At 63.3% G+C, this 46241-nt stretch carries 39 protein-coding genes and 2 pseudogenes; 23 read left to right on the forward strand and 18 right to left on the reverse strand.

Annotation, left to right across the window (positions count from 1 at the left end; translation table 11 throughout):
* Positions 1-224 precede the first annotated feature (224 nt).
* The 6 genes from NCR93_RS25110 to NCR93_RS25135 all read left to right on the forward strand — a co-directional run bounded on the left by NCR93_RS25110 (position 225) and on the right by NCR93_RS25135 (position 4733).
* Entirely contained in the window at positions 225-1172 is a 948-nt protein-coding gene (locus NCR93_RS25110; RefSeq protein WP_175980567.1) for a GNAT family N-acetyltransferase, read from the forward strand.
* Between the two features lie 91 nt (positions 1173-1263).
* Entirely contained in the window at positions 1264-2403 is a 1140-nt protein-coding gene (gbd, locus tag NCR93_RS25115; RefSeq protein ID WP_175980569.1) for a 4-hydroxybutyrate dehydrogenase, read from the forward strand.
* Between the two features lie 112 nt (positions 2404-2515).
* Entirely contained in the window at positions 2516-2722 is a 207-nt protein-coding gene (locus NCR93_RS25120; RefSeq protein ID WP_175980571.1) for a hypothetical protein, read from the forward strand.
* Between the two features lie 132 nt (positions 2723-2854).
* Positions 2855-3766, forward strand: coding sequence for an urea transporter (locus tag NCR93_RS25125; RefSeq protein WP_175980573.1), 912 nt, complete (start codon positions 2855-2857; stop codon positions 3764-3766).
* Entirely contained in the window at positions 3744-4520 is a 777-nt protein-coding gene (locus NCR93_RS25130) for a class II aldolase/adducin family protein (RefSeq protein ID WP_175980575.1), read from the forward strand. Before NCR93_RS25125 ends, NCR93_RS25130 begins: the two co-directional genes overlap by 23 nt.
* 27 nt (positions 4521-4547) lie before the next feature.
* Positions 4548-4733, forward strand: coding sequence for a 4-oxalocrotonate tautomerase (locus NCR93_RS25135; RefSeq protein ID WP_008347661.1), 186 nt, complete (start codon positions 4548-4550; stop codon positions 4731-4733).
* 42 nt (positions 4734-4775) lie between these two features.
* On the opposite strand, the gene NCR93_RS25140 is transcribed toward NCR93_RS25135, so the two are convergent.
* The 5 genes from NCR93_RS25140 to NCR93_RS25160 form a co-directional block, all read right to left on the reverse strand.
* A complete protein-coding gene (locus NCR93_RS25140) occupies positions 4776-6953 on the reverse strand; it encodes a malate synthase G (protein WP_175980577.1) in 2178 nt (725 codons plus the stop codon).
* Between the two features lie 250 nt (positions 6954-7203).
* A complete protein-coding gene (locus NCR93_RS25145) occupies positions 7204-9435 on the reverse strand; it encodes a xanthine dehydrogenase family protein molybdopterin-binding subunit (protein WP_008347664.1) in 2232 nt (743 codons plus the stop codon).
* A 10-nt stretch (positions 9436-9445) separates the two neighbouring features.
* Positions 9446-10453 carry an FAD binding domain-containing protein gene (locus NCR93_RS25150; RefSeq protein ID WP_008347665.1) on the reverse strand — a complete coding sequence of 336 codons (1008 nt, stop codon included), beginning with the start codon at positions 10451-10453 and terminating at the stop codon, positions 9446-9448.
* A 10-nt stretch (positions 10454-10463) separates the two neighbouring features.
* Positions 10464-10922 carry a (2Fe-2S)-binding protein gene (locus NCR93_RS25155; protein ID WP_008347667.1) on the reverse strand — a complete coding sequence of 153 codons (459 nt, stop codon included), beginning with the start codon at positions 10920-10922 and terminating at the stop codon, positions 10464-10466.
* A 659-nt stretch (positions 10923-11581) separates the two neighbouring features.
* Positions 11582-12898, reverse strand: coding sequence for an MFS transporter (locus tag NCR93_RS25160; RefSeq protein ID WP_008347670.1), 1317 nt, complete (start codon positions 12896-12898; stop codon positions 11582-11584).
* 180 nt (positions 12899-13078) lie between these two features.
* Between NCR93_RS25160 and NCR93_RS25165 the strand changes: the two genes are divergently transcribed.
* From NCR93_RS25165 to NCR93_RS25175, 3 genes are all read left to right on the forward strand, one after another.
* Positions 13079-13975, forward strand: a complete 897-nt coding sequence (locus NCR93_RS25165) for a LysR substrate-binding domain-containing protein (protein WP_175980581.1) — start codon at positions 13079-13081, stop codon at positions 13973-13975.
* A 95-nt stretch (positions 13976-14070) separates the two neighbouring features.
* Positions 14071-15264, forward strand: a complete 1194-nt coding sequence (locus NCR93_RS25170; RefSeq protein WP_008347674.1) for a M20 aminoacylase family protein — start codon at positions 14071-14073, stop codon at positions 15262-15264.
* 9 nt (positions 15265-15273) lie between these two features.
* Complete coding sequence (locus NCR93_RS25175; RefSeq protein WP_008347675.1) at positions 15274-16341, forward strand: M14 family metallopeptidase; 1068 nt, start codon at positions 15274-15276, stop codon at positions 16339-16341.
* Here NCR93_RS25175 and NCR93_RS25180 read toward each other — a convergent pair.
* A complete protein-coding gene (locus NCR93_RS25180; protein ID WP_175980583.1) occupies positions 16338-17210 on the reverse strand; it encodes an endonuclease/exonuclease/phosphatase family protein in 873 nt (290 codons plus the stop codon). The genes NCR93_RS25175 and NCR93_RS25180 overlap by 4 nt on opposite strands.
* A gap of 173 nt (positions 17211-17383) precedes the next feature.
* Here NCR93_RS25180 and NCR93_RS25185 point away from each other — a divergent pair, with 173 nt between their 5' ends.
* Positions 17384-17869 carry a DUF4019 domain-containing protein gene (locus tag NCR93_RS25185; RefSeq protein ID WP_175980585.1) on the forward strand — a complete coding sequence of 162 codons (486 nt, stop codon included), beginning with the start codon at positions 17384-17386 and terminating at the stop codon, positions 17867-17869.
* Between the two features lie 7 nt (positions 17870-17876).
* Here NCR93_RS25185 and NCR93_RS25190 read toward each other — a convergent pair whose 3' ends face one another.
* Positions 17877-18182 carry a high-potential iron-sulfur protein gene (locus tag NCR93_RS25190; RefSeq protein ID WP_034471001.1) on the reverse strand — a complete coding sequence of 102 codons (306 nt, stop codon included), beginning with the start codon at positions 18180-18182 and terminating at the stop codon, positions 17877-17879.
* Between the two features lie 384 nt (positions 18183-18566).
* Between NCR93_RS25190 and NCR93_RS25195 the strand changes: the two genes are divergently transcribed.
* Both NCR93_RS25195 and NCR93_RS25200 read left to right on the forward strand, forming a co-directional pair.
* On the forward strand, positions 18567-18710 hold the full coding sequence (locus tag NCR93_RS25195; protein WP_239294886.1) for a type II toxin-antitoxin system ParD family antitoxin: 144 nt from the start codon (positions 18567-18569) through the stop codon (positions 18708-18710).
* A gap of 62 nt (positions 18711-18772) precedes the next feature.
* Positions 18773-19006 (forward strand): annotated as a pseudogene (locus NCR93_RS25200) (type II toxin-antitoxin system RelE/ParE family toxin); the annotation flags it as partial.
* An 82-nt stretch (positions 19007-19088) separates the two neighbouring features.
* On the opposite strand, the gene NCR93_RS25205 reads toward NCR93_RS25200, so the two are convergent.
* A complete protein-coding gene (locus NCR93_RS25205) occupies positions 19089-19226 on the reverse strand; it encodes an MFS transporter small subunit (RefSeq protein WP_008347687.1) in 138 nt (45 codons plus the stop codon).
* A 21-nt stretch (positions 19227-19247) separates the two neighbouring features.
* Positions 19248-20645, reverse strand: a complete 1398-nt coding sequence (locus tag NCR93_RS25210) for an L-lactate MFS transporter (RefSeq protein WP_008347689.1) — start codon at positions 20643-20645, stop codon at positions 19248-19250.
* Positions 20646-21197: 552 nt separating this feature from the next.
* Here NCR93_RS25210 and adh point away from each other — a divergent pair.
* A complete protein-coding gene (gene adh / locus NCR93_RS25215; protein ID WP_175980587.1) occupies positions 21198-22718 on the forward strand; it encodes an aldehyde dehydrogenase in 1521 nt (506 codons plus the stop codon).
* 56 nt (positions 22719-22774) lie between these two features.
* Entirely contained in the window at positions 22775-23164 is a 390-nt protein-coding gene (locus NCR93_RS25220) for a DUF779 domain-containing protein (RefSeq protein ID WP_033536247.1), read from the forward strand.
* Between the two features lie 3 nt (positions 23165-23167).
* Here NCR93_RS25220 and NCR93_RS25225 read toward each other — a convergent pair whose 3' ends face one another.
* The 5 genes from NCR93_RS25225 to NCR93_RS25245 all read right to left on the reverse strand — a co-directional run bounded on the left by NCR93_RS25225 (position 23168) and on the right by NCR93_RS25245 (position 27840).
* Positions 23168-23947 carry an enoyl-CoA hydratase gene (locus tag NCR93_RS25225; RefSeq protein WP_175980589.1) on the reverse strand — a complete coding sequence of 260 codons (780 nt, stop codon included), beginning with the start codon at positions 23945-23947 and terminating at the stop codon, positions 23168-23170.
* A gap of 14 nt (positions 23948-23961) precedes the next feature.
* Entirely contained in the window at positions 23962-25605 is a 1644-nt protein-coding gene (locus NCR93_RS25230) for an acyl-CoA synthetase (protein WP_175980591.1), read from the reverse strand.
* 120 nt (positions 25606-25725) lie between these two features.
* Positions 25726-26361: a glutathione S-transferase family protein gene (locus tag NCR93_RS25235; RefSeq protein ID WP_175980593.1), complete on the reverse strand. Its 636-nt coding sequence runs from the start codon at positions 26359-26361 to the stop codon at positions 25726-25728.
* A gap of 15 nt (positions 26362-26376) precedes the next feature.
* On the reverse strand, positions 26377-27003 hold the full coding sequence (locus NCR93_RS25240; protein WP_175980595.1) for a glutathione S-transferase family protein: 627 nt from the start codon (positions 27001-27003) through the stop codon (positions 26377-26379).
* Positions 27004-27063: 60 nt separating this feature from the next.
* Positions 27064-27840, reverse strand: coding sequence for an NAD(P)H-dependent oxidoreductase (locus NCR93_RS25245; RefSeq protein ID WP_175980597.1), 777 nt, complete (start codon positions 27838-27840; stop codon positions 27064-27066).
* 92 nt (positions 27841-27932) lie between these two features.
* On the opposite strand from NCR93_RS25245, the gene NCR93_RS25250 reads away from it, so the two are divergent.
* From NCR93_RS25250 to NCR93_RS25275, 6 genes are all read left to right on the forward strand, one after another.
* Positions 27933-28829: a LysR family transcriptional regulator gene (locus NCR93_RS25250; RefSeq protein ID WP_008347704.1), complete on the forward strand. Its 897-nt coding sequence runs from the start codon at positions 27933-27935 to the stop codon at positions 28827-28829.
* A 196-nt stretch (positions 28830-29025) separates the two neighbouring features.
* The gene (locus tag NCR93_RS25255; protein WP_372492505.1) at positions 29026-30264 is read left to right on the forward strand and encodes an ABC transporter substrate-binding protein; all 1239 of its coding nucleotides are present in this window, start codon (positions 29026-29028) and stop codon (positions 30262-30264) included.
* A 113-nt stretch (positions 30265-30377) separates the two neighbouring features.
* Positions 30378-31253 carry a branched-chain amino acid ABC transporter permease gene (locus NCR93_RS25260; protein WP_175980600.1) on the forward strand — a complete coding sequence of 292 codons (876 nt, stop codon included), beginning with the start codon at positions 30378-30380 and terminating at the stop codon, positions 31251-31253.
* A 2-nt stretch (positions 31254-31255) separates the two neighbouring features.
* On the forward strand, positions 31256-32182 hold the full coding sequence (locus NCR93_RS25265) for a branched-chain amino acid ABC transporter permease (RefSeq protein ID WP_175980602.1): 927 nt from the start codon (positions 31256-31258) through the stop codon (positions 32180-32182).
* The gene (locus NCR93_RS25270; protein ID WP_175980604.1) at positions 32179-33693 is read left to right on the forward strand and encodes an ATP-binding cassette domain-containing protein; all 1515 of its coding nucleotides are present in this window, start codon (positions 32179-32181) and stop codon (positions 33691-33693) included. Before NCR93_RS25265 ends, NCR93_RS25270 begins: the two co-directional genes overlap by 4 nt.
* Positions 33694-33900: 207 nt before the next feature.
* The gene (locus NCR93_RS25275; protein ID WP_008347714.1) at positions 33901-35037 is read left to right on the forward strand and encodes a porin; all 1137 of its coding nucleotides are present in this window, start codon (positions 33901-33903) and stop codon (positions 35035-35037) included.
* Positions 35038-35044: 7 nt separating this feature from the next.
* Here the strand turns inward: NCR93_RS25275 and NCR93_RS25280 are convergent, their stop codons facing one another.
* On the reverse strand, positions 35045-36073 hold the full coding sequence (locus NCR93_RS25280) for an aldose epimerase family protein (protein ID WP_239294890.1): 1029 nt from the start codon (positions 36071-36073) through the stop codon (positions 35045-35047).
* Between the two features lie 13 nt (positions 36074-36086).
* Positions 36087-36761 (reverse strand): HAD family hydrolase, encoded by a 675-nt coding sequence (locus NCR93_RS25285; RefSeq protein ID WP_008347718.1) that lies wholly within the window; start codon positions 36759-36761, stop codon positions 36087-36089.
* A 176-nt stretch (positions 36762-36937) separates the two neighbouring features.
* Between NCR93_RS25285 and NCR93_RS25290 the strand changes: the two genes are divergently transcribed.
* On the forward strand, positions 36938-38056 hold the full coding sequence (locus NCR93_RS25290) for a 3-deoxy-7-phosphoheptulonate synthase (RefSeq protein ID WP_275445930.1): 1119 nt from the start codon (positions 36938-36940) through the stop codon (positions 38054-38056).
* A gap of 105 nt (positions 38057-38161) precedes the next feature.
* Here NCR93_RS25290 and NCR93_RS25295 read toward each other — a convergent pair whose 3' ends face one another.
* Complete coding sequence (locus NCR93_RS25295) at positions 38162-43033, reverse strand: response regulator (RefSeq protein ID WP_175980606.1); 4872 nt, start codon at positions 43031-43033, stop codon at positions 38162-38164.
* 294 nt (positions 43034-43327) lie between these two features.
* Between NCR93_RS25295 and NCR93_RS25300 the strand changes: the two genes are divergently transcribed.
* Positions 43328-43582 (forward strand): DUF6723 family protein, encoded by a 255-nt coding sequence (locus tag NCR93_RS25300; protein ID WP_008347724.1) that lies wholly within the window; start codon positions 43328-43330, stop codon positions 43580-43582.
* 278 nt (positions 43583-43860) lie between these two features.
* The gene (locus NCR93_RS25305) at positions 43861-45282 is read left to right on the forward strand and encodes an MFS transporter (protein ID WP_008347726.1); all 1422 of its coding nucleotides are present in this window, start codon (positions 43861-43863) and stop codon (positions 45280-45282) included.
* Positions 45283-45394: 112 nt separating this feature from the next.
* Here NCR93_RS25305 and NCR93_RS25310 read toward each other — a convergent pair.
* Positions 45395-46102 (reverse strand): annotated as a pseudogene (locus NCR93_RS25310) (ABC transporter permease); the annotation flags it as partial.
* Positions 46103-46241: the final 139 nt, after the last annotated feature.

Below are 46241 nucleotides of genomic sequence, written 5' to 3' on the forward strand. Positions count from 1 at the left end.
TTAGGCAGCCCACGAACGACGAGAGGACTACCCAAATTGCGTGTGACCGCGGGCGTATCAGTAGCTGCTTTCTTTGCTTACTTTCTTTGCAGCAGCAAAGAAAGTGAGTGCCGCCCCGCACAGGGGCAGTGCTAATAGACCGACACGATTACAGGATTCCACGAAAGCACAAGCGAAACCAGAAGCGAAAGCCGAATACTTGAAGCAAATCCGGAGACTCACCGATGAACATACGTTTCGATCCCGAAGTAGCGGCGACTGTCGAACAATCGCCTGACCGCACGCTGACAGCGTGTCACACCGACGCGTTACTGACGGCCCTATGCGAAATCTACTGCAACGACCCTGAGCGCCGCACGGCAACGATCGCACTTCCACACGTTTCCAACGAAGCCCACCGCACAAGAACCTTCATCGCGCAAGCGCGAAATGAGAACCTGATCGACATCGCACAGCAGCACGAAGATCACCTTCTCCTGACGACATCACGCAAAACGTTCTGGCAAATCGCGCGCCCATGGCTCAAGGCGCCCGCATCGAGCGACACGCTGCTGCGCTATACACAAACCAACGGCGTCTCACATCCGCAAAGACCAAAGAACGCCGAAGGCACGATCTACGAACGTCACTTCCCGCAGATCGACATGACCTTCAGCCTGCGCACAGCTGACCCCGACGCCGATTCCGAAGTCTTCAGCGAATGGATGAATCTCGATCGCGTCGCATACTTCTGGGATCAGCGCGGCACGCGCGCCGAACACGCCGCTTATCTCGCGGAACGCCGCGAAGATCCGCACATGCATCCGATGATCGGCTATTTCGACGACAAGCCCTTCGGCTACTTCGAGTTCTATTGGGCGAAAGAAGATCGCCTGGGCCCGTTCTATGATGCAGGCGACTTCGATCGCGGACTGCATCTGCTGATCGGCGATGCGCAGTTCCAGAGCGCAGGCAAGCTCAAGGCATGGTGGAGCGGCGTGCTGCACTACATGTTCATCGACGATCCGCGCACGGAACGCCTCGTTGGTGAACCGCGCGTCGATCATGTGCGACATATCGCTTACATGCATCGCATGGGCTTTTATACGCTGAAGGAATTCGACTTTCCGCACAAGCGCGCCGCGCTCACCGTGATGGAACGCGAAAAGTTCTTCGACGATTTTCGCTTTTGACCGGCGTCGAGGGAAAGTTGTACCGGTAACAGCGCGCTCTTATACTGACGTCACCGCGCTGCCTCCGACCATAACCTTCCCTCAGACACCCATGCCCCTCATCAACTACATCACGCAGATTCAATTCGATTTCGGCGCGGTGCGCCTGCTTGCGGGCGAGTGCGAACGCATCGGCATTCATCGTCCGCTGATCGTGACCGATGCCGGCATCCGCGCGGCCGGCCTGCTCGACAAGGTGCTCGACGCGCTCGGTTCATCGTCGGCCGTACCCGTGTTCGATTCGACGCCGCCCAATCCGAACGAAGCCGCCGTGCGCGAAGCCGTCGCGATGTACAAGGAGAATCAATGCGACGGCGTGATCGCGGCGGGCGGCGGTTCATCGATCGATCTCGCGAAGGGCGTGGCCGTGTGCGCGACGCACGACGGTCCGCTACAAGGCTTCGCGGTCATCGAAGGCGGCCTCGCGCGCATCACGGCGAAGACCGCGCCCGTCATCGCCATTCCGACGACCGCGGGCACCGGCAGCGAAGTGGGCCGCGGCGCGATCCTGATTCTCGACGATGGCCGCAAGGTCGGCGTGATCTCGCCGCACGTCGTGCCGAAGGTCGCGATCTGCGATCCGGAACTGACGCTCGGCCTGCCGCCGATGCTTACCGCCGCGACCGGCATGGATGCCATCGCGCATTGCCTCGAAACGTTCATGGCGCCCGCGTTCAACGCACCCGCCGATGGCATCGCGCTCGACGGATTGTGGCGCGCGTGGCGGCACATCGAGCGCGCGACGCGGGACGGCTCCGATCGCACCGCGCGCTGGAACATGATGAGCGCATCGATGCAGGGCGCGCTCGCGTTCCAGAAGGGCCTCGGTTGCGTGCATAGCCTGAGCCACTCGCTCGGCGGCATCAATCCGAAACTGCATCACGGCACGCTCAACGCAATCTTTTTGCCGGCGGTGATCGCGTTCAACAGCAGCGCGCCGACGATGCGCGAAGAAGGCAAGCTCGACCGCATCGCGCAGGCAATGGGCCTGAGGTCCGGCGATGAGGTCGGCGGTGCGCTGCGCTCGATGACCGCGACGCTCGGCCTGCCACGTGGCCTCGCTGAACTCGGCGTGACGCGCGAGATGTTTCCGCGCATCATCGCGGGCGCGCTCAAGGATCACAGTCATAAGACGAATCCGCGCGAGGCGTCGAGCGCGGATTACGAGGCGATGCTCGAAACGTCGATGTGAAAAGGGCCGGAGCGCAACGACAGTAACGGCGTGTGATTTGCGGCATTGCAACAGCGAGATAGGGGAAAACCCTTAAGTCTGTTACAATGTCGCAAAGTTTGAGGAACAAATCATGCGCCGCCGCTACGAAGTGCTCGAAAAAATCGCTTTCACCTTGCTTACGCTTTCCGCTGTCATGGACGCCAGCTACATCACCTGGGAAAAACATCCGAATTTCCGCGAAAACGTCACGGAGATCGTGAAGATCAGCGCCGATCTGTCTTTGGCGAACCCGGGTGTCGGCGATTCGACGCCGCTGGTCCCGATGGCGTTCAACTAAGTTTCGGTTTTACCCGGCGCGACACTCGTCGCGCCTTCTGCGTCAAGCCACATACAGGTTATTCGGCCCGCCGCCGCACGGCGCGCGCCGGCTGCTTTATGCTGGCGGCTTTCCATGCCGTCGCCGTCCAGCATGTCCACCGCTCTCCAATCGAACGCCGCCTTCGGCGATCAACTGCGCAGCTTCGCTCGCGCGATGGGACAGATCGTCCTTCAGCGCAACGCCGCGACCGGCGCGCTGCTGTTCCTCGCGGTGCTCAGCGCGAGTCCGCGCCTCGCGTGCGGGCTTCTGATCGGCACGCTGACGGGCAATGTCATCAGCGTGATCGTCGAAAACGACGACGCACCCGCGTTCCGCGACGATCTCTACGGTTTCAACGGCGCGCTCGCGGCGCTCGCCGCATTCACGTTTCTCGACGATGCATCGCGCGCCGCGGCCGTCGCGATCGTCGCGGCGATGTTCGCCACTTTCCTCGCCAACGTGCTTTCGCGCGTGCTCTCGCGCTACCGGTTGCCGATCTTCTCCAGCCCCGCCATCATCGTGACGTGGTGCTGGCTGCCGCTTTTGACCGAGCGCGGCGACACGGGCGCGATTCCCCAAGTCGCCGCCGGTTTCATTCCAATGCTTCAGGCCGCGTTCGCGGGTCTCGCGCCGATCACCTTCGCGACCGGCGCGCTCACCGGCGCGCTGATCGCGGCGGGATTGTTCGCGTCGCGGCCCGCGCAGGCGGGCTGGGCGCTCGCGGGCAGTGCGCTCAGCGCCATGTTGCACGCACTCGGCGGTGCAAGCGATGCCGTCGTGCTCTCGGGCGCGTGCGGCTTCAATGCGGCGCTTGCGGCGCTCGCGGCCGCGAAGCTCGGCACGCGTTATGCGCTCGTCGCGATCGTCGCGGCGGTGCTGATCGAGCGCGTGATCGATTGCATCGGCATCGCTGCGTTGACCGCGCCGTTCGTGCTTGCGTCCTGGGCGGTGATTCTGCTCGAGCGGCGTCTGTCCGGATCATCCAAACAAGGAGACTCGCATGTCGTTCACCCACACGCCTGAGCGCAGGATCGCGGAAAGCGGGCCGCGATCGGCAGCCGAACAGGCCACGCGCGTCGATCTCGCGGCCGCGTATCGGCTCGTCGCGCTCAACGGCTGGGACGATGTCGTCTACACGCACATTTCCGCGAGCGTGCCGGGCGAGCCGGGGCGCTTTCTCATCAATCCGTTCGGGCTTTCGTTCGATGAAGTCACGGCGAGCAATCTCGTGAAGATCGATATCGACGGCAACGTGATCGGCGAGCGCGCGCATCCGGTGAACGCGACGGGCTTCGCGCTGCACGGCGCCGTCCATGCCGCGCGGGAGGACGCCGTGTGCGTGATGCATCTTCACGTGCGCGAGGCGATCGCGGTATCGACGCAACCGCACGGCCTGCTGCCCGCATCGCAACACGCGATGCGCTTTCATGGGCATCTCGCGTATCACGATTACGAAGGGCTCGCGTTCTCGCCGGCGGAAGGCGAGCGGCTCGTAAAAAGTCTCGGCGCGCATCGTGCGATGTTGCTGCGCAATCATGGACCGGTCACGCTCGGGCGCACGATCGCCGAGGCTTATGTGCTGATGGATATGCTCGTCAAGGCATGCGATATTCAGCTTCGCGCGCTTGCGGGCGTGGGCAAGATGATCGTGCCGACGCCGGAAGTCGTCACGCGCACCGCGGCGCAACTGCATGACGATGACGCCGTCGAAGGCGCGCTCGAATGGCCGGCGCTATTGCGCAAGCTCGATCGCATCGACGCGTCGTATCGCGACTAATACCGCTTTCAAAAGGAGATCAACGCAATGCCGACATTCAACATTCAACTGTTCGAAGGCCGCACGGTGGAAGAGAAGCGCAAGTTCGTCGAAGCGATCACGCGCACGACGTGCGAAACGCTCGGCTGCGAGCCGGGCTCGGTGGACATCATTCTGACGGACGTGAAACGCGAGAACTGGGCGACCGCGGGCAAACTCTGGTCGGAGCAGTGAAAGACAGCGCGCGCACGCCGATTCGTGCGCGCGCTTTGACCGTTACATCGATTCCTTCGCGGCGAGACGGAACTTGTGCAGCAGCGGTTCCGTATAGCCGCTCGGTTGCGTGCGCCCTTCGAAGACGAGCGCGCACGCGGCCTTGAATGCGAACGAACTGTCGAACGCGGGCGACATCGGGCGATAGTACGGATCGGCTTCATTCTGCTTGTCGACGACGGCGGCCATGCGTTCGAGCGTCGCGCGAACCTGCTCTTCCGTGACGATGCCGTGACGCAGCCAGTTCGCGATATGCTGGCTCGAAATGCGCAGCGTCGCGCGGTCTTCCATCAGGCCGACATCGTGAATGTCCGGCACCTTCGAGCAACCGACGCCCTGATCGACCCAGCGCACCACATAACCCAGAATGCCCTGCGCGTTGTTTTCGATTTCGTTCCTGATGTCGTCTTCCGACCATGACGGCTCGTCGACGACGGGAATCGTCAGCAAGCCATCGAGCAACTCGTTCTTCTGACTTTCGTAGTCGACGCTTTCGAGTTCCTGCTGAACCTGTTGCACGTCGACCATGTGATAGTGCAGCGCGTGCAGCGTGGCCGCGGTGGGCGAGGGCACCCATGCGGTGTTGGCGCCTGCCTTCGGATGCGCGATCTTCTGTTCGAGCATCGCGTGCATCAGATCGGGCATCGCCCACATGCCCTTGCCGATCTGCGCGCGACCGCGCAAGCCGGTGTTCAGGCCGACGAGCACATTGCTGCGTTCGTACGCGGCAATCCACTTAGAGGACTTCATGTCGCCCTTGCGCATCATCGGGCCGGCTTCCATCGACGAATGCATTTCGTCGCCGGTGCGGTCGAGGAAGCCCGTATTGATGAATGCGACGCGCGCGCCCGCCGCCGCGATACACGCCTTGAGGTTCACGCTCGTGCGTCGCTCTTCGTCCATGATGCCCATCTTGATCGTGTGACGCGGCAGGCCGAGCAGGTCTTCGACGCGCGTGAAGAGCTCGTCCGCGAACGCCACTTCGGCGGGGCCGTGCATCTTCGGCTTCACGATATAGATCGACCCCGTGCGCGAGTTCATCTTGTTCTTGAGATCGTGCATCGAGCCGAGCACGGTCATCACCGCATCGAGGATGCCTTCGGGAATCTCGTTGCCATCTCGGTCGAGCACCGCGGGATTCGTCATCAGATGGCCGACGTTGCGCACGAACAGCAGCGAACGTCCGTGCAGCTTGACGGTTCCGCCGTTCGGCGCGGCGTACTCGCGGTCCGGGTTCATCGCGCGCGTGAAGGTCTTGCCGTTCTTCGTGACCTGCTCGGCGAGATTGCCTTGCATCAGGCCGAGCCAGTTGCGATAGAGCTGCGTCTTGTCGGCGGCATCGACGGCCGCGACCGAATCTTCGCAATCGATGATCGTGCTCACGGCCGCTTCCATCAGCACGTCCTTCACGTGCGCCGCATCGGTCTTGCCGATGAAGTTGTCCGCGTCGATCTGAATCTCGAAGTGCAGGTCGTTGTGCTTGAGCAGAATCGCGGACGGGTCTTTCGCGTCGCCCTGAAAGCCCGCGAACTGCTCGGCGTTCGCAAGGCCGGTCTTGCCGCCGTCCTTCAGCGTGACGACGAGCTTGCCTTGCTCGACGCTATATTTGGTCGCGTCGGCGTGCGAGCCGTGATCGAGCGGGGCGTTGTCGTCGAGGAACGCGCGCGCATAGGCGATCACTTTCGCGCCGCGCTTCGGATTGAACTGCGCCGCGCGCTCGGCGCCGTCGTTTTCGTCGATGGCATCGGTGCCGTAGAGCGCATCGTAGAGGCTGCCCCAACGCGCGTTGGCCGCGTTGAGCGCATAGCGCAGATTCGACAGCGGCACGACGAGTTGCGGGCCGGCCTGCTCGGCGATTTCGCGATCGACATTGGCGGTGCTGGCCTTCACATGCGCGGGCGCGGGCACGATATAGCCGATCTCTTCGAGAAACTTGCGATAGGCGCGTAGATCGCGCACGGGGCCGGGGTTGCTGCGATGCCAGTTGTCGAGCTCGGTCTGGAGGCGGTCGCGTTCGGCGAGCAGTGCGCGGTTCTTCGGCGCGAGATCGTGAACGATGGCATCGAATCCCTTCCAGAAGGACGCGCTATCGACGCCCGTGCCGGGGATGGCTTCTTCGTCGACGAACTTCGCGAGATTCGCGTCGACCTGCAGGCCGTGTTGTTTGATCATGTCGTTCATGGGCACTCCGGCTGAGATGGCTGCTACACAGGGGTTTGGGGAATGGGCTGGTGCCTATGGTAGCGCGTCTTGGGGGAGGGGCGAAGCGTGGGGGAGGTGCAATGCGCGTGCCTGGACGGGCCGCCCGTTTAGCGTCCCGTGAGGGCGGGGTAGCCGTCGACGGATAGCGTTCTCAGTGCATCGGCCCGGCCTCCGCGCAAACAAACCGCGCGAAAAACCGGGCCGCTCGAACAGCGCGACGAGACCGACGCTACGCCTTCAACAAATCCTCGATCATCACCGGCAGCTTTCGCACACGCACGCCCGTCGCGTGATACACGGCACCCGTAATCGCCGCCGCGATGCCCGCCAGCCCGATCTCCGCGATGCCGCGCGCGCCCAGTTCGTTGAAGACCGTATCGGGATAATCGAGAAACGTGACGTCCATCTTCGGCGTATCCGCATTGGTCGCGACGACGTAATCCGCGAGGCTGCTGTTCACCGGCGCGCCGCTTCGTTCGTCGTATACCGTGTGCTCGAAAAGCGCCATGCCGACGCCCATCACGACCGCGCCTTCGATCTGATTACGCCCCGCGCGCGGATTCAGGATCTTGCCCGCATCGATCACGGTCACGACGCGGCTCACGCGCAGGCGCGCGGTCGCCGGCTCCCACGTCACCTCGGCGAAATGCGCGCCATACGAATGGATCGACCAGTCCTTCTTGAGCGGATCGTCGAAGCCGCCTTTCGCGCTGCCGCTGCCCGATGCCGCATGCAGTTTCGCCGCGTCGAGAATGCGCGCGAACGGCACGCCGCTTTCCGGCGCTTCGTTCTTGCGATGCACATGTCCGTTGCTCATCGCAAGCTCGTCGGCCTTCGCGCCCGCGAATGGCGATCCCTCGATCTTCGCGGCGCGCGCCAGCAGCGTCTTGATCGCCTCGCGCACCGCATCCGATACCGCCGGAATCACCGATGCCGTCGCCGCCGATCCGCCCGAAACAGGACCGAGCGGCAGCGCCGTATCGCCGAGGCCGACTTCGATCTTGTCGAGCGGGATGCCCGTATGTTCCGCGACGATCTGCGCGAGGATCGTGTACGTGCCCGTGCCGATATCCTGCGTGCCGCACGCGACGCGCGCGGTGCCGTCCGCACGAAGATCGACCGTCGCGTCCGCCGAGAAGCGCAGCCCCGGCCAACTGCACGCGCCCACGCCCCAGCCGAGCGTGAGGCCGTCGCGCTTCATCGAGCCTACGTCCGGCGTGCGCTTCGACCAGCCGAATTTCTCCGCACCGGTCTTCAGGCATTCGACGAAATGCCGCGACGAAAACGGCAAGCCGCTGCTTTCATCCACTTCGGGCTCGTTGCGCAGGCGCAGTTCGACCGGATCCATCTTCAACGCAATGGCCAGCTCGTCCATCGCCGATTCGAGCGCGAAGAGGCCGGGCACCGCGCCGGGTCCGCGCATCGACGTCGGCGAGCCGACATTGCGTTTCACCGTGCCGCCCGTCACGCGCAGATTGGGCGTGCTGTACATCGAAGGCGTCGCTTCGCCGCAATCTTCCGTGTAATCGTCGGCGATGGCCGCGTGATTCACGAAGTCATGCCGTAGCGACACGAGCTTGCCGTCCTGCGTCGCCGCGAGCCGCACGCGCTGCTGCGTGGTCGGCCTGTGCCCGACGTTCTGGAACATCATCTTGCGCGAGAGCACGAGCTTGACCGGGCGCTCCAGTTGGCGCGTCGCGGCCGCGGCGAGCAGCGAATGCGGCCACATCCACAGCTTGCCGCCGAAGCCCGAGCCGAGATAGCGCGAAATCACGCGCACTTTCTCTTTCGGCAGGCCCATCATCTGCATCAGCGTGCCCTGATGATTCGCGACCGCCTGGCTCGTTTCGTAGAACGTGTAGCTCTCGCCGTTCCAGTGCGCGATGGTCGCGTGCAGCTCGATCGGATTATGCGTTTCGACGGGCGTCACGTACGTTTCATCGATCTTCACGGGCGCATCGTCGAACGCCTTGTCGGGATCGCCGCGTTCGCTGTGCGTGTCGAGCTTGTCGCCGGCATCGAGCTTTGCGCTCACATCGTGCGGCGTCTTGTCGTAACTGACCTTGACCGCGGCAGCCGCGGCGCTCGCCGCTTCGAACGTCTCCGCAACGACGAGCGCGACATACTGCCCGTAATAGCGAATGATGTCGTCTTCGAAAGGCGGACGGTTTTCATCGACGTAGCCGGTATCGATCGAGTTGCCGGCGATGCGATAGAAGCGGCCGATATTGCCGCGATGAAGAATCAGCTTCACGCCGGGCATCGCTTGCGCGGCGGCGAATTCGAGCGACGTGATCCTGCCGCTCGCGATGGTGCTGCCGACCGGCACGGCATGGAGCATGCCGGGCAGATCGACGTCGGTCGTATAGGTCGCGCGGCCGCAAACCTTCAGCGGTCCGTCGATGCGCGACTGAGGCCGTCCGATGAATGCGGACGGTTTGATATCGGGCGCCGTGGACATGTCGCGATCCTCAGGAAGTTTGCGTGGTAACGAGCTTGAGCGTATGAACGATGCAGCGCTTCGACAACTCGACCTTGAAGCCGTTCTCGCTTTGCGGCTTCGCATCGGCGAGCGCAGCATCGGCAGCGCGTTTGAACGTGGCTTCATCGGGCGTCGCGTTCATCAGCTCCTTCTCCGCTTCACGCGAGCGCCACGGCTTCGTGCCGACGCCGCCGAGCGCGACGCGCGCATGCTCGATGCGCCCGTCCTTCACGCCGATCACGACACCCGCCGACGCCAGCGCGAACTCGTACGATGCGCGATCGCGCAGCTTCAGATAAGCCGAGCGCGCGCCGTCGACCGGCGGCGGCAATGTGACATGCGTGACGAGATCGCCGGCATCGAGCACGTTCTCGCGATCGGGCGTCGTGCCCGGCAACAGGAAGAACTCGTCGATGGGGATCGCGCGCTTGCCGCCCGTGCCTTCGACGTGGATCGTCGCTTCGAGCGCCTGCAACGCGACGCACATGTCCGACGGATTGCTCGCGATGCACGATTCGCTCGTGCCCATGATCGCCATCATGCGATTGAAGCCCTGAATCGCGGAGCAGCCGCTGCCGGGCTCGCGCTTGTTGCACGGCGAGGTCGTATCGCGGAAGTACACGCAACGCGTGCGCTGCAGGATGTTGCCGCCCGTCGTCGCCATGTTGCGCAACTGCACCGACGCGCCCGCGAGCACCGCTTGCGACAGCACCGCATAACGATCGCGGATCAGCGGATGATGCGCGAGATCGGAGTTGCGCGAAGTCGCGCCGATACGCACGCCGCCGTCCTTCGTTTCCTCGATCTTGTCGAGCGGCAAACGGCTGATATCGACGACGCGCATCGGCCGCTCGACGTTGAGCTTCATCAGATCGAGCAGCGTCGTGCCGCCCGCGAGAAAGCGCACTTCGGCGCCTTGCTGCGCGGTATGCGCGAGCGCGCCCGCATTGATCGCGTCGCGCATGTCGCGCGCGCGAGAGAGCTGGAACATATCCATGTCGCTCTCCTTATTTTGACGACGGCTTGTTCGCGCGCACCGACTGGATCGCGCTGACGATGTTCTGATACGCGCCGCAGCGGCACAGGTTGCCGCTCATCGCTTCGCGCACGTCGTCGTCGCTCGGGCCGATCGGTTCATCGAGCAGCGCGACCGCCGACATCAACTGGCCGGCCGTGCAGTAGCCGCACTGATAGCCGTCGCATTCGACGAACGCGGCCTGCAACGGATGCAGTGCCTCGATTTCGCCGATGCCTTCGATGGTCGTGACGGTGTCGCCCTCGCACGCGGCGGCGAAGCACAGACACGAGTTCACGCGGCGTCCGTTCACATGAACGGTGCATGCGCCGCATTGGCCGTGATCGCAGCCTTTCTTCGTGCCGGTCAAATGAAGATGCTCGCGCAATGCATCTAAAAGCGTGGTGCGGGGGTCGAGGGAAAGCGTTTCGCTGCGGCCGTTGACGGTCATGGTGAAGCTGACGGTCGAGTCGCCTGCGGTTGCGGCTTGAAGCGTCTTGTTCGGTGTATCGGCGTGCGTGGTTTTCGATTGGGGGATGGGACGTTGTGGCATCGGGCAATCTCCTGGAATTGCGCAGCAAGCTGCTGCACGAATGCGGCGATGAAGCGGCGGAACATGAGAGAGGCGAAGATGCGGCGAAGCGTGTCGCGCGCCGGTGGCGCGGAGGAACGGCGGCGAAAAGGGTCTGCGCGGCGGCGCAGGACTTTCGTGCGCCGGCAATGCGGCGAAAGACGACACTCAGCCAGTATAGGCATCCGCCGCGAAACTTTCTCGATCGAAAGCCCGCGCGGGCCGCGAGATTCTGAAGGGGCACGAAGCATGCCCGCAGCCGATGAAAGCCTTCAGTGCGAAATCAGGCCGCGCGCGAAAACGGAAAGGATGGACACGCCGACCGTCGTGAAGAGAACGAGCACGACGAGGATCACGATCATGCGGAGAATCATCTGCATCGCGTCGCTCCAAAAAAAAAATGGCCGCTTGCGCGGCCGGAAGGAGGGTGGGTCGGTCAGACTTCAGATTAAGCGCGCTTCCTTAAATCAGACTTAAGCGTGCGGGACTTCCATGCGGGCCGTCCATTCTCCTTCCTTTGGGAACGGGATGCAGCGAACTTACCGCAGCGCCTCGCTGTATCGGTCGCGCAGCGGGAAGATCGTCACGAGCGCGACCGCGCTGCCGAAGATCACGTAGTAGCAGATCGACAGCGGATCGCCCGTGGTCATCGTGAGCCATTGCACGATCGCGGGCGCGAAGCCGCCGAAGATCATCACCGCGACGTTGTAGCTCACCGAGATGCCGGTCGAACGCACGCTCGAAGGAAGCAGCTCGGAGATGAACGCCGGATAGCAGCCCTGAAAGATGCCGAGATAAGTCATCAAAAGCGCCTGACACACGATCAGCATCGGCAGGCTCGGATGCGCGGTGAGCACGGCGAAGATCGGATATGCGGTGACGAGCGACAGCGTGAGCGCGGTCGCCATCAGCTTCTTGCGGCCGATACGGTCCGAGAGCCGGCCGAATATCGGACAGCAGACGAGATAGACGAGCGCGCCGATCGTCGAGCTGATGAGGCCGTCGGTGAGCGCCATGTGCAGCACGCGCGTAGCGTGCGTCGGCAGATACAGCAGGAAGATGTACGTGCCGATGGTGCCGAACACCGTCAGGCCGAAGCCAGCGAGCACGGACATCCAGTGTTTCGTGGCGGTATCGCGGATCGGGCGCGTGCTCAGTTCGTTCTTTTGCGCCTTCTCGACGAAGACCGGCGATTCATCGAGCTTCGAGCGCAGATACAGGCCGACGGGCACGATCAGAAGACCGATCACGAACGGAATGCGCCAGCCCCAGCTATTCAGATGTTCGGGACTCAGCGTGCGCGTGAGCACGGCGCCGAAAAACGAGCCGGCGAGACTCGCGGCGGCCTGCGCGACCATCTGGAAGCTGCCGAAATAACCGCGCTTGTTGGCGGGCGCGTATTCGACGAGAAACGCCGTCGCGCAGCCGACTTCGCCGCCTGCGGAGAAGCCCTGAATCAGGCGGCCGAGCAGCATCAGCAAGGGCGCGGCGATGCCGATTGCCGCATATGTCGGCGCGAACGCGATGATCGCGATGCCGACCGCCATCAGCGAAATCGTGAGCGTGAGCGCTGATTTGCGTCCGACGCGATCCGCGACCGCGCCCAAGACGATGCCGCCGAGCGGACGCGTCAGAAAGCCGACGCCGAAAGTCGCCCAAGTCGCGAGCAGTGAAATAGTGGGATTCGTTGCGGGAAAGTACAGCTTGGCGATGATGACGGCGAAGAAGCCGTAAACCATGAAGTCGAACCATTCGAGCGCGTTGCCGATGGTCGATACGACGATCGCTCGTCGGCCGGAAAGATTCGATGCGGCGTTTTGTTCGGCCGCGTGCGCTGCAGGTAGTACGGTGCTCATCGAATGTACTCCATGAGGTTTTCTCGTTGACGACATCCGCTTCTCGGATGACTCGCTTCGAACGGAGCGAGCCGCTGCAACACGCAAACATTACGCCGAGTTGAAATAAGAAAATATAGAATTTCTGAACTGACACACAAGCAAACCTGATCGAACGATCCGGGATAACCCTCACGCACGATGAGCAATATCCGCTTTTTGCGCACGTTTATCGCTGTCGCGCGTTACGGTTCTTTCGCCGCCGCCGCGGAAAAAGTCGCGCTCACGCAGGCCGCCGTCAGCATGCAGATGCAGTCGCTCGAAGACGATCTGAAGCGGCCGCTGTTCGATCGCGTCGGGCGCACGAACCGGCTGACGAGCATCGGCAAGCAGGTGTTGCCGCAAGCGGAGCGCATCGTCGCGCTGTACGACAGCATGCGTCTCACCGGTCTCGATGATGAAATCGCCGGATCGGTTTCCATCGGCGCGGTCGATTCGGCGATGGGCGCGCTCGCATCCGTCGTCACCGAATTGAAAGGTCAGTATCCACGGCTCGATGTGCGGCTCTTCACCGGCAAGGCGCTCGCGCTCGCGCCGCAAGTCGAGGCGGGCGAGATCGATGCGGCGGTGATCGTCGAGATGGCGGGCAAGACGCCGGCGAGCCTCAACTGGACGCCGCTCTATTCGGAACCGCTCGTCGCGATCGGTTCGCCGGGCGCCGTGGCCGCGAATGCCGCCGAGATGCTGGCGAGCCGTCCGTTTCTGCGCTTCGAGCGCGCGCAGCGCACCGGCGCGCTGATCGATCGCGCGTTGAAGCACAACCGCCTCGCGGTGAACGAGTTCCTCGAACTCAATTCCCTCGAAGTGATCGTCGAGCTCGTGCGGCAGGATGCGGGCGTCTCGGTCGTGCCGTTGCTCGAATACGGCTCGTGGGCGAGCGATCCCGCATTGCGCGTGATATCGCTTGCGAAGAACACGCCGCGCCGTGTCGTCGGCATGCTGGAGCGCAAGATCCACGATCGTCACGCGGTGATGAGCATCGTGCAGGAACGCATACGGATGCGTTCGCACGGCGCGATCGAGCCGAGTGAAAGCTAAAGCTTTCCTTAAGTCACGGACAAGGAATATCAGCTTTCCCTGTGAATTGCGGCCATCGACAATGCTTCGGTCACTCAACAACGCAAGAGGAAAGCATGTCGATCATTCCCGAGATCGCGCAGTCGCGCGACGAGATTCAGGCCATTCGCCGCGATATCCACGCGCATCCCGAACTCTGCTATGAAGAAGCGCGCACGGCGGAGCTCGTCGCTCGGAAGCTCGAAAGCTGGGATATCGAAGTGACGTGCGGACTCGGCAAGACGGGCGTCGTCGGCGTGTTGAGGAAAGGCGCGAGCAAACGTGCGATCGGCCTGCGCGCCGACATGGACGCGTTGCCCATTCCCGAGCTGAACACGTTCGCGCACGCATCGCGCCACGAGAACAAGATGCATGCGTGCGGTCACGACGGACACACCGCGATGCTGCTCGGCGCGGCGCAATATCTCGCGAAGCATCGCGACTTCGACGGCACCGTCGTCTTCATCTTTCAGCCTGCCGAAGAAGGCGGCGGCGGCGCGAAAGCGATGATCGAAGATGGCCTGTTCGAGCGCTTTCCGGTCGATGCCGTGTTCGCGCTGCACAACTGGCCGGGCATGCCGGCGGGCGGATTCGGTGCGCGCGTCGGCGCGACGCAGGCATCGAGCAACGAGTTCGAGATTCGTATCGAAGGCGTGGGCGCGCATGCGGCGATTCCGCACGATGGCGTCGATCCCGTGTTCACCGCGCTGCAGATCGGCACGGGCCTGCAGAGCATCGTGACGCGCAACAAGCGGCCGATCGACGCCGCCGTGCTCTCGATCACGCGCATGCAGGCAGGCCACGCGGTCAACGCGATCCCGACGACCGCGACGCTCGCGGGGACCGTTCGCACGTTTTCCGTCGACGTGCTCGATCTCATCGAGACGCGCATGAAGGAGATCGTCGCGGCGACGGCGGCCGCGTATCGCTGCAAGGCCGAAGTCAGTTTCGTACGCAACTATCCGCCGACGGTGAACACGCAAGCGGAAACGGACTTCGCACTCGGCGTGATGCGCGATGTCGCCGGCGCGGACAAAGTGAACACGAACGTCGATCCGACGATGGGCGCGGAGGACTTCTCGTACATGCTGATGGAGCGTCCCGGTTGCTATGCGTATATCGGCAATGGACTGGGCGCGCATCGCGATCACGGTCACGGAATCGGACCCTGCATGCTGCATAACAGCAGCTACGATTTCAACGACGATGTACTCACGCTAGGCTCGACGTATTGGGTGCGGCTCGTCGAGAAGTTTCTCGCGCGCGTCTGAGGACGCGACATGTTTTCATCGACGTATCGCGAAGCGCGCCAGAGATTTCTCGATACCGCCGCCGCGCGAAAACTCGCTGTCGATACGCGCGTGCTCGAAGGCTTCGATGGTCTGGAAGGCGAGACGCTCGCAACCGATGTCGTTCGCATCGGTCCCAAAGATGCAAAGCGCCTGCTCGTGCTCACGTCCGGCACGCACGGCGTCGAAGGCTTTTGCGGCTCGGGCGCGCAGATCGCGTTGATGCGCGATGAAGTATTGCCGGCGTTGATGGACAAGCTCGACGTCGCAATGCTGCTCGTTCATGCGATCAATCCGTATGGCTTTTCCTATCTGAGCCGCACGACGGAGGGCAATGTCGATCTGAATCGCAACAGCGTGAATTTCGATGCGCCGTTGCCGCAGAATCCCGGCTACGCGGAACTGCACGACTTGCTGATTCCCACGAGCTGGCCGCCCGACGAAGCGAATATCGCGGCGATTCGCGCGTATATCGGCAGGCATGGACAATGGGCTTATCAGCAAGCGGTCACAACCGGTCAGTACACGCATGCGCAAGGCATGTTCTATGGCGGCGCGGAAACGGCGTGGAGCACGCGCACCATGCGCAATCTGCTCGCGGAATACGGCGAGACGTGCACGGCGATCGGCTGGATCGATTTTCATACGGGACTCGGGCCGAGCGGCTTCGGCGCGAAGATATGCGTCGGCGATGTCGCGCGTGCGCGGCGCTGGTGGGGCGCGGACGTGACGAGTCCGTCGGATGGTACGTCGATCGCGGCCGATGTAGCCGGTCCGTTGCTCGATACGTTGCGGCAGACGTGCGCCCATGCGGCGATCGCATCGATCGCGATCGAGTACGGAACGGTGCCGCTCACCGACATGCTCGACATGCTGCGCGCGGACGTCTGGGTGCGTCATCATCCCGATGCGCCCGACGCATTGAAAGCCGGCATTCGCCGCCAGATTCGCGCGGCCTTCTACATCGACGACGATATCTGGCGCGGCATGATCGCGGGTCAGGCGCGCGCTGCCGTGTTGCAGGCGCTATACGGGTTGTCGCGCGAAGAGGGCGCTTAATGCAGTTCGAGCCACATCGGCTGATGATCCGATGAACGGCTCGACTGATCCGCTTCGCATCCGGCGATGCGCGCCTTCAGGTCTTCGCTCACGAAGATGAAGTCGCATGCGAACGGGCCATCGGGCCACTGGTCGCGATCGTACAGGCCGACGGTGGCCGCGCGCGGCTCGTTCGGATGCGCGCAAGTCCATGCATCGACGAACGCGGGCGCATCGGCAATCGGTTCGAGCATCGCGCGATACGCCGATCCATCGAACGCGCTGTTGAAGTCGCCGCAGACGATGGCGGACACGGGCCGCGCGGTATCGGCGAACGGGCTCGCCTGACTCTCGGCCTTCGCGGGCTGACGCTCGTGCGCGCACGCTTCGGCGTGAAGCTCGCGCAGACGCGCGACTTGTGCGAGACGTTGCTTCTCCGAATAGAACTCGAGATGCGTGCTGACGATGCGCAAAGGTCCGACGTCGGTCTCGATGACGGCTTCGAGCGCGACGCGAAGCATCGACGGCTTCGCGGGATCGGCAGGCCACGGCAGCGAATGGCGCAACACCTGGCGCACCGGCAGACGGCTCACGATCGCGTTGCCGAACTGACGGCGCGCGATGCCCGCACCGACTGGCGGAAGATCGGAGCCGATTCCGTCGATGACCGTCGCGCCGGGAATCAGCGCTTCGAGCTCGGCGAACTGGTCGGCGCCGGGGCCGCCTTTGAGTCCGCCGGCCTGCTCGCTTTCGTGAAAGCCGCGCGTCACTTCCTGCAGACAGAGGACGTCGAAGTCGTGCAGGGCTTTCGCCTCGGCGACGATGCGCGCGAGATCGACGCGGCCATCCACGCCGCGTCCCCATTGGATGTTCCAGTCGACGAGTCGCATGGTGAACCTCGACGGTAGCGTCGGATGTTGACGTTCGCTATTCCGGCAGCAAGGCGTGTGCTTGCCCGGCAACGGACGCCGGAACCGCCAAATTCTGAAAATAAGTATTTCTTACCGTAGGCAGCCTGGGCGGCGATACAATCGGCGCCAAAGAACCTCACGTCGTCCGAATCATGAAAGCAAGCATCCGTTTTTCGCTGGCTGCGTTCCTGCTGATATCGAGCAGCATTGCGTGCCACGCTCAGGAAACTCAATCTTCGACGACTCGTTCGCTCACGAAGGAGCAGCAGGCCGCGCTCGACAAACAGGATCAGGACATCGCGCAGGTTGCGTCGCAGATCATCGCGTTGATCGATCAAAACCGGGCGGGCGACGTGTGGGACCAAGCCTCGCCCATCGCAAAGCAGATCATTTCCCGCGACGACTTCATGAAGAAGGTCGCGCGCGACCGTTCGCCGCTCGGCGCGCCGGGACTGCGCATGCCGATGGGCGTCAAGCACTACCGTTATGACGGCACGGGCAACATGCCCGCGGGCGCGTACATCAACATTCTCTTCGACACTCAGTTCGGCCAGGCGAGTCAGTCGTCGCGAGAAATGGTGACCTTCATTCTCGACTCGGACAAGGTCTGGCGTTTCGTCGGCTATTCGGTGCGCTGAAGCCGCGTCACATGTTCGTCCACGACGAGCACCATCCTTTTCCGGCTACCAGCTTGTCGCCGAAGAGCGTGCAACCGCCCCAGGCATCGCTCGCTTTGCCCTGATACAGCGAGCAGTTCGCGCAGGTTTGATCGGCGGCGAAGTTCGGGTACTTCGCTTTGTCCACTTTCGCGGCGTTCTCCTTATAGCCGACGGCGACCGCCGCCGGATCGGATTCGCTTAAGTGCGGCGCATCGGCGCGTGCTCGCGAGAGCCATAGCGCCGTGCCCGCGCCGATGCTGACAACCATGAAGTTGCGGCGGGACGTGTTCATTGTCGTGGACCGGTTGTTCGTTTGTGGGATGTCGTCGCGCGCTCTCGGGCGCTAGTCGAACGATACGCCCACGTTGGCGAATCGAACGAGCGGTCGGTTTCCTCGGTCATCGCGCCGCCAACGTCGTTCATTGCATCGCGCTAAACCTTTGCGGGCGCGTGCCGTAAATCAGGCCAGAACGTAGTTGCAATCGTGTGGATCACCCCTGCGGCGCCCCGGCCGCGGATCAATTCGAAGGAGAACAACCGTGAGTGAACTCGACTGGATGATGGCCGGCGTTTATATGGCAGCGCTTGTGTGCGGCACGCTTTTCATGAGCGTCCTCGCGCGCCGCAGCTTGAACAAGGTGGAGGATCGCGGGCACTGAGCATTCCGGAAGCATCGGTGCACGACGTCCCCGTCGCTGGCGAACAGGAAGCGAAGCTCGATGCGTTGCGCTCGGCGCTCGAAGCCGGCGAGCGCTCCGGCCCCGCCAAGCCGCTGGATTTCGATGCCTTCATCGCTTGCAAGCGCAAGTCCGCTCGGTGAGGCAGTGCGTATTCACGCCTGCCGCCGTCCAGGATCTGGACGGCATCTGAGACTACACGTTCGAGAAGTGGGGGCCGGCTCAGGCGGAGCGCTATCTGCGCATGATTCAGGACACAGTTACCGGACTCGGTAAGGGCAGACAACGCAGCCTGTCCGCAGAACACGTTCGGCCCGGTTATCGCAAGGCGCTCGTCGGAATGCACATGCTTTTCTTCCAGGAGGCCGCGGGCACGATCCAGATCCTGCGCGTTCTCCATCAGATGGATTTGCCCGCTCATCTCGGCGAAGCCGAATAGCATTGACGTCAAGAAACAAAACGCGCGCCGTGAGCCGATTCAAACATCGGCCATCCGGCGCGCGTGGACTTCACCTACAGAATTACTGGAACAGCTTGACGGCCTGCGAGAGCGTATTGGTCACGCCCCATGCGAGCGGAATCAGCACGTAGGCCCAGAACACCAGGAGCAACCCCTTGTTCGACGGATGCACTTGCTGAGTTTCGATGCGGTCATTCATCGCGGATCTCCTCGTTGATTCCTAGATTGCGGTCTGCGCCGACGTGTTCATGTGATGCTTCTCATGCACGCGCGAGACGAGCAGATTGCAGACGAAGCCGATCACCAGCAGCGCCGCCATGATATGCAGCGTCATCGTGTACGCCTCTGCGCCCACGACGCCGTGCGAAACCTGGAACGCGCGCACGTAGTTGACGAGCACCGGACCCGCGACGCCCGCCGCCGCCCACGCGGTGAGAAGCCGGCCGTGAATGCCGCCGACGAAAGCCGTGCCGAACATGTCGGCGAGATACGCGGGAATCGTCGCGAAGCCGCCGCCGTACATCGAAAGGATGATGCCGTACGCCAACACGAAAAGCGCGATATTGCCGGAGCCCGCGAATTGCGGCACAAGGAAATACAGCACCGCGCCGAGCGTGAAGAACACGAAGTACGTATTCTTGCGGCCGATCCAGTCCGACGCCGACGCCCACGCGAATCGCCCGCCCATGTTGAAGAGCGACAGCAGCCCGACGAAGCCCGCCGCCGCGCCCGCCGTGATCGACGCCTTGAAGCTTTCCTGGATCATCACCGACGCCTGGCCGAGCACGCCGATGCCGGCCGTCACGTTCAGGAACAGCACGAGCCACAACAGATAGAACTGCGGCGTCTTCAGCGCCTGATCGATATGCACGTGGTTCTTCGTGATCATCTTGTTGGACGTCGCGGGCGGCGTCCAGCCAGCCGGCTTCCAGTCCGCCGGCGGGATGCGGATCGCGAGCGCGCCGATCGTCATCGAGATGAAATAGAGCACGCCGAGCACGAGGAACGTCTCGGCAACGCCCGAGCTCGTCGCGCTCTTGAAGTGGTTCATCAGCGCGACGGAGCCGGGCGCCGCGATCATCGCGCCGCCGCCGAAGCCCATGATCGCCATGCCGGTCGCCATGCCGCGACGGTCCGGAAACCAGCGTATCAGCGTCGAAACCGGCGACACATAGCCGAGCCCGAGCCCGATGCCGCCGATCACGCCATAGCCGAGATACAGCAGCCAGATCTGATGCAGATAGACGCCGAGCGCCGAGACGAGAAAGCCGCCGCCGAAGCAGCAGGCCGCGGTGAACATCGTGCGGCGCGGGCCGACTTTTTCCAGCCACTTGCCCGCGAATGCCGCCGACAAGCCCAGAAACACGATCGCGAGCGAGAAAATCCAGCCGAGCGTGGTCAGCGACCAGTCATCCGGCGCGGACTTCGTGATACCGATAACCTTCGTGAGCGGCGCATTGAACACCGAGAACGCATATGCCTGCCCGATGCACAGATGAACAGCCAGCGCGGCGGGCGGCACCATCCAGCGCGAGAATCCGGGCCGGGCGATGGTCGCCTCCTTGGAAAAGAAATTTGTCGGGCCGTGGGCGGCCCCTTGATTGATTGTGCTGTTCATTGTGGTCTCCGTGGCGCGTCATGCATGCACGTGCGCGCACATCGTTTACTTTGACGTGCCGTCCGGGGTCGCCGGACAGCAGCCCGCCGTGGTCATGCGCTCGGCGATACGGTCCGCATCGCGCGCTCGCAAGGCCATTTCGCGCCGCTCACATGCGATGGAACCACATATAGATGCGACGCTTTGCCACGGTTGGGCATGACCATAGACAACTGCGATGCCCTTTGCAATATGAACACTCGTGCCATAAGCGTTTGCCCGCAGCGTGTCTGTGGTTTGCGCCACGCTCCGCGCGCATTGCGGAGGCGATGACGTCCGCCGATGCCGCTGTACCGCATCGCTACAGAGCGGGGCAGGTGTTCTGAATGTGAACAGGTCCCATCGCCCTCGTACAAACCCTGACGATGTGCCGCGAAACCGCATGACGATGCGGCTCGCGCGGGCGTCGCATCGTGCCGCGCGCGATGGCATGGAACTCGCAAACAGAAGCGACCGGCGCCGGACATCGGCAGTGCCGGCCCGTTCACGTCGACATGCGAGGAGCACATAGAAATGAATCACGCGGAGATGCAGTTCCTGAGCACCGAATATCCGTACAAGAAGCAGTACGGCAACTTCATCGGTGGCAAGTGGGTGCCGCCGGCGGGCGGTGAGTATTTCGACAACATCTCGCCGATCACCGGCGAGCCGTTCACGTCGATTCCGCGTTCGCGCGAAGCCGACATCGAAGCCGCGCTCGACGCCGCGCACGCAGCGAAGACGTCGTGGGGCAGAACCTCCGTCACCGATCGCGCGAATCTGCTGCTGAAGCTCGCCGATCGCATGGAGCAGAAGCTGTCGCGTCTCGCGCTGGCCGAATCGATCGATAACGGCAAGCCGCTGCGCGAGACGATGGCCGCGGACATTCCGCTCGCGATCGATCACTTCCGCTATTTCGCGAGCGCCGCGCGTTCGCAGGAAGGCGGCATTTCGGAGATCGATCACGATACGGTCGCGTATCACTTCCACGAGCCGCTTGGCGTCGTCGGGCAAATCATTCCGTGGAATTTCCCGATCCTGATGGCCGTATGGAAGCTCGCGCCCGCGCTCGCGGCCGGCAACTGCGTCGTGCTGAAGCCGGCCGAGCAGACGCCCGCGTCGATTCTCGTGCTGCTCGAAATCATCGAAGACCTCTTGCCGCCGGGCGTGCTCAATGTCGTCAACGGCTTCGGTCTGGAAGCGGGCAAGCCCCTCGCATCGAACAAGCGCATCGCGAAGATCGCTTTCACCGGCGAGACCACGACGGGCCGACTCATCATGCAGTACGCGAGCCAGAACCTCATTCCGGTGACGCTGGAACTGGGCGGCAAGAGCCCGAACATCTTCTTCGAAGACGTGCTCAACGCCGACGACAGCTTCTTCGACAAGGCGCTCGAAGGCTTCACGATGTTCGCGCTGAATCAGGGCGAAGTGTGTACGTGCCCGTCGCGCGCGCTCGTGCAGGAATCGATTTACGAGCGCTTCATGGAACGTGCGCTCAAGCGCGTCGCGGCGATCGCGCAGGGCCATCCGCTCGATACGAAGACGATGATCGGCGCGCAGGCTTCGCAGGAGCAACTGGAGAAGATCCTGTCGTACATCGATCTCGGCAAGCAGGAAGGCGCGCAGTGCCTCTCCGGCGGCGAGCGCAACACCTTCGACGGCGAACTGAAGAACGGCTATTACGTCAAGCCGACGGTCTTCAAAGGCCACAACAAGATGCGTATCTTTCAGGAGGAAATCTTCGGGCCGGTGCTTTCGGTGACGACGTTCAAGACCGAGGAAGAAGCGCTCGAGATCGCGAACGACACGCTGTACGGTCTCGGCGCGGGCGTGTGGACGCGCGACGGCACGCGGGCGTATCGCTTCGGCCGCGCGATTCAGGCGGGACGCGTGTGGACCAACTGTTATCACGCCTATCCGGCGCACGCGGCGTTCGGCGGTTACAAGCAATCGGGCATCGGCCGTGAGAATCACAAGATGATGCTCGACCACTATCAGCAGACGAAGAACATGCTCGTCAGCTATAGCGACAAGCCGCTCGGCTTCTTCTAAAGCGTGTGAGGCCGCCGCTGCTTCCCGCGGCGGCCGATCAAACCGACGGTGACATCATGAGCGAACAGGAAGTGCAGCGCGTGACCGCGACGCCCGCCGCCATCGACTTGATCGAAAGGCTCAAGGCCGAGCATGGCGAGGTGCTGTTTCATCAATCCGGCGGATGCTGCGACGGCAGCGCGCCGATGTGCTTTCCAGTCAGCGAATTCATGGTCGGCGGCTCGGACGTGAAGCTCGGCGCGATCGGCGGCGTGCCGTTCTACATGACCGAATCGCAGTACGAGTACTGGCAGCATACGCAGCTCATCATCGATGCCGTGCCGGGCAATGGCGGCATGTTTTCGCTGGAACGCCCGAGCGGTTTGCGCTTTCTTACGCGCTCGCGTCTGTATAGCGACGAAGAGAACGCGTGGCTCGACAGGCATCCGGTCGAGCACGTGAGCTGAGCGTCATTTCCAGCGCGGCGCGCGCTTTTCGATGAAGGCTTGCGTGCCTTCGAGCGTGGCGTCGTCCATCATGTTGCAGGCCATCGTTTCCGATGCGAGCGCGTATGCCGCTTCGATGCCGGTTTCGAGTTGCCGATAGAACAAGCCCTTGCCCGCCGCGACCGCTTCGCGCGGCTTGGCGGCGATGGTCGCGGCGAGCGTGCGCACGGTATCGTCGAGTTCGCCAGGCGATGCGACGCGATTCACGAGGCCGCGTTCGCGCGCGGTGGCCGCATCGATGAACTCGCCGGTGACGAGCATTTCGAACGCGGCCTTGCGCGATACGTTGCGAGACAGCGCCACGCTCGGCGTCGCGCAAAAGAGCCCGAGATTCACGCCCGATACCGCGAAACGCGCTTCGCTCGATGCGACCGCGAGATCGCACATCGCGACGAGCTGACAACCCGCCGCCGTCGCGATGCCTTGCACGCGCGCGATAACGGGCTGCGGCATGCGCTGGATCGTCAGCATGATGCGCGAGCAGTGCGCGAAAAGCTCGCGATAATAATCGAGCGCGGGCTCCGCACGCATCTCTTTGAGATCGTGCCCGGCGCAAAACGCGCGGCCTTCTCCTGCGAGCACGACCACGCGCGCATCCGATTCGGCGATGTCCTTCAATGCGCGTTCGAGCGCTTCGAGCATCGATTCAGATAAGGCATTGAACGCATCGGGCCGATTCAGCGTGAGCCTGACGGCACCCTTGATGTCATACGCATCGCGTTCGATCAGAACGAGTTCGCTCATTGTCGTGGTCTCCATCAGACGTCGATCGCGGTGACGGACCCCGCGCGCTTGCGCAACTCGAACTTCTGGATCTTTCCCGTCGATGTCTTCGGCAGTTCGCAGAACTCGATCGCGCGCGGCACCTTGAAGCCGGCGAGATGCTTCTTGCAATGCGCGATCAACTCTTCCGCGCTCGCGTGCGCGCCGCTTTTCAATTCGACGAAAGCGCAGGGCGTCTCGCCCCAGCGCGTATCGGGCTTCGCGACGACCGCGACGGCAAGCACCGCCGGATGCCGGTACAGCACGTCCTCCACTTCGATGCTCGATATGTTCTCGCCGCCCGAGATGATGATGTCCTTGCTGCGATCCTTGATGCGTACATAGCCGTCCGGATACGCGACGGCGAGATCGCCGGTATGGAACCAGCCGCCGCGAAACGCTTCTTCGGTCGCGGCCGCGTTCTTCAGATAACCCTTCATCGCGATGTTGCCGCGGAACATGATCTCGCCGATGGTCTCGCCATCGGAAGGCACGAGTTCCATCGATATCGGATCGCGCACCGTGACCGCATCCTGCAAGTGATAGCGCACGCCTTGCCGCGCATTCAATCGCGCGCGCTCGCCGATATCGAGCGCGCTCCATTCGGCCTGCTGCGGGCAGACCGTGGCCGGGCCATAAACTTCCGTGAGCCCGTACACATGCGTCAGTTCGAAGCCCATGCGCTCCATGCCTTCGATCATCGCGGCGGGCGGCGCGGCGCCCGCGACCATCGCATGGACTTTCTGATCGAAGCCGGTCTTCATGTCGTCGGGCGCGTTGACGAGCAGGTTCTGCACGATCGGCGCGCCGCAATAATGCGTGACGCGTTCGCTGCGAATCAGATCGAAGATAGTCTTCGCATCGACGCGGCGCAGGCACACGTTCACGCCCGCGCGCGCGGCGACGGTCCACGGAAAGCACCAGCCGTTGCAATGGAACATGGGCAGCGTCCACAAGTACACGGCATGCTTCGGCATGTCCCATTCGAGGATATTGCTCACCGCATTCGTATACGCGCCGCGATGGTGATACACGACGCCCTTCGGATTGCCTGTCGTGCCCGACGTGTAATTCAGACAGATTGCGTTCCACTCGTCGGATGGCGGCGACCATTCGTATGCGGGATCGCCGCTCGCGAGCAGCGCTTCGTATTCGATTTCGCCGATGCGCTCGCCCGCGCCCGCGTACCGCGGATCGTCGACATCGATGACCAGCACGTCCTGCGGCACGTCTTTCAGCGCGCGGCGCATCACGTCCGAGAACTCGCGATCGACGAGCACCGCCTTCGCTTCGCCGTGCGTGAGCATGAACGCGAGCGTGGCGGCGTCGAGCCGCGTGTTGAGCGTGTTGAGCACGGCGCCCGTCATCGGCACGCCGAAGTGCGCTTCGACCATTTCGGGCGTGTTCGGCAGCATCGCGGCGACGGTATCGCCGAGGCCGATGCCGCGTGCCGCCAGCGCCGAAGCGAGCCGCCGCGTGCGCGCGTAGGTGTCGGCCCAGTTGCGCCGGACATCGCCGTGCACGATAGCGGGAAGCGTCGGATACACGGACGCCGCGCGCTCGATGAACATGAGTGGCGTCAGCGCCGCGTAGTTGGCGGCAGTTTTGGGAAGGCCATCGTCGTACATGCTGGCGGTCATGATTGTCTCCTCGGGCGCGAATCTATCGAATGGCGTCAGTGTCGCTCACGTTTCTTAGAAGATCGTTATCACGCGCGCAACTTACGTTAGCCTGACGCTCCGACTCATGGTTTGCCCTGATCAGCCGAGATCGTCGAGCTTGACTTCGAAGCCCCGCTTCACGCCCGGGCGCGCGAAAAGCGCCTCGTACCAGCGCTTGACGTTAGGGTAATCATCGAGCGAAACCTGATGACGTTCATGCCGCCACGCCCAGCCGAGAATCGCGAAATCCGCGACGGACATATCGCCCGCGACGCATTCCACTTGCGCGAGGCGCTTGTCGAGCACGCCGTACAGGCGGCGCGTTTCGTCGGAATAGCGCTTCAAACCATAACGCCGGTCGCTTTCCGCTTCGACCATGCGGAAGTGATGCACCTGTCCCGGCATCGGGCCGAAGCCGCCCATCTGCCACATCAGCCATTCGAGCACGGGCACGCGATCGCGCAAACTCGCGGGCAGAAACTTGCCCGTCTTCTCGCCGAGATAGAGCAGGATCGCGCCGGACTCGAACACGCTGATCGGCTGGCCGTCGGGTCCGTCCGGATCGACGATCGCCGGAATGCGATTGTTCGGGCTGATGCGCAGAAACTCAGGCGTATGCTGCTCGCCCTTCGTGATGTTCACCGTTTTCACGGTGTACGGCAGTTGCATTTCCTCCAGCGCGACGCTGATCTTGCGTCCGTTGGGCGTGTTCCAGGTATGCAGTTCGATGGTCATGGCAATCCGTCCCGTTCAGGTCAATGCAGGCGAGACGTGACGCGCGAAGCCCGGACGCTGCGTGATGCCCACATACCAGCGTTCGAGTTCGGGAAGCGCGGGGCGAACCAGCTCCGCGATGCCGAACCAGCGGCGCGCATACGCGGCGACGACGAGATCGGCGAGCGTGAACGTGTTGCCTTCGAGATAGTCGCGGCCCTTCAGATGCGCATCGATAACGCGCCAGAGCTTTTCCACCTCGCTCGCGGCGGCGGCGAGTTGCTGCGCATCGCGATCCGCGGCGCTCGTGCGGATATAGCCCCAGAAAACCGGACGTTCGGCGGGCTGCAGGGTCGAAAGCGTCCAGTCGAGCCAGCGGTCCGCGCTCGCGCGTACTTTCGGCTCGGCGGGATAGAGCGGGCTGGCGCCGCCGTATTGCATCGCGAGATAGCGAATGACCGAGTTCGACTCCCACAGCACGAAGTCGCCGTCGACGAGCGTGGGCACGCGGCCCATCGGGTTCATCGCGAGATAGTCGGGCTCGTTGTTGCGCCCGAATTGCAGGCCCGCGTCGATGCGCTCGTACGCGAGCCCCAGTTCATCGCAGCACCACAGCACTTTCTGCACATTGACCGAGTTGGCCCGGCCCCAGATCGTCAGCATTCGATGTCTTCCTCCATACTTGTCGAAGGATCCATCTTAAGCTGTGTTTCGCGTTTTGCCTCAGTCGATGTGCGCCGCGAAACCGGTCTTTCCGGCTGCGAGTTCGTCGCGCAGCGTGAGCTGAGGAATCGCGTAGTCGCCGTGATTCTGCTTGCGGAATGCAATGGGCGCATCGTCCCAGAGACGGTCGAGACGCCGGCCGAGGGCATCGTATGTGGCTTGCAGGCGCGCTTCATCCATGCGATGCGTTTCATAGAGAACGAACGGCGGCAGCACATCGAAGCCTGGATAAAAAAGCATGCCGTGCTGGATGTGAAAGAGAATATCGTCGATGGGTCCGTTGATGCCGCGCGGACTGTAATGCGATTCCCAACCGCCCGTCGTGACGACGATCATCGCGCGCTTGCCCGCCATCAGACCTTCGCCGTAGCGGTCGCCCCAGTGCGTGTCCGAATGCTCGCCGACGCCGTAGCCGAAGCCGTACGCATAGACGCGCTCGACCCAGCCCTTCATGATCGCGGGCATCGAGAACCACCACATCGGAAATTGCAGGATCAGCGCGTCGGCCCAGCGCAGCTTGTCCTGCTCCAGCTCGATGTCGCGGCTTTGCAGGCCGTTTTCGAACGCGTGCTTCGAATCGAGGCTCGCGTGAAACGGCGTATCGGCGTTGCGGTCGCGCACGTCGTTCGCATCGAGCGGCGCCTTCCAGTTCATTGCATACAGGTCGGAGACTTGCACGCTATGGCCGTTCGCGCGCAAACGCTCGACGGTGAAATCATTGATGGCGCCGTTCAGCGAGCGGCGTTCCGGATGGGCATACACGATCAGCACATTCATGAGGCTTTCTCCACTTCGTTTCTGGAATGGAGACCAGCTTAAGAGCCTCTCGGGTATATTGGAAATGAATATCTGAAATTGCAGGAATTGCCATGACTAATACCTTGAGAAGGCTCGATCTGAACTTGCTTCTCACGCTCGACGTTTTGCTTGCCGAACAGAACGTCACGCGTGCAGCCGAGCGCCTTCATTTTTCGCAACCTTCCGTGAGCGTGCATCTGTCGAAGCTGCGCGACATCTTCGGCGATCCTCTGCTGTTGCCCGGCCCGCGTGGCATGCGCCCGACAGCGCGAGCGGAAAGTCTGCGGGAGCCGTTGCGCGAAGCGCTGGCATCGCTCGAACGCGCGGTGTCGCCGGAAGCCGCGTTCGATCCCGCCATCGCCGACAACACATGGCGCATCGCCGCCACTGACTACAGCGAATCGACCGTGCTGCTGCCTGCGTTGAGCGGCTTGCGCGCCGCCGCGCCGCACACGCGGATCGCCGTGCTGGAGATGTTGCCGCCGCGTCTTGCGAAGCAGGCGGAGAACGGCGAGATCGATCTCGCGTTTCACATCACATCGCCCGAGATGGCCAATTTTCATCAGCAAGCGCTCTTCACGGAAAGCTATGTGCTCGTGGGACGCAAGGATCATCCGCGATTGAAGCGGCGTCCGACGCTCGCGCAGTTCTGCGCACTGGAGCATGTGATCGTGTCGCCCGATGGCGGCGGATTCTTCGGCCCGACGGATGACACGCTCGCAACGTTCGGCATGAAGCGGCACGTCGCGCTGTCGGTGCCGCACTTCCTCTTCGTGCGCTCCGTGCTCGCGACGACCGATCTGGTTTCGATGCAACCGGCGAGGCTCGCGAAGCGCTGGCCGGAGTTGCGCATCGTCGCGCCGCCCGTCGACGTGCCCGGCTACGAGATGTCGATGTACTGGCATGAACGCGTGCATCGCGATCCTGCGCATCGATGGCTGCGTGAGTTCATCGCGCAAGCTGTTTGAAAGAATGACGCTGCATTGATGATCTTTTCGCATGATCGTCTTTATCGTTATTACTGATTCAGTGCTCGAAAGGCGAGTGCTACTGTTTGTCGGCAAATCCTTAATTGCTGCATGTGTCATGTGTCTGGCTGGCGTCGCTCCATGATCGAATACACAGAGGAGACTGATGATGTCAAAGCGCAAGACGTGGCGGGGAATGAGTACCGTCATTGCAACGGGTACGGCGATGGCGGCCTTGAGTCTCACGGTCACGGCGCACGCGGCAGGGGAGCCGATCAAGATCGGCGTCATCAGCGAAGAGTCCGCGGTGGCGGGCGCTTCGATCAGCAAGGCCGCGCAACTCGCAGCGGAGGAGATCAACGCGAAGGGCGGTGTCGATGGCCGGCAAATCCAGATCATCGCGTATGACGATCACTCGTCGGCATCGGACGGCGTGCGTGCCTTTCAGCGCGCCGCGAGTCAGGACAAGGTAGTCGCGATCATCGGCAGCTACATCAGCGAAGTCGCGCTCGCGATGGAGCCATGGTCCGCGCGCCTGAAGATGCCTTTCATCACGCCGGGCGCGGCGAGCAACGAAATCTCGAAGCGCGTGCATGACGACTACGATCACTACAAGTACACCTTCCACGGCTGGATGACGTCTGCGTTCATCGCGCAATCGATCTGCGATTTCTCGCATGACGTGCTTGTCGGCGAGTTCAAGATGAAGACGACCGTCGTGATGAGCGAGGACGCCGCGTGGACCAAGCCGCTCGACGAGCGCTACCTCGAGTGCCTGCCGAAAGCGGGCCTCAAGGTGCTGGATCACATCCGCTTCAATCCGGACACGTCGGACTTCACGCCGATCTTCAACCAGATCGAAGCGAAGCATCCGGACACGATCACGACGGGCATCAGCCATGTCGGCGTGCAGCCGACCGTCCAGTGGCACGATCAGCAAGTGCCGATTCCGATGTCGGGGCAAAGCTCGCAAGCGACGACCACGAGCTTCTGGAAGGACACCAACGGCGCGACCGAAGGTGTGATCACCGCATCGGCGGCGGCGCCGGGCGTCGCGTTGACGCCGAAGACCGTGCCCTTCGTCGAGTCGTATCAGAAGCACTTTGCCGGCGTATCGCCCGCGTATGACGGCTTCACGAGCTATGACCTCGTGTACATCATCGCGGATGCGATTCATCGCAATCAAGGCTCGACCGATCCCGACAAGATGGTCGATGCGCTCGAAAAGACCGACTATGTCGGCACCATCGGACGCTGGCAGTTCTACGGCAAGAACGATCAGTTCACGCACGCGTTGAAGTACGGCGAAGGCTATATCACCGGCATCAACCTGCAATGGCAGAACGGCAAGCAAGTGGCGATATGGCCGAAGTCGGTGGCGAACGCAAAGGTCAAGTTTCCGGCCTTCGTGAAGGTGCAGGCAGCCGCGAACTAAGCGCGTTTGCGTCGTCGCGACGCGCGTGCGCTGCCGATAGCGCGCGCCTTGCGGCGCATGTCGCGGGGACCGGTTCCACGTTGGCATCGACATGGAAGACATAAAGGGCCGCTATGTTGCCACTGCAAATACTCATCGATGGCTTCGCGATCAGCTCGCTCTACGCGCTCGGCGCGATCGGCTTCACGCTGATATTCGGCGTATCCGGCGTGCTCAATCTCGCGCATGGCGGCGTGATGCTGGTATCCGCGCTGCTCGGCTGGGCGCTCGCGGGCGAAGCCGGATTGGGCACCTTTCTCGGCACGCCGCTCGGCGTGGTCTGCGGGATGATTGCCGCATACGTCACCTATTTCATGGTGGTGCGGCCCATTCAACGCTCGACTGCGATCCCGCGTGAAGAGAAAGAGATCTTCGTGCTCACGGGCACGCTGCTCTGGGGCATCATGATCCAGCAGGGCATGGCGTATCTCTTCTCCGATAACCCCATCACGATGCGTCCGCTGATTCCCGGCGTCGCGAGCGTCGCGGGCGTGCGCGTGCCCTATAACGAAATCATGATCGCGGTCGTGTGCTGGGTCGTGATCGGATTGCTGTGGCTCTTCGTGAATCGCACGAAGGCGGGCAAGGCGCTGCTCGCGGCGTCGATGAATCCGCGCGGTCTCACGCTGCTCGGCTTCGAGCTGTCGAATATCTATCTGCTCGCGTGGACCATCTACGGTGTGCTCGCGGGCATCGCGGGCGTGCTGCTCGCATCGTTCCTTGGCGTGAGCACGAACAACACCGGACAGCTCACGGCGAGCGCGTTTTCCATCGTCGTGCTCGGCGGCCTGGGCAGCGTGTCGGGCTCGTTGATGGCCGCGTATGTCGTGGGTTATCTGGAGACCGTCACGGCGTACCTCATCTCGCCGACGCTGCGGCCATTGCCCGCGCTGCTGCTGCTCGTGCTCGTCGTATATGTGCGGCCGCAAGGCTTTCTCGGACGGCGCTAATCATGAAAGACATCGTTCGTTCGCGCTTGATCTGGGCTGCGGTCCTGCTCGCGATCGTCGCCGCGACGCTGCCGTGGTGGCTCACCGGCTATATCCTCGGCGTGCTGACGGTCGCGTATTACTTCGGCGTCTTCGCGATGTCGTGGGACTTGCTCTTCGGCTTCGCGGGCGAAGTCAATTTCGGACCGACGTTCCTGATCGGGCTCGGAGCGTATTCCGCCGCGATACTGAACGCGCACGCCGCCGCGCCGATACCGGTATGCGTGATGGCCGGCGGCCTCGTCGCGCTCGTCGGCGGCCTGCTGCTCGCCGTGCCCGCATTGCGATTGCGCGGACCGTACTTCGGTCTCGTCACGCTCGTCGCGGTGTTGCTGCTGCAGAACGCGATCGTGATCTTCGCGGGCGTCACCGGCGGCGAGATCGGCATGATGGTGCCCGACGTGATGTCCGTCGATGCGAGCCACAACTACTGGATCGCGCTCGCGTTCCTCATCGTCTGCGCGATCATTCTGTTCGGCTTGTCGCGCTCGGCCATCGGTCTCATTCTGCAGGCGAGCGGGCAGGATACCGTCGGCGCGCAGGCGCTCGGCTTCAACGTCGTGAAGCACAAGCTCGCGGCGTTCTGCATCAGCGCGGTGTTCTCAGGCGTCGCGGGCGCGATGCTCGTGTTCTATCAGGGCACGGCGTCGGTGAGCACGGTGGTCGATATCGGCATCGGCGTGCAGATCATCATCGCGGCTGTGCTCGGCGGCCGGCGCACGATACTCGGCGCGGTGCTCGGCTCGATCTTTCTCATCGTCGCGGGCGAATTCCTGCGTCCGCTCGGGCAGATCAATACGTTCGTGGTCGCGGCTGTCGCGCTCGCGGTCATCCTGTTCTTTCCCGATGGATTGCTCGGCAACATCCTGCGTGTGAGGGAGCGCGAATGAGCGATACACCTTTGCTTTCGGTGCGCGGCCTCACGAAGCGCTTCGGCGGTCTCGTCGCGGTGAAGGACATCGGCTTCGATATCGAGCCCGGCGAGATACTCGGCCTCATCGGTCCGAACGGTTCCGGCAAGTCGACGGTGATGAAGCTCATCATGGGCATCGAGCGGCCCAACGCGGGATCGATCAAGGTCGATGGCGTCGAGATGGCCGGATGGCTGCCGCATCGAATCGCGCGCGCGGGCGTGGGCATCGTGTTCCAGCATTCGCGGCCGCTGCATCGGCAGACAGTGCTCGAACACATCAAGCTCGCGCTATTGCCCGATTCGCTCGTGAAGCTCGCCGCCGATCCGCATGTGAATCGCCGCGCACGCGAGATCGCGGAGCGCGTCGGACTCGGCAAGGTGATGCATCGTCATCCGGCGACGCTGCCCTTCGCCGATCTGCGTCGCATGGAGATGGCGAAGGCGATCGCGCGCGATCCGCGTGTCGTGCTCGTCGACGAGCCTTTCGCGGGTCTCACCGCTGCCGAATCGGAAGCGTTCTCCGAACTGATTCGCGGCTTTCGCGCGGAAGGGCGCGCGGTGCTGCTCGTCGATCACAACGTGAAGAGTCTCGCGGCGCTCGCGGATCGCGTGCTTGCGATGTATCTCGGCGAGTACGTCGCGGAAGGCACCGCCGAAGAAGTGATGCAGAATGAGACCGTGCGGCGCGTCTATCTCGGCGGCAAGATCGAGGCACGCGAGCGTGGCGCGGAAGTCGTGAGCAACAAGCCGTCGATTCTTCAGGTCGAGAGCGTCGGCGTGTTGTACGGCAAGGCGCGCGCGCTCGATAGCGTGGACATGCATGTGCGCGAAGGCGAATTCGTGTCGGTCGTCGGATTGAACGGCGCGGGCAAGACGACGCTCTTCAATGCGATTTCCGGACTCGTGGCGTATCACGGAACCATTCGCTACGGCTCGCGCGATTTGAAAGGCATGAGCGGCGCGGCGATCGCGCGTGGCGGCATCGTGCAGTGCCCGGAGACGCGCGAGCTGTTCGGCGACATGACCGTGCGCGAGAATCTCGATCTCGGCGGCTATCATCTTTCCGACAAGATGCGCGCCGATCAGCTCAAGTGGCTCTTCGAACTCTTTCCGATACTCGAATCGCGTCAGGCGCAGACCGCGCGCACGTTATCGGGCGGCGAGCAGCAGATGCTCGCGATCGCGCGCGCGCTGATGATGCAGCCGAAGCTCCTCATCCTCGATGAGCCGACGCTCGGCCTCGCGCCGGTGATTCTCGAGCAACTGTCGAAGGCGATGGAACGGCTGCAGAAGACCACGCCGATCACCGTGCTGCTGGGCGAGCAGAACGTGACGTTCGCGTTGCCCCATGCGGACCGCGTGTATGTGCTCGAACATGCGCGCATCGTGTGGGAGGGCAGTCCGTCGCGCTTCGAGAAGGAGATGGGACGAGGCTTTCTCGAAGCGGTGCGGTCGGAGGCAGCGCAAATTGCGCAGGCGAAAGTTTGAAGCGTAGCGCGCGCAACTAAACACGCGCGCCTTGTTGCCTAAAACGCCACACGTATTGCACCGAATGGGCATCGCGTCATTTGATGTGTTAAAAAACCGCGAGCTTTCGATGCGTCGCGCCAAGCTGCTTCAGCCAAGACAGTTATCTGAAAGGCGACGCGTCGAAGCCATGAAAAACGGCTAACGAATACGCGCTCCCAATACATCATGAAGACATTCACATCGCGTGCCATCGCGGGCATCGGCGCGTCGGTCGTCGCGCTCGCGTGTCAATCCGCATTCGCGCAAAGCTCGGTCACGCTGTACGGCGTCGCCGATGTCAGCGTGCGTTACCTCACGAACGCCAACGCCAACAACGACGGCAAGCTGTTCATGACGAACGGCGCCATTACCAATAGCCGCATCGGCTTCAAAGGCGTCGAAGATCTCGGTGGCGGCCTGAAAGCGATCTTCCAGCTGGAAAGCGGCGTGGAACTGGAAAACGGCCAATACTCCGACAGCGCTCGCGCATTCAATCGCGCGGCTTTCGTCGGCCTGTCGAATCCATATGGCACGCTGACGCTCGGCCGTCAGAAGACGCCGCTCTTCGACATGCTCGGTGACGTCTACGATCCGCTCACGGTCGGCAATTACTTCGAGAACGCATGGTTGCCGGTTGCGTTGGGCGCGGGTCTCTATGCGGATAACGCCGTCAAGTACAACGGCACGTTCGCGGGCCTCACGATCGGCGCGATGTACTCGTTCGGCACGAACTATACGTCGACGGGCGCGGGCGGCTTCTCGGGCCAGGTTCCGGGTCATATGGGCGCGGGCAACATGTACGGCTTCACGGCGTCGTATGCGATGGGCCCGCTGTCCATCGGCGGCGGCTATCAGCAGAACAGCGACAACGCCGCGAACAAGCAGAAGATCTGGAACGCGAACGCGGTCTATGCGATCGGCGCGGCGAAGCTCTATGTCGGCTATCTGCATTCGACCGATGACACCGGCTTCGTCGACAGCATCCTGCAACAGCGTGGCCTCGTATCGGGCACGGATATTCTGAAAGGCTCGGGCCGTCGCGACGATGGCCCGTTCGCGGGCGTCACCTATCAGGTCACGCCGGCGCTGTTGCTCACGGGCGCGTTCTACTACGACCACATGAAGAACGCGGCCATCGGCGGCGGCGCGACGGGCAGCGGCAATCGCTATACGGGTGTCGCGCTGGCGGAGTACGCGCTGTCGAAGCGCACGGAAGTCTACGGCACCGTGGACTTCAACAAGGTGACGGGCGCGGCGGATGTCGAACTGCCGGGCCGCTCGAATCAGACCGGCGTGTCGATCGGCTTGCGCAACATCTTCTGATGACGCTTCAGCGCACGCGCAATGTATAGCGCGTGCGCTGACGATACACGTCGCCGGGCCGCAAGACAGCGCGCTCGCTGTCTTGCATGTTGATCTCGTTGGGAAAGCCGCCCGCTTCCAGGCACAGTCCCGCCTGCTTGCGATAACGCGAACCGCCGCGCGCGGGCACATCTTCCAGATAATTCCCCGAGTAGAACTGCAAGCCGCGCGCATCGGTCGACACGCTCAGTTCGCGTCCGCTCGATGGATCGAACAGCACGGCGACCGTGCGCGGTTCGTTCGCTTGGTCGCTCAACACGTAGCAATGATCGAAGCCGCCCGCGATCGCGAGTTGCGGATGAACCGCATCGAGACGCGTACCGATCGATGCAGGCGCGCGCAAATCGAACGCGCTGTCCCCGACGCTTTCGCGCGCGATTGGAATCGAGGTCGCATCGATTGCGAAGTACGTATCCGATGCAATCGATATCTCGTGGTCGCGAATGCTCGCGCCGTCGTTCAAATTGAAGTACGCGTGATTGGTCAGGTTGATGGGCGTCGGCGCATCGGTGCGAGCTTCGTAATCGATCGATAACGTGCCGTCGTCATCGAGCGCATAGCGCACGGTCACATCCACATTGCCGGGAAAGCCAGAAGCGCCCGCAGGCGATTGCAGCGTCATGACGAGCGCGCCGTTCGCCGCCTGCACACGCCACATCTGCCGATGAAACCCCGCCGAGCCGCCATGCAGAAGATTCGCGCCTTCGTTGCGCTCCGCCTGATGCGCGATGCCATCGAGCACGAAGCGCGCATCGCGGATGCGATTCGCCCAGCGCCCGATGATCGCGCCCATGAACGCGCTGCCGTTGCGGTAATCGTCGGGCATGTCGTGACCGAGCAGGACATTGGCGAGATGTCCATCGCGATCGGGCGCGAGCCATGAAACGAGCGTCGCGCCGAGGTCGCTGATATCGACAGACATGCCCGATGCATTGCGCAACGTGTAGCGATTCGCGTCACCCCAGGGGCGAACGTCGATGGAAGAAGAGGTCGTCATGCGCGAGATCATCTCATGGCCGCGCCGCGACTTCATCGAGATGCAGCAGTAAGTCCGCTGGATCTTCATACACGCGCAACGCGCCGGAGCGCTCGAGTTCATCGCTGCCATAACCGCCCGATAGCAAGCCGACGCCGAGCGAGCGGCAACGGCGCGCGGCCAGCATGTCCCAGATGCTGTCGCCGACGACGACCGTATGCTCGATCGGCACGTTCAGACGCTCGGCGGCGGCGAGGAACAGATCCGGATCGGGCTTTGCGTACTTCACCATGTCGCGCGTAACGACCACTTGCTTCGACGGATCGACGCCCAATGCCTCGAGATTGACCTGCGCGGTTTCCATGCGCCCGCTCGTCGCGATGGCCCAGCGCGTGCCGGCGTTCGTCAACGCTTGCAGCAATTCGCGCGCGCCGGGCAGCGGACACACCTGCGCGCGCAGCCGCTTGTACGCCTCCGCATGCAACTGCCGCAGCCGCTCGACGCGATCCGCGCTGATCTCGCCGTGCGTCTCGCGCAGTAACTGATTGGTGAAGAGTCCGCCGCTCATGCCGATCTTGCGGTGAATGCGCCACACCGACAACTCGATGCCCTCGGCGTCGAGCGCTTCTTTCCACGCGAGCACATGTTGATAGACGCTGTCGACGAGCGTGCCGTCGAGGTCGAATAGAAATGATGTTTCGATGCGCATGGTCTGCTCCCTTTGATCGAGTTCGGGCGTGTCGTATCGCTTCATCATACGCACGATCGGGCGAACAGGCTGCTCCAGGTGCGATAATGGATGTTTGCGCCGCGAGCCGGTTATATCGCGGAATCGCCGCATGAAGTCCCTGAATTTTGCATCAATTACGCATCACGGAGCCTATCTTGACCCGCATCGACAATCCCTCCCGCGATCAGGAGGCAGGCGTGGCCGACTCCACGCAAGACACGACCCGCATCGACGATACGCGCATCGGCGCGGTGCGTCCGCTGATCTCGCCCGCGTTGCTGCTCGATGAACTGCCGGTCACGCCCGGCGTGCAGACCCTCGTCGAGGAAAGCCGCGCGGCCATTGCGAATATTCTGCATGGCCGCGATGACAGGCTCGTCGTCGTCATCGGTCCGTGTTCCATCCACGATCACGATCAGGCGATGGAATACGCAGAGCGTCTGAAGAAAGTGGCGTACGAACTGCGTAACGATCTCTTCATCGTGATGCGCGTGTACTTCGAAAAGCCGCGCACGACGGTAGGCTGGAAGGGCTATATCAACGATCCGCGTCTCGATGGCAGCTTCCGCATCAACGAAGGACTGCGCCGCGCGCGCGAACTGCTTCTCGACATCAGCGGCCTCGGTCTGCCCACCGCGACCGAGTTCCTCGATCTGCTCAGCCCGCAATACATCGCCGATCTCATCGCGTGGGGCGCGATCGGCGCGCGCACGACGGAGAGCCAGAGTCATCGTCAGCTTGCGTCGGGGCTTTCTTGTCCAATCGGCTTCAAGAACGGCACCGATGGCGGCGTGCAGGTTGCTGCCGACGCAATCGTCGCGGCGCGCGCGAGCCACGCGTTCATGGGCATGACAAAGATGGGCATGGCGGCGATCTTCGAGACGCGCGGAAACGACGACTGCCACGTCATTCTGCGCGGCGGCAAGAAGGGGCCGAACTACGACGCCGAAAGCGTCGCGGCGGCGTGCGGCGCGCTCGCCAAGCTCGGCCAGCGCGAACAGGTGATGATCGATTGCTCGCACGCCAACTCGAACAAGTCGCATCTGCGTCAGGTCGATGTCGCGCAGGACATCGCGCGGCAACTGGAGGCGGGCGAACGGCGCATTACCGGCGTGATGATCGAGAGTCATCTGGAAGAGGGCCGTCAGGATCAGAAGCCGGGCGTGCCGCTCAAGCACGGCGTATCGATCACCGATGCATGCCTTGGCTGGACGCAAAGCGAACCTGTGCTCGAACTGCTCGCTCAAGCAGTGAGAAAACGCCGCGCGGGCTGATGACAAGAAGCGTGGGCGCGGCAAGGGAAGCGTTTCCGTTCGCCGCATTCACGGCGACGACGGGCGATGCATCGAAGTTCGATGATCGCGTGATGTGACAAGCCCCTACCGCGCCACCGCCGCATTCAGCGCATTGAGCAACGCCAGCGGATCGAATGGCTTCTTCAACTGAATCGACTTCGGCAATGCGCGACGCTCGTCCTCGCTGAGCGCGAGGTCGTAGCCCGTCACGAACACGACGCCCAGTCCCGGCGTTTTGCGGCACGCCGCGATAGCCAGTTCCACGCCGGACTGCCCGGCAAGATCCACATCCGTCAGCAGCAATTCGAAGCGATGCTCGCGCATGAGCGCCAGCGCTTCATCGACGCTGCCCGCTTCCGTCAGATCCAGCCCGAAGGTGCGCAGCAATTCGGCGGTGCTATCGCGCACGAGTTCGTTGTCTTCGACGAACAGCACGCGCATTCGCGAGAGCGCATCGTTTTGCGCGACGCTCGGCACGCTGACATCGGCGCTGGCAGGCGCGCCCGCCGATGCCCTCATGCGTTGTCCCAGCACCTGCCGCACCTTGCGCGCCAAAGCCTCATGCGTATAAGGCTTGCTCAGCAGATCGATGCCTTCGTCGAGCCGCCCCGCATGCACGATCGCGTTGTCCGTATAGCCCGACGTGAACAGCACCGCGATACCCGGCACGCGTTCACGCGCCTTGCGCGCCATTTCGTTGCTGCGCAGCGGGCCGGGCATCACGACATCGGTGAAGAGCAGATCGACGGGCACGCCGCTTTCGACGATCGCCAGCGCGCTCTGCGCGTCCTTTGCCCGCAATACGCGATAGCCGAGATCCGCGAGCATCTCGACGACGGTCGCGCGCACTTCCTCATCGTCCTCGACGACGAGAATGGTCTCGCTGCCGCCCTTGGCCGGACCGGCATCGATGGTCGTTTCGATACCCTCTTCCTCGCGCGCGCGCGGCAGATAGATACGCACCGTCGTACCGTGCCCTTGCTCGCTGTACACCTTCACGTGGCCGCCGGACTGCTTGACGAAGCCGTACACCATCGAAAGGCCGAGGCCCGTGCCTTGTCCTTCGCGCTTGGTCGTGAAGAACGGTTCGAACGCGCGTTCCTGCACTTCGGGCGACATGCCCGAACCGGTGTCGGTCACGGCGACCATCACGTACTGGCCGGGCGCGACGTCGGCGTTGCGCATCGCGTAGGTTTCGTCGAGCGATGCATTGCCGGCTTCGATCGTGAGCTTGCCGTGACCGTTCATCGCGTCGCGTGCGTTGATCGCGAGATTGAGCAGCGCGTTCTCGACCTGGAATGGATCGACGAGCGTATTCCACAATCCGCCCGACACGATGGTTTCGATCTCGATGCCATCGCCGAGCGCACGGCGGAACATGTCGTCGAGGCCGCGCACGAAGCGGCCCAGATTCACGACCTTCGGCGCGAGCGGCTGGCGTCGGCCGAACGCGAGCAATTGCGACGCGAGATTCGCGCCGCGCGCGACGCCCGCGAGCGCGCTTCGCACGCGCTGCTCGGGCTTGTCCTGTCCGGCGACGTCTTTCGCGAGCAATTGCAGATTGCCGCCGATCACCTGCAGCAGATTGTTGAAGTCGTGCGCGACGCCGCCCGTCAGCTTGCCGATGGCTTCCATCTTTTGCGCCATGCGCAGCGCTTCTTCGGCGTGGCGCAGCGCGTCGGCGGTTTCGCGGTCGGATGTGACGTCGCGGCCCACGCCATGAATGCGCCGCGTGGCCGGATCGAGCGATACGGTCCACGCGATCCAGCGCCAGCGGCCGTCCGAACGGTTCATCCGGCATTCGTAGCGCACCGGCAAGCCGTTCGCGCGCAGCTTGCCGAGTTCCTCGGCGGCGGCGGGCGCGTCGTCGGGATGAAGGAGGTCCATCACCGTGTGCGAATGCAGGCGCTGCGAGTCGAAGCCGAGCACCGTCGTCCATGAAGGACTCACGCGCAGCAGCGCGCCCTCGAAGCTCGCGACGAAGAACAGATCTTCGCTCAACTCCCACAAACGATCGCGATCCGCGACGGCATCCGCGACGCGGCGCTCCAGCGTTTCGTTCAGATCGCGCAGCGCGTCCTGCGCCTTCGTGCGCTGGGCGATCTCGTCCTGCGCGGCCTGAAAGAGCCGTGCATTGTCGATGGCGATCGCCGCTTGCGACGCGATGCCCGTCAGAATGCGCTCCGAGCGCTCCGTGAAGACGCCCGGCTCGGGATGCCCGAAGAACAGCCCGCCGAGCACTTCGCCCGTGCGCGAGAGGACCGGCGCGGCGAGATAGCTGCACACGGCGAGATGGCCCTTCGGCATGCCGTGATGCGGCGCGTTGTGTCCATAGCGCGGATCTTTCGTGATGTCGTCCGAGCGCACGATGCCTTCGCCCGCGAACGTCGGACCGAATACGGCCGTGTTGCGCGGCATCGGAAATTTGGCGAACGTATCCTTCGGCACGCCCGACAGGGTGTAGAGCGTGTAGCTGCCGCCCTTGTCGTCGAGCACGTTGTAGAAGAACGAGCCGAAGGCGGCGCCGGTCAGCTCCGTCGCGGCATCGACGACGACCTGCACCGCGCGGCTCAGATCGAGTTCGCCCGCGACCGCCGTGCCGACGCGATTGAGAATCTCCAGCGTGCGCGATTCGTCGCGCAGCTTCTGTTCGGTCGCGCGACGCAGCCGCGCGAGCCGCAGATTGCTCGCCACGCGCGCGAGCAGTTCGCGTGCGGAAAAGGGCTTGGTCAGATAGTCGTCCGCGCCCGCTTCGAGGCCGTCGACGCGCGCTTCCTCGCCCGCGCGCGCCGAGAGCAGCACGACAGGCGTTTCGCGCAGCGCTTCGTCTTCGCGCAGCGCGCGCACGAGCGCGAAGCCGTCGAGGCGCGGCATCATCACGTCGGAGACGATGACTTCCGGTCGCACGTCGCGCGCGATCGCGAGCGCGGCTTCGCCGTCGGCGGCGACGTTCACGTCGTGGCCCGCCGCGATCAGCATGCGGCGCATGTAGTCGCGCAGATCGGCGTTGTCGTCGACGATCAGCACGCGGCCCGGCAACGCATTGGCGAGCGCCGGGTCGTCGGCCGCGTCCGCGCCGAGCGGCGCGTCTTCCTCGCTTTCGACGACCGGCGGCTCTCCGTCCGGCATCCAGCGCATGGCGGCATCGACATACGAGCGCGCGCGGATGCTCGCTTCGGCATGGGGCGCGGCTTGCGCATCGAACGCCGATTCGCGCGACGAGGGCAGCGTGACGGTGAAGCACGCGCCTTCGCCGAGCGTGCTTTGCACGCGGATCATGCCGCCGTGCAGCTTGACGAGCTCGTGCACCATCGCAAGGCCGATGCCGCTGCCTTCCACCGAGCGGCCCGCCGCGCCCGTCACGCGATGGAAGCGCTCGAACACGCGCGTGAGCTCGTCTTCGGGAATGCCGATGCCGGTATCGCGCACGCTCATTTCGATGCTGCGATCGGCGTTCGCGTGCAGCGAGATGCGGATGGCGCCATCGAACGTGAACTTGAACGCGTTCGACAGCAGGTTCATCACGATCTTTTCCCACATGTCGCGGTCGATGTCCGCGATCACCGGCGCCTGCGCGATATCGATCTGGAGGCGCAGGCCGGCCGTTTCGATCGCCGAGCGAAACAGCGACGCGAGCTCGGCGGTGAATACGGCGATATCGGTCGGCTGACGATGCATCTCGATGCGCCCGGCCTCGATGCGCGAGAAATCCAGCAGCGCGTTGACGAGCTTCAGGAGTCGCAGGCCATTGCGATGCATGATCTCGACGAGCCGCAAATCCTCGCGGCCTACGCGTCCGGGACTGGCCAGCAGTTCTTCGAGCGGGCCGAGCATCAGCGTGAGCGGTGTCCTGAACTCGTGGCTGATGTTGGAGAAGAACGTGGTTTTCGCGCGGTCGATTTCGGAGAGCGCTTCGGCGCGGCGGCGCTCTTCCTCGTACGCGTGCGCATAGCCGATCGCCGCGCCGATCTGGCCCGCGACCAGATTCATGAACGCGCGATAGGCGTCGTCGAAAAGCCGGTAGGGGTTCAACGCCGCGATCAGCACGCCCGCGCGGCCCGTCTCGCCCGAAGGCGCGATGGGCGCGAGCACCGCGCTCGAAGGCGCGACGTTCCACGCGCCGGTCGGCAACGGCGCATCGACGAGGCGTTCGAGGTTCGTCACCACGCGCGGCTGGCCGTCGCGCAGCACGCTTTGAAACGGCCACAGCTCCGCGTGCGACGCATGCAGCGTTGCGGGCGCGGCCGCATGGCCCGGCGCGATGCCGCACGCGCCGGCGAGCGTCGCCATGTCGCCGCCCGGCTCGGCGATGTAGAGCAGCGCGAAGGGCATGTCGCGCGATGCGCCTGCGAGCGCGTTCATCGACAGTTCGCATGCCTCGCGCCACGAGCGCGCATCCGCCGCCGATGCGGCCAGCTCGCGCAGCACGTTAAGTTGACGTTCGCCGAGGACGCGCTGCGTGTCGTCGCTGTTCGCGCAGATGATGCCGCCCGCGCCGCCGCGGTCATCGGGAATCGGGCTATAGGAGAACGTGTAATACGTTTCCTCGGGAAAGCCGTTGCGCTCCATGATGAGGAGCTTCTGTTCGACGAATGTCCCTTCGATGCCCGCGAGCGCCGTGTCGAGCAGCGGGCCGATATCGTTCCAGATTTCGCGCCACACGACCGAGGTCGGCTGGCCGAGCGCATGCGGATGCTTGCCGCCGATGATCGACTTGTACGCGTCGTTGTAGAAGAAAAGCAGGTCCGACCCCCAGCCGACCCAGATCGGCTGGCGCGACGTCAGCATGATGCGGATGGCCGTCTTGAGACTTTGCGGCCAGTTTTCGGGCGAGCCGAGCGCGGTCTGCGTCCAGTCGAAACCGCGGATGAGCGCGCCCATTTCGCCGCCGCCCAGGAGGAAGCTCGGGTCGAGCCCGTTCATCCTCGTATCCGCGATCAGGTTTTCGGCTTTCATCGACGCTTGATCTCCTCGCCCGGCCTCTCGATGGGGCGATGCAGGTTTGTCAGGGACGCTGCCCGTCGTAGGGTTCGAATCGTTCATGTGCGCTTCCGGACGCGGGTGCGAACGATACCGGATTCTCGCACGGAAAACCCATTTTCTTGCAATGGCCGCACGCGCGTCAGCCCCGTCCTGCAAGGCGTTCGGGACAGTGCGGCACGGGATTTGCTAGACGTGTCGCTCAAATCGATAACGTGCGCGTGACCGTCAGGCGCCAGCATCACATCAAGCGAAACCATGTCCAGACCGATGCCTAAAGCCCCCTCGACATCAGGCGCAGGCGCGCACGAAGACTTCGATATCTACGCGTCGTATGTGGTGAATGCGACGGGCCTGCACATCGGCACGTTGAAGGTCGTGAGAAAGCGCGACAAGCGCGTGCTCTATCCGTTCGATGGCTGCGAGACCATCGGCCCGTTCGAATCGAGCGAGGACGCGCGGCGGGCGGCCGAAGCGCTCGGCCACCGCATCGTCGCCGCGGATCTCGCCAATCCCGAGCCATGATCCGCGCTCGCGCATTGTCCTATGACATGCGCTTTCGACGCAGGCGGAACGTCTCATCCCCGTGAGCGCGTCGAGGCTGCGAGCCGCGCGGTAAGAAGCCCCGGCGATTCCATAGACGATCGGCAAGAATGGCCCGCGCGCTCGGGAAAACCCCAGCGCCGTCATCGTCCTAGGACATGCCAGGCAAGCGGCATGCGTCTGTATCTTGATCTCAAGGCGGTGCATGGCGCGCGAACTCGAGCGCAGCACCGGGTCCATGACGCATCCGGAAGACGACTATGAGTGACGTGCAACCATCCACGAGGCAGGGTCAACACGCGGCGCCCGATGAGACGCCCTCGCGCGCGCCGATTCGACGCGCCATGGCCGCCTCGGCAATAGGCAATGCGACCGAGTGGTTCGACTACGGCATCTACAGCTACGGCCTGACCTACATTTCGGCCGCGCTCTTTCCCGGCAGTACCGCGCAAGCCACGCTCTTCGCCCTCGCCACGTTCGCGATTTCGTTTCTCGTGCGTCCGCTCGGCGGCCTCTTCTGGGGACCGCTCGGCGATCGTCTCGGCCGCAAGCATGTGCTCGCGCTGACCATCATCATCATGTCGATGGCGACGCTGCTCGTCGGCTTGCTGCCTTCATATGGAAGCATCGGCATATGGGCGCCCGTGGCGCTCGTCGCGTTGCGCATGATCCAGGGCTTCTCGACGGGCGGCGAGTATGGTGGCGCGGCCACGTTCATGGCCGAATACGCGCCCGATCACAAGCGCGGCTTTTGCGGCAGCTTTCTCGAATTCGGCACGCTCGCGGGCTTTTCGCTCGGCGCGTTCCTGATGCTCGGCTGCTCGGTGCTGCTCGGCAACGACGCGATGCACGCGTGGGGATGGCGCCTGCCGTTTCTCGTCGCGGCGCCGCTCGGTCTCATCGGACTGTATCTGCGCTCGAAGATGGAGGACACGCCGGTGTTTCGCGAATGCGCCGAAGCGGCGGAGCGAGAGCATCAGACGGGTGTGTCGTTGGGCGAACTGTTCGCGAGCTACTGGAAGCCGCTCTTGCAGCTCGGCGGGCTCGTCGTGGCGCTCAACGTCGTGAACTACGTGCTGCTCGCCTATATGCCGACGTTCATGAAGAAGGAGCTCGGCATGAGCGACAACCTCTCGCTGCTGCTGCCGCTCATCGGCATGCTGTCGATGATGGTGCTGCTGCCGTTCGCGGGCGCGCTGTCGGATCGTATCGGACGCAAGAAGGTGTGGTGGCTTTCGCTCGTCGGCATCTTCGTCGCGGCCGTGCCGATGTTCTCGCTGATGACCCATGGCATTGCCGGCGCGCTGATCGGGCTTGCGGTGCTGGGGCTGCTGTATGTGCCGCAACTCGCGAGCATCTCCGCGATGTTTCCGGCGATGTTCCCGACGCAGGCGCGGTATGCGGGGATGGCGATCGCCTATAACGTGTCGACGTCGATCTTCGGCGGCACCGCGCCGATGGTCACCGATTGGCTGATCGGACGCACAGGCAGCACGCTGGTGCCGGCGTATTACATGATGGGGGCTTGTGCGGTTGGCGCGGTTGCGTTGGTGTTCGTTACCGAGACGGTCGGGTGTTCGCTGCGCGGGCGGGGGATTCCTGGGGCCGGGACTGGTGCTGGTGCCGGGACGCAGCGGGACGATATGGCGCATGACGTGTTGCCCGAGCATCGGCATGCTTGATGTTTTTTTTCGCCGGATCCCGTTTTCGCGTTGGACCATTAGCGCAGGGGCAACGCTAATAAACCGAAAGCAAAACGGGATCCGGCGAAATCCACCGTAGAGAAAGCAAACCTCAGTGCGCCACTTTCACCTTATCGTTCCCACTCAAAACCCGCGCCTGCAGCAAGATCACGAGCAGTAGAAACGCACCGCGAATCACCGACTGCCAGTAGGCGGAAAGCGAAATGAACCCGAGCCCGTTCTCGAAGTTGAGCAGATTGAACACGAGCCCGAGCAACGCGACGCCCGCGACGGTCATCGCGATGGACCCATCGCCGCCGGTCAGCCGCGTGCCACCGAGCACGACCGCGGAAATCGCGAACAACTCCCATCCGACGCCTTCATTCGGCTGTCCCGCGCCGAACTGCGCGGCCAGAATCGCACCGGCGATGCCCGCAAGCAAGCCGCTCAGCGCATACACCATGACGAGCGTGCGGTCCACGTTCAGGCCCATCAGCCGCGACGCTTCCTCACTTCCGCCGATGGCGAGCGCATGCCGCCCGAAGCGCGAACTGCGCAGCGCGATCCATCCGGCAAACGCGGTCAGCGCCGACACGATGCCCGGTATCGGCAAGCCGAACAGATCGCCCTGACCGAATGCGGCGAAGTTCGAATCCGATGAAATGCCGACCGCGTCGTTATGCCCGAGCAGCAACGCAAGCCCATGCGCGCCGAGACTCGTCGCGAGCGTGACGATGAACGGCAGGATCCGCATATGCGTGATGACGAGCCCGTTGAGCACGCCCACCGCGAGGCCCGCGAACGAGCCGGCAAGCACCGCGGGGGGGGGCGCGCGGGGGGGGGGCGCCCGCCCCCCCCCCCCCCCCCCCCCCCGGCCCCCCCCCCCCCCCCCCCAAAAAGAGCGCCCGCGCTTTGATGAAAATCAAACCATGAAATCATAATCATGAAAAAAAATATTT

Origin of the sequence: Caballeronia sp. ATUFL_F1_KS39, assembly GCF_023630985.1 — a bacterium.
GTDB lineage: Bacteria > Pseudomonadota > Gammaproteobacteria > Burkholderiales > Burkholderiaceae > Caballeronia > Caballeronia zhejiangensis.

Excerpts from the sequence above, each read along its gene's own strand:
- NCR93_RS25110 (WP_175980567.1), top strand. The coding sequence starts at position 225 with ATGAACATACGTTTCGATCCCGAAGTAGCGGCGACTGTCGAACAATCG.
- gbd (WP_175980569.1), top strand. The coding sequence starts at position 1,264 with ATGCCCCTCATCAACTACATCACGCAGATTCAATTCGATTTCGGCGCG.
- NCR93_RS25120 (WP_175980571.1), top strand. The coding sequence starts at position 2,516 with ATGCGCCGCCGCTACGAAGTGCTCGAAAAAATCGCTTTCACCTTGCTT.
- NCR93_RS25125 (WP_175980573.1), top strand. The coding sequence starts at position 2,855 with ATGTCCACCGCTCTCCAATCGAACGCCGCCTTCGGCGATCAACTGCGC.
- NCR93_RS25130 (WP_175980575.1), top strand. The coding sequence starts at position 3,744 with ATGTCGTTCACCCACACGCCTGAGCGCAGGATCGCGGAAAGCGGGCCG.
- NCR93_RS25135 (WP_008347661.1), top strand. The coding sequence starts at position 4,548 with ATGCCGACATTCAACATTCAACTGTTCGAAGGCCGCACGGTGGAAGAG.
- NCR93_RS25140 (WP_175980577.1), bottom strand. The coding sequence starts at position 6,953 with ATGAACGACATGATCAAACAACACGGCCTGCAGGTCGACGCGAATCTC.
- NCR93_RS25145 (WP_008347664.1), bottom strand. The coding sequence starts at position 9,435 with ATGTCCACGGCGCCCGATATCAAACCGTCCGCATTCATCGGACGGCCT.
- NCR93_RS25150 (WP_008347665.1), bottom strand. The coding sequence starts at position 10,453 with ATGGATATGTTCCAGCTCTCTCGCGCGCGCGACATGCGCGACGCGATC.
- NCR93_RS25155 (WP_008347667.1), bottom strand. The coding sequence starts at position 10,922 with ATGACCGTCAACGGCCGCAGCGAAACGCTTTCCCTCGACCCCCGCACC.
- NCR93_RS25160 (WP_008347670.1), bottom strand. The coding sequence starts at position 12,898 with ATGAGCACCGTACTACCTGCAGCGCACGCGGCCGAACAAAACGCCGCA.
- NCR93_RS25165 (WP_175980581.1), top strand. The coding sequence starts at position 13,079 with ATGAGCAATATCCGCTTTTTGCGCACGTTTATCGCTGTCGCGCGTTAC.
- NCR93_RS25170 (WP_008347674.1), top strand. The coding sequence starts at position 14,071 with ATGTCGATCATTCCCGAGATCGCGCAGTCGCGCGACGAGATTCAGGCC.
- NCR93_RS25175 (WP_008347675.1), top strand. The coding sequence starts at position 15,274 with ATGTTTTCATCGACGTATCGCGAAGCGCGCCAGAGATTTCTCGATACC.
- NCR93_RS25180 (WP_175980583.1), bottom strand. The coding sequence starts at position 17,210 with ATGCGACTCGTCGACTGGAACATCCAATGGGGACGCGGCGTGGATGGC.
- NCR93_RS25185 (WP_175980585.1), top strand. The coding sequence starts at position 17,384 with ATGAAAGCAAGCATCCGTTTTTCGCTGGCTGCGTTCCTGCTGATATCG.
- NCR93_RS25190 (WP_034471001.1), bottom strand. The coding sequence starts at position 18,182 with ATGAACACGTCCCGCCGCAACTTCATGGTTGTCAGCATCGGCGCGGGC.
- NCR93_RS25205 (WP_008347687.1), bottom strand. The coding sequence starts at position 19,226 with ATGAATGACCGCATCGAAACTCAGCAAGTGCATCCGTCGAACAAGGGG.
- NCR93_RS25210 (WP_008347689.1), bottom strand. The coding sequence starts at position 20,645 with ATGAACAGCACAATCAATCAAGGGGCCGCCCACGGCCCGACAAATTTC.
- adh (WP_175980587.1), top strand. The coding sequence starts at position 21,198 with ATGAATCACGCGGAGATGCAGTTCCTGAGCACCGAATATCCGTACAAG.
- NCR93_RS25220 (WP_033536247.1), top strand. The coding sequence starts at position 22,775 with ATGAGCGAACAGGAAGTGCAGCGCGTGACCGCGACGCCCGCCGCCATC.
- NCR93_RS25225 (WP_175980589.1), bottom strand. The coding sequence starts at position 23,947 with ATGAGCGAACTCGTTCTGATCGAACGCGATGCGTATGACATCAAGGGT.
- NCR93_RS25230 (WP_175980591.1), bottom strand. The coding sequence starts at position 25,605 with ATGACCGCCAGCATGTACGACGATGGCCTTCCCAAAACTGCCGCCAAC.
- NCR93_RS25235 (WP_175980593.1), bottom strand. The coding sequence starts at position 26,361 with ATGACCATCGAACTGCATACCTGGAACACGCCCAACGGACGCAAGATC.
- NCR93_RS25240 (WP_175980595.1), bottom strand. The coding sequence starts at position 27,003 with ATGCTGACGATCTGGGGCCGGGCCAACTCGGTCAATGTGCAGAAAGTG.
- NCR93_RS25245 (WP_175980597.1), bottom strand. The coding sequence starts at position 27,840 with ATGAATGTGCTGATCGTGTATGCCCATCCGGAACGCCGCTCGCTGAAC.
- NCR93_RS25250 (WP_008347704.1), top strand. The coding sequence starts at position 27,933 with ATGACTAATACCTTGAGAAGGCTCGATCTGAACTTGCTTCTCACGCTC.
- NCR93_RS25255 (WP_372492505.1), top strand. The coding sequence starts at position 29,026 with ATGAGTACCGTCATTGCAACGGGTACGGCGATGGCGGCCTTGAGTCTC.
- NCR93_RS25260 (WP_175980600.1), top strand. The coding sequence starts at position 30,378 with ATGTTGCCACTGCAAATACTCATCGATGGCTTCGCGATCAGCTCGCTC.
- NCR93_RS25265 (WP_175980602.1), top strand. The coding sequence starts at position 31,256 with ATGAAAGACATCGTTCGTTCGCGCTTGATCTGGGCTGCGGTCCTGCTC.
- NCR93_RS25270 (WP_175980604.1), top strand. The coding sequence starts at position 32,179 with ATGAGCGATACACCTTTGCTTTCGGTGCGCGGCCTCACGAAGCGCTTC.
- NCR93_RS25275 (WP_008347714.1), top strand. The coding sequence starts at position 33,901 with ATGAAGACATTCACATCGCGTGCCATCGCGGGCATCGGCGCGTCGGTC.
- NCR93_RS25280 (WP_239294890.1), bottom strand. The coding sequence starts at position 36,073 with ATGACGACCTCTTCTTCCATCGACGTTCGCCCCTGGGGTGACGCGAAT.
- NCR93_RS25285 (WP_008347718.1), bottom strand. The coding sequence starts at position 36,761 with ATGCGCATCGAAACATCATTTCTATTCGACCTCGACGGCACGCTCGTC.
- NCR93_RS25295 (WP_175980606.1), bottom strand. The coding sequence starts at position 43,033 with ATGAAAGCCGAAAACCTGATCGCGGATACGAGGATGAACGGGCTCGAC.
- NCR93_RS25300 (WP_008347724.1), top strand. The coding sequence starts at position 43,328 with ATGCCTAAAGCCCCCTCGACATCAGGCGCAGGCGCGCACGAAGACTTC.
- NCR93_RS25305 (WP_008347726.1), top strand. The coding sequence starts at position 43,861 with ATGAGTGACGTGCAACCATCCACGAGGCAGGGTCAACACGCGGCGCCC.